Annotated in this window: 55 protein-coding genes and 2 pseudogenes (2 of these 57 cut by a window edge); 32 read left to right on the forward strand and 25 right to left on the reverse strand. The window is 71.4% G+C overall.

What is annotated here, in order from left to right; genetic code table 11:
- The 3 genes in view from zwf to tkt are tightly spaced (at most 34 nt apart) and all read right to left on the reverse strand, a layout consistent with a single transcriptional unit that may run on beyond the window.
- Positions 1–1,061 carry the 5' portion of a glucose-6-phosphate dehydrogenase gene (gene zwf / locus FCH28_RS21675; protein ID WP_136741736.1) on the reverse strand. 469 nt of this gene lie to the left of the window's left edge, so the window shows 1,061 of its 1,530 coding nt (coding positions 1–1,061); the start codon lies at positions 1,059–1,061; its stop codon lies beyond the left edge, outside the window.
- Between the two features lie 6 nt (positions 1,062–1,067).
- Complete coding sequence (gene tal, locus FCH28_RS21680) at positions 1,068–2,186, reverse strand: transaldolase (protein ID WP_136741737.1); 1,119 nt, start codon at positions 2,184–2,186, stop codon at positions 1,068–1,070.
- A 34-nt stretch (positions 2,187–2,220) separates the two neighbouring features.
- The gene (tkt, locus tag FCH28_RS21685) at positions 2,221–4,323 is read right to left on the reverse strand and encodes a transketolase (RefSeq protein ID WP_136741738.1); all 2,103 of its coding nucleotides are present in this window, start codon (positions 4,321–4,323) and stop codon (positions 2,221–2,223) included.
- Positions 4,324–4,813: 490 nt separating this feature from the next.
- On the opposite strand from tkt, the gene FCH28_RS21690 reads away from it, so the two are divergent.
- From FCH28_RS21690 to FCH28_RS21700, 3 genes are all read left to right on the forward strand, one after another.
- Complete coding sequence (locus FCH28_RS21690) at positions 4,814–5,764, forward strand: heme o synthase (protein ID WP_136741739.1); 951 nt, start codon at positions 4,814–4,816, stop codon at positions 5,762–5,764.
- 63 nt (positions 5,765–5,827) lie between these two features.
- Entirely contained in the window at positions 5,828–6,208 is a 381-nt protein-coding gene (locus FCH28_RS21695; protein WP_136741740.1) for a type 1 periplasmic-binding domain-containing protein, read from the forward strand.
- Between the two features lie 142 nt (positions 6,209–6,350).
- A complete protein-coding gene (locus FCH28_RS21700; protein ID WP_136741741.1) occupies positions 6,351–7,424 on the forward strand; it encodes an amidohydrolase in 1,074 nt (357 codons plus the stop codon).
- Here the strand turns inward: FCH28_RS21700 and FCH28_RS21705 are convergent.
- The 3 genes from FCH28_RS21705 to FCH28_RS21715 all read right to left on the reverse strand — a co-directional run bounded on the left by FCH28_RS21705 (position 7,388) and on the right by FCH28_RS21715 (position 10,430).
- Positions 7,388–8,440, reverse strand: a complete 1,053-nt coding sequence (locus tag FCH28_RS21705) for a COX15/CtaA family protein (RefSeq protein ID WP_136741742.1) — start codon at positions 8,438–8,440, stop codon at positions 7,388–7,390. The genes FCH28_RS21700 and FCH28_RS21705 overlap by 37 nt on opposite strands.
- Before the next feature lie 224 nt (positions 8,441–8,664).
- Entirely contained in the window at positions 8,665–9,471 is an 807-nt protein-coding gene (locus FCH28_RS21710) for an ABC transporter permease (RefSeq protein ID WP_136741743.1), read from the reverse strand.
- On the reverse strand, positions 9,468–10,430 hold the full coding sequence (locus tag FCH28_RS21715; RefSeq protein ID WP_136741744.1) for an ABC transporter ATP-binding protein: 963 nt from the start codon (positions 10,428–10,430) through the stop codon (positions 9,468–9,470). The genes FCH28_RS21710 and FCH28_RS21715 overlap by 4 nt, the downstream gene beginning before the upstream one ends.
- 147 nt (positions 10,431–10,577) lie before the next feature.
- On the opposite strand from FCH28_RS21715, the gene FCH28_RS21720 reads away from it, so the two are divergent.
- The 15 genes from FCH28_RS21720 (at position 10,578) to FCH28_RS21790 (ending at position 21,880) form a co-directional block, all read left to right on the forward strand.
- On the forward strand, positions 10,578–11,405 hold the full coding sequence (locus tag FCH28_RS21720; RefSeq protein ID WP_136741745.1) for a helix-turn-helix transcriptional regulator: 828 nt from the start codon (positions 10,578–10,580) through the stop codon (positions 11,403–11,405).
- Positions 11,402–12,823 carry a Fe-S cluster assembly protein SufB gene (gene sufB / locus FCH28_RS21725; protein WP_136741746.1) on the forward strand — a complete coding sequence of 474 codons (1,422 nt, stop codon included), beginning with the start codon at positions 11,402–11,404 and terminating at the stop codon, positions 12,821–12,823. Before FCH28_RS21720 ends, sufB begins: the two co-directional genes overlap by 4 nt.
- Positions 12,824–12,882: 59 nt before the next feature.
- Complete coding sequence (sufD, locus tag FCH28_RS21730; protein ID WP_136741747.1) at positions 12,883–14,067, forward strand: Fe-S cluster assembly protein SufD; 1,185 nt, start codon at positions 12,883–12,885, stop codon at positions 14,065–14,067.
- Positions 14,064–14,393: a non-heme iron oxygenase ferredoxin subunit gene (locus tag FCH28_RS21735; protein WP_136741748.1), complete on the forward strand. Its 330-nt coding sequence runs from the start codon at positions 14,064–14,066 to the stop codon at positions 14,391–14,393. The genes sufD and FCH28_RS21735 overlap by 4 nt, the downstream gene beginning before the upstream one ends.
- Positions 14,394–14,400: 7 nt before the next feature.
- A complete protein-coding gene (sufC, locus tag FCH28_RS21740; protein WP_136741749.1) occupies positions 14,401–15,165 on the forward strand; it encodes a Fe-S cluster assembly ATPase SufC in 765 nt (254 codons plus the stop codon).
- Complete coding sequence (locus FCH28_RS21745) at positions 15,162–16,418, forward strand: cysteine desulfurase (protein ID WP_136741750.1); 1,257 nt, start codon at positions 15,162–15,164, stop codon at positions 16,416–16,418. Before sufC ends, FCH28_RS21745 begins: the two co-directional genes overlap by 4 nt.
- Before the next feature lie 46 nt (positions 16,419–16,464).
- Positions 16,465–16,923: a Fe-S cluster assembly sulfur transfer protein SufU gene (sufU, locus tag FCH28_RS21750; RefSeq protein ID WP_136741751.1), complete on the forward strand. Its 459-nt coding sequence runs from the start codon at positions 16,465–16,467 to the stop codon at positions 16,921–16,923.
- Positions 16,920–17,255: a metal-sulfur cluster assembly factor gene (locus FCH28_RS21755; protein ID WP_136741752.1), complete on the forward strand. Its 336-nt coding sequence runs from the start codon at positions 16,920–16,922 to the stop codon at positions 17,253–17,255. Before sufU ends, FCH28_RS21755 begins: the two co-directional genes overlap by 4 nt.
- Before the next feature lie 83 nt (positions 17,256–17,338).
- On the forward strand, positions 17,339–17,704 hold the full coding sequence (locus tag FCH28_RS21760; protein ID WP_136741753.1) for a VOC family protein: 366 nt from the start codon (positions 17,339–17,341) through the stop codon (positions 17,702–17,704).
- A 54-nt stretch (positions 17,705–17,758) separates the two neighbouring features.
- Positions 17,759–18,079 (forward strand): DMT family transporter, encoded by a 321-nt coding sequence (locus tag FCH28_RS21765; protein ID WP_136741754.1) that lies wholly within the window; start codon positions 17,759–17,761, stop codon positions 18,077–18,079.
- Positions 18,079–18,633, forward strand: coding sequence for a TetR/AcrR family transcriptional regulator (locus FCH28_RS21770; protein ID WP_136741755.1), 555 nt, complete (start codon positions 18,079–18,081; stop codon positions 18,631–18,633). Before FCH28_RS21765 ends, FCH28_RS21770 begins: the two co-directional genes overlap by 1 nt.
- Before the next feature lie 43 nt (positions 18,634–18,676).
- On the forward strand, positions 18,677–19,681 hold the full coding sequence (gene dapD, locus FCH28_RS21775) for a 2,3,4,5-tetrahydropyridine-2,6-dicarboxylate N-succinyltransferase (RefSeq protein ID WP_136741756.1): 1,005 nt from the start codon (positions 18,677–18,679) through the stop codon (positions 19,679–19,681).
- A 252-nt stretch (positions 19,682–19,933) separates the two neighbouring features.
- On the forward strand, positions 19,934–20,146 hold the full coding sequence (locus FCH28_RS21780) for a hypothetical protein (protein WP_136741757.1): 213 nt from the start codon (positions 19,934–19,936) through the stop codon (positions 20,144–20,146).
- Positions 20,143–20,850 carry a hypothetical protein gene (locus tag FCH28_RS21785; RefSeq protein ID WP_136741758.1) on the forward strand — a complete coding sequence of 236 codons (708 nt, stop codon included), beginning with the start codon at positions 20,143–20,145 and terminating at the stop codon, positions 20,848–20,850. Before FCH28_RS21780 ends, FCH28_RS21785 begins: the two co-directional genes overlap by 4 nt.
- 49 nt (positions 20,851–20,899) lie before the next feature.
- Entirely contained in the window at positions 20,900–21,880 is a 981-nt protein-coding gene (locus tag FCH28_RS21790) for an EI24 domain-containing protein (RefSeq protein ID WP_136741759.1), read from the forward strand.
- Here FCH28_RS21790 and FCH28_RS21795 read toward each other — a convergent pair.
- The 3 genes and pseudogenes from FCH28_RS21795 to FCH28_RS21800 form a co-directional block, all read right to left on the reverse strand.
- A pseudogene (locus tag FCH28_RS21795) lies at positions 21,768–22,745 on the reverse strand (4-hydroxy-tetrahydrodipicolinate synthase family protein); the annotation flags it as partial. The gene FCH28_RS21790 and the pseudogene FCH28_RS21795 overlap by 113 nt on opposite strands.
- 66 nt (positions 22,746–22,811) lie before the next feature.
- A complete protein-coding gene (locus tag FCH28_RS38220; RefSeq protein WP_169314216.1) occupies positions 22,812–22,976 on the reverse strand; it encodes a hypothetical protein in 165 nt (54 codons plus the stop codon).
- A gap of 98 nt (positions 22,977–23,074) precedes the next feature.
- Positions 23,075–24,928 carry an endonuclease/exonuclease/phosphatase family protein gene (locus tag FCH28_RS21800; RefSeq protein WP_136741761.1) on the reverse strand — a complete coding sequence of 618 codons (1,854 nt, stop codon included), beginning with the start codon at positions 24,926–24,928 and terminating at the stop codon, positions 23,075–23,077.
- A gap of 228 nt (positions 24,929–25,156) precedes the next feature.
- Between FCH28_RS21800 and FCH28_RS21805 the strand changes: the two genes are divergently transcribed.
- Both FCH28_RS21805 and FCH28_RS21810 read left to right on the forward strand, forming a co-directional pair.
- On the forward strand, positions 25,157–26,701 hold the full coding sequence (locus tag FCH28_RS21805; RefSeq protein WP_136741762.1) for a hypothetical protein: 1,545 nt from the start codon (positions 25,157–25,159) through the stop codon (positions 26,699–26,701).
- Positions 26,702–26,989: 288 nt separating this feature from the next.
- A complete protein-coding gene (locus FCH28_RS21810; protein WP_136741763.1) occupies positions 26,990–28,423 on the forward strand; it encodes an alkaline phosphatase PhoX in 1,434 nt (477 codons plus the stop codon).
- Here FCH28_RS21810 and FCH28_RS21815 read toward each other — a convergent pair.
- A complete protein-coding gene (locus FCH28_RS21815; protein WP_136741764.1) occupies positions 28,395–29,315 on the reverse strand; it encodes a class I SAM-dependent methyltransferase in 921 nt (306 codons plus the stop codon). The genes FCH28_RS21810 and FCH28_RS21815 overlap by 29 nt on opposite strands.
- 77 nt (positions 29,316–29,392) lie before the next feature.
- Between FCH28_RS21815 and FCH28_RS21820 the strand changes: the two genes are divergently transcribed.
- Positions 29,393–30,433, forward strand: a complete 1,041-nt coding sequence (locus FCH28_RS21820; protein WP_136741765.1) for an MsnO8 family LLM class oxidoreductase — start codon at positions 29,393–29,395, stop codon at positions 30,431–30,433.
- A gap of 55 nt (positions 30,434–30,488) precedes the next feature.
- Here the strand turns inward: FCH28_RS21820 and FCH28_RS21825 are convergent, their stop codons facing one another.
- The 3 genes from FCH28_RS21825 to FCH28_RS21835 form a co-directional block, all read right to left on the reverse strand.
- Positions 30,489–31,727 carry a TerD family protein gene (locus FCH28_RS21825; protein ID WP_136741885.1) on the reverse strand — a complete coding sequence of 413 codons (1,239 nt, stop codon included), beginning with the start codon at positions 31,725–31,727 and terminating at the stop codon, positions 30,489–30,491.
- 116 nt (positions 31,728–31,843) lie between these two features.
- On the reverse strand, positions 31,844–32,116 hold the full coding sequence (locus FCH28_RS21830; RefSeq protein ID WP_136741766.1) for a GlsB/YeaQ/YmgE family stress response membrane protein: 273 nt from the start codon (positions 32,114–32,116) through the stop codon (positions 31,844–31,846).
- A gap of 90 nt (positions 32,117–32,206) precedes the next feature.
- A complete protein-coding gene (locus FCH28_RS21835) occupies positions 32,207–33,040 on the reverse strand; it encodes an NAD-dependent epimerase/dehydratase family protein (protein ID WP_136741767.1) in 834 nt (277 codons plus the stop codon).
- A 257-nt stretch (positions 33,041–33,297) separates the two neighbouring features.
- On the opposite strand from FCH28_RS21835, the gene FCH28_RS21840 reads away from it, so the two are divergent.
- Positions 33,298–34,266 carry a 5-dehydro-4-deoxyglucarate dehydratase gene (locus tag FCH28_RS21840; protein ID WP_136741768.1) on the forward strand — a complete coding sequence of 323 codons (969 nt, stop codon included), beginning with the start codon at positions 33,298–33,300 and terminating at the stop codon, positions 34,264–34,266.
- On the forward strand, positions 34,266–35,480 hold the full coding sequence (locus FCH28_RS21845) for a glycoside hydrolase family protein (RefSeq protein ID WP_136741769.1): 1,215 nt from the start codon (positions 34,266–34,268) through the stop codon (positions 35,478–35,480). The genes FCH28_RS21840 and FCH28_RS21845 overlap by 1 nt, the downstream gene beginning before the upstream one ends.
- A 77-nt stretch (positions 35,481–35,557) precedes the next feature.
- On the opposite strand, the pseudogene FCH28_RS21850 reads toward FCH28_RS21845, so the two are convergent.
- The 6 genes and pseudogenes from FCH28_RS21850 to FCH28_RS21875 form a co-directional block, all read right to left on the reverse strand.
- Positions 35,558–36,214, reverse strand: a pseudogene (locus tag FCH28_RS21850) (class F sortase); the annotation flags it as partial.
- Between the two features lie 116 nt (positions 36,215–36,330).
- Complete coding sequence (locus FCH28_RS21855) at positions 36,331–36,906, reverse strand: hypothetical protein (RefSeq protein WP_136741771.1); 576 nt, start codon at positions 36,904–36,906, stop codon at positions 36,331–36,333.
- 219 nt (positions 36,907–37,125) lie between these two features.
- A complete protein-coding gene (locus FCH28_RS21860) occupies positions 37,126–37,860 on the reverse strand; it encodes a response regulator transcription factor (RefSeq protein WP_281289744.1) in 735 nt (244 codons plus the stop codon).
- A gap of 83 nt (positions 37,861–37,943) precedes the next feature.
- Positions 37,944–39,197 (reverse strand): sensor histidine kinase, encoded by a 1,254-nt coding sequence (locus tag FCH28_RS21865; protein ID WP_136741772.1) that lies wholly within the window; start codon positions 39,195–39,197, stop codon positions 37,944–37,946.
- On the reverse strand, positions 39,194–39,925 hold the full coding sequence (locus FCH28_RS21870; RefSeq protein ID WP_136741773.1) for a hypothetical protein: 732 nt from the start codon (positions 39,923–39,925) through the stop codon (positions 39,194–39,196). Before FCH28_RS21870 ends, FCH28_RS21865 begins: the two co-directional genes overlap by 4 nt.
- A 290-nt stretch (positions 39,926–40,215) precedes the next feature.
- The gene (locus tag FCH28_RS21875; RefSeq protein WP_136741774.1) at positions 40,216–40,986 is read right to left on the reverse strand and encodes an IclR family transcriptional regulator; all 771 of its coding nucleotides are present in this window, start codon (positions 40,984–40,986) and stop codon (positions 40,216–40,218) included.
- Between the two features lie 179 nt (positions 40,987–41,165).
- Between FCH28_RS21875 and FCH28_RS21880 the strand changes: the two genes are divergently transcribed.
- Both FCH28_RS21880 and FCH28_RS21885 read left to right on the forward strand, forming a co-directional pair.
- On the forward strand, positions 41,166–42,713 hold the full coding sequence (locus tag FCH28_RS21880) for an aldehyde dehydrogenase (NADP(+)) (RefSeq protein WP_136741775.1): 1,548 nt from the start codon (positions 41,166–41,168) through the stop codon (positions 42,711–42,713).
- 7 nt (positions 42,714–42,720) lie between these two features.
- Entirely contained in the window at positions 42,721–43,266 is a 546-nt protein-coding gene (locus FCH28_RS21885) for a GNAT family N-acetyltransferase (RefSeq protein ID WP_136741776.1), read from the forward strand.
- On the opposite strand, the gene FCH28_RS21890 is transcribed toward FCH28_RS21885, so the two are convergent.
- Together FCH28_RS21890 and FCH28_RS21895 are read right to left on the reverse strand one after the other, a co-directional pair.
- Positions 43,263–43,967, reverse strand: coding sequence for a class I SAM-dependent methyltransferase (locus tag FCH28_RS21890; protein ID WP_136741777.1), 705 nt, complete (start codon positions 43,965–43,967; stop codon positions 43,263–43,265). The two genes, FCH28_RS21885 and FCH28_RS21890, sit on opposite strands and share 4 nt — an antisense overlap.
- A 10-nt stretch (positions 43,968–43,977) precedes the next feature.
- Positions 43,978–44,301, reverse strand: coding sequence for a DUF2950 domain-containing protein (locus FCH28_RS21895; protein ID WP_136741778.1), 324 nt, complete (start codon positions 44,299–44,301; stop codon positions 43,978–43,980).
- A gap of 251 nt (positions 44,302–44,552) precedes the next feature.
- Here FCH28_RS21895 and FCH28_RS21900 point away from each other — a divergent pair, with 251 nt between their 5' ends.
- From FCH28_RS21900 to FCH28_RS21920, 5 genes are all read left to right on the forward strand, one after another.
- Positions 44,553–45,257 (forward strand): DsbA family oxidoreductase, encoded by a 705-nt coding sequence (locus FCH28_RS21900; RefSeq protein ID WP_136741779.1) that lies wholly within the window; start codon positions 44,553–44,555, stop codon positions 45,255–45,257.
- Between the two features lie 113 nt (positions 45,258–45,370).
- Positions 45,371–46,471, forward strand: coding sequence for an aminotransferase class V-fold PLP-dependent enzyme (locus FCH28_RS21905; protein WP_136741780.1), 1,101 nt, complete (start codon positions 45,371–45,373; stop codon positions 46,469–46,471).
- 251 nt (positions 46,472–46,722) lie between these two features.
- The gene (locus FCH28_RS21910) at positions 46,723–47,580 is read left to right on the forward strand and encodes a DUF2182 domain-containing protein (protein WP_136741781.1); all 858 of its coding nucleotides are present in this window, start codon (positions 46,723–46,725) and stop codon (positions 47,578–47,580) included.
- Positions 47,581–47,723: 143 nt separating this feature from the next.
- A complete protein-coding gene (locus tag FCH28_RS21915; protein ID WP_136741782.1) occupies positions 47,724–48,377 on the forward strand; it encodes a DUF1326 domain-containing protein in 654 nt (217 codons plus the stop codon).
- Positions 48,378–48,544: 167 nt separating this feature from the next.
- Positions 48,545–49,612, forward strand: coding sequence for an alkene reductase (locus FCH28_RS21920; RefSeq protein ID WP_136741783.1), 1,068 nt, complete (start codon positions 48,545–48,547; stop codon positions 49,610–49,612).
- 163 nt (positions 49,613–49,775) lie between these two features.
- On the opposite strand, the gene thpD is transcribed toward FCH28_RS21920, so the two are convergent.
- The 4 genes from thpD to ectA form a co-directional block, all read right to left on the reverse strand.
- Complete coding sequence (thpD, locus tag FCH28_RS21925) at positions 49,776–50,675, reverse strand: ectoine hydroxylase (protein WP_136741784.1); 900 nt, start codon at positions 50,673–50,675, stop codon at positions 49,776–49,778.
- Between the two features lie 94 nt (positions 50,676–50,769).
- Entirely contained in the window at positions 50,770–51,174 is a 405-nt protein-coding gene (locus FCH28_RS21930) for an ectoine synthase (RefSeq protein ID WP_136741785.1), read from the reverse strand.
- A gap of 46 nt (positions 51,175–51,220) precedes the next feature.
- Positions 51,221–52,489: a diaminobutyrate--2-oxoglutarate transaminase gene (gene ectB / locus FCH28_RS21935; protein ID WP_136741786.1), complete on the reverse strand. Its 1,269-nt coding sequence runs from the start codon at positions 52,487–52,489 to the stop codon at positions 51,221–51,223.
- Between the two features lie 124 nt (positions 52,490–52,613).
- Positions 52,614–53,180, reverse strand: a complete 567-nt coding sequence (ectA, locus tag FCH28_RS21940) for a diaminobutyrate acetyltransferase (protein ID WP_187363888.1) — start codon at positions 53,178–53,180, stop codon at positions 52,614–52,616.
- 484 nt (positions 53,181–53,664) lie between these two features.
- Here ectA and FCH28_RS21945 point away from each other — a divergent pair, with 484 nt between their 5' ends.
- On the forward strand, positions 53,665–54,756 hold the full coding sequence (locus FCH28_RS21945; RefSeq protein ID WP_187363895.1) for an amidohydrolase family protein: 1,092 nt from the start codon (positions 53,665–53,667) through the stop codon (positions 54,754–54,756).
- Positions 54,757–55,077: 321 nt separating this feature from the next.
- A protein-coding gene (locus FCH28_RS21950) for an SCO1860 family LAETG-anchored protein (protein ID WP_136741889.1) crosses the window boundary here: on the forward strand, positions 55,078–55,617 show its 5' portion. The gene runs 519 nt beyond the window's last position; only the first 540 of its 1,059 coding nucleotides appear in the window; the start codon lies at positions 55,078–55,080; the stop codon falls past the right edge of the window.

Raw genomic sequence — 55,617 nt, forward strand, 5'->3', positions numbered from 1 at the left:
GGGACGCCCGCCCAGCGGCGGTTGTCCACCTCCAGCTTGATCGCGGCGTAGGTGTCGGTCTTCGACTTGGGGTCGATGCCGTCTTCCTGGAGGTAGCCGACGGCCTTCTCGCCGCCCTGCCAGCCGGCCGCGTACTGCGCGCGCACGGTCTCCTTGCCCAGGTCGGCGGGGAGCCGGACGGCGCCCAGCACCTTGGTCTTCTCCGCGACCAGCGCGTCCGCGTCGAAGGAGGCGGGCTCCTCCATCGCGGTCAGCGCGAGCAGCTGGAGCAGGTGGTTCTGGATCACGTCACGCGCGGCGCCGATGCCGTCGTAGTAGCCGGCCCGGCCGCCGATGCCGATGTCCTCGGCCATCGTGATCTGTACGTGGTCGACATAGCCGCGGTTCCAGAGCGGCTCGAACATCGTGTTGGCGAACCGCAGCGCCATGATGTTCTGGACCGTCTCCTTGCCCAGGTAGTGGTCGATCCGGAAGACCTCGTTGGGCGGGAAGACCTCGTGGACGATCCGGTTGAGCTCCTGCGCGCTCTCCAGGTTGTGCCCGAAGGGCTTCTCGATGACCGCGCGGCGCCAGGAGTCCGCCTTCTGGTCGGCCAGCCCGTGCTTCTTCAGCTGCTGGACGACCTTGGGGAAGAACTTCGGCGGCACGGACAGGTAGAAGGCGAAATTGCCGCCGGTGCCCTGCGCCTTGTCGAGCTCGTTGATGGTGTCCTTGAGCGTCTCGAAGGCGACATCGTCGTCGAAGTTGCCCTGGACGAAGCGGCAGCCCTGCACCAGCTGCTGCCAGACCTCCTCGCGGAACGGCGTCCGCGCATGCTCCTTGACCGCCTCGTAGACCTCCTGTGCGAAGTCCTCGTGCTCCCACTCGCGGCGGGCGAAGCCGATGAGTGAGAAGCCCGGCGGCAGCAGCCCCCGGTTCGCCAGGTCGTAGACGGCCGGCATCAGCTTTTTACGGGACAAATCGCCCGTGACGCCAAAGATGACCAGGCCCGACGGCCCCGCGATACGCGGGAGCCGTCGGTCTGCGGCGTCACGGAGCGGGTTAGCTCCGAAACCAGACAAGGTCGGTCAGCCCTCCGAAGGGGTGAGGCGCTTCAGCTCCGCCTCGGTGGACTTGAGCAGGTCGTTCCAGGACGCCTCGAACTTGTCGACACCCTCGTCCTCCAGGAGCTGCACGACATCGTCGTACGAGATCCCCAGCGCGGCGATGGCGTCCAGGTCGGCCTTGGCCGCCTCGTACGTGCCACGGACGGTGTCGCCTGTGATCTGGCCGTGGTCGGCGGTGGCCTCCAGGGTGGCCTCCGGCATGGTGTTGACGGTGCCCGGGGCGACCAGCTCGTCGACGTACAGCGTGTCCTTGTAGGCCGGGTCCTTGACGCCGGTCGAGGCCCACAGCGGACGCTGCTTGTTGGCGTTGGCGCGGTCCAGGGCGGCCCAGCGCTCGGAGGCGAAGACCTCCTCGTACGCCTGGAAGGCCAGCCGGGCGTTGGCCAGCGCGGCCTTGCCCTTGAGGGCCTTGGCCTCGTCCGTGCCCAGCTTCTCCAGGCGCTTGTCGATCTCGCTGTCCACACGGGACACGAAGAACGAGGCCACCGAGTGGATCTTGGACAGGTCCAGGCCCGCGGCCTTGGCCTTCTCCAGGCCCGCCAGGTAGGCGTCCATGACCTCGCGGTAGCGCTCCAGCGAGAAGATCAGCGTGACGTTGACGCTGATGCCCTTGCCGATGACCTCGGTGATCGCCGGCAGACCGGCCTTGGTCGCCGGGATCTTGATCAGGGTGTTGGGCCGGTCCACCAGCCAGGCCAGCTGCTTGGCCTCGGCGATCGTCGGCGCGGTGTGGTGCGCCAGGCGCGGGTCGACCTCGATGGACACCCGGCCGTCCTGGCCGCCGGTGGCGTCGAAGACCGGGCGCAGGATGTCGGCGGCGTCGCGGACGTCCGCCGTGGTGATCATGCGGATGGCTTCCTCGACGGTGACCTTGCGGGCGGCGAGGTCGGTGACCTGCTGGTCGTAGCCGTGGCCGTCCGAGATCGCCTTCTGGAAGATCGACGGGTTGGTCGTGACGCCGACGACGTGCTGCTGGTCGATCAGCTCGGCGAGGTTGCCGGACGTGATGCGCTGGCGCGAAAGGTCGTCCAGCCAGATCGCGACGCCTTCGTCGGAGAGGCGCTTGAGTGCGTCTGTCATGGGTTCTGCATCTCCTACTTGTCGTATACGGGCGTCAGCGCTGGGCGGCTTCGAGAGATTCCCGGGCGGCGGCCGCGACCGCGTCGGCGGTGAAGCCGAACTCGCGGAAGAGGACCTTGGCATCGGCCGAGGCACCGAAGTGCTCCAGGGACACGATGCGCCCGGCGTCACCGACGAAGCGGTGCCAGGTCAGACCGATGCCGGCTTCGACGGCGACACGGGCCTTGACGGACGGAGGGAGAACGCTGTCGCGGTACGCCTGGTCCTGCTCGTCGAACCACTCGACGGACGGCATGGACACCACGCGGGTGGGGACGCCGTCGGCCTGGAGCTGCTCGCGCGCCTCGACGGCGAGCTGCACCTCGGAGCCGGTACCGATCAGCACGACCTGCGGCGCGGCGGACTGCCCGTCGGCGCCGGTGGCCTCGAAGAGGACGTAACCACCCTTCGCGGCATCCTCGTTGGGCTCGTACGTCGGCACGCCCTGGCGGGTCAGCGCCAGGCCGTGCGGGGCGCCCACGCCGAACTTCTTCGTGTAGCGCTTGAGGATCTCGCGCCAGGCGATGGCGGTCTCGTTGGCGTCGGCCGGGCGCACGATGTTCAGGCCCGGGATGGCGCGCAGCGAGGCGAGGTGCTCGACCGGCTGGTGGGTCGGGCCGTCCTCGCCCAGACCGATGGAGTCGTGCGTCCACACGTACGTCACCGGCAGGTGCATCAGCGCGGACAGCCGGACGGCGTTGCGCATGTAGTCGGAGAACACCAGGAAGGTGCCGCCGTAGATGCGGGTGTTGCCGTGCAGCGCGATGCCGTTCATCTCCGCGGCCATGGAGTGCTCGCGGATGCCGTAGTGGATCGTGCGGCCGTACGGGTCGGCGCCCGGCAGCGGGTTGCCCTTCGGCAGGAACGACGACGTCTTGTCGATCGTGGTGTTGTTCGAGCCCGCGAGGTCAGCGGAGCCGCCCCACAGCTCGGGGATGACCGCGCCGAGCGCCTGCAGCACCTTGCCGGACGCGGCACGGGTGGCCAGCGCCTTGCCGGTCTCGAACGCCGGGAGGTGGTCCTCCCAGCCCGCCGGCAGCTCGCCCGCGGCGATCCGGTCGAAGTCGGCGGCGCGCTCCGGGTTGGCGGTCCGCCAGGCGGCGAACGACTTCTCCCACTCCTTCTTGGCGTCGCGGCCGCGGTCCAGGGCGGCACGGGTGTGCGCCAGGACCTCGTCCGAGACCTCGAAGGACTGCTCCGGATCGAAGCCCAACACCCGCTTGGTGGCGGCGACTTCCTCGTCACCCAGCGCCGAGCCGTGCGCGGCCTCGGTGTTCTGGGCGTTCGGGGCCGGCCAGGCGATGATCGAGCGGGCCGCGATGAACGACGGGCGCTCGGTCTCGGCCTTGGCGGCCTCCAGGGCCCGCGCCAGACCGGCCGGGTCCAGGTCGCCGTTGGGCAGCTGCTCGACGCGCTGGACGTGCCAGCCGTACGCCTCGTAGCGCTTGACGGTGTCCTCGGAGACCGCGGTCTCGGTGTCGCCCTCGATGGAGATGTGGTTGTCGTCCCACAGCAGAACGAGGTTGCCCAGCTTCTGGTGGCCCGCGAGCGAGGACGCCTCGGCGGCGATGCCCTCCTGGAGGCAGCCGTCACCGGCGATGACCCAGATGGTGTGGTCGAACGGCGAGGTGCCCGGCGCCGCCTCGGGGTCGAACAGACCGCGCTCGTAGCGCGCGGCCATGGCCATGCCCACGGCGTTGGCGACACCCTGGCCCAGCGGACCAGTGGTCGTCTCCACGCCGGTGGTGTGGCCGTACTCCGGGTGGCCCGGGGTCTTCGAGCCCCAGGTGCGGAAGGCCTTGAGGTCGTCCAGCTCCAGGCCGTAACCGGCCAGGAAGAGCTGGATGTAGAGGGTCAGGCTGGAGTGGCCGGCGGAGAGCACGAACCGGTCGCGGCCGGTCCAGTCCGCGTCGGCGGGGTCGTGCCGCATCAGCTTCTGGAAGAGAAGGTAGGCGGCCGGCGCCAGGCTCATGGCCGTACCGGGATGGCCGTTACCGACCTTCTGCACGGAATCCATGGCCAGGACGCGGGCGGTATCAACGGCCCGTCGGTCCAGTTCGGTCCAGTCGAAATCTGTGGTGGTCGGCTTGGTGCTCACCCTGAGTCAGGGCTCCTCTCCACATGTCGAATGCCGGGGACGGTATGCCGCCAGGCGGTGTCGAGCCTACCCCCGCAAGTGCGTCCGCCTTTTCGACGCTCAGTCGATGTTTGCCATGCTCAGTCGCTGCTCAGTCGATCTCTCCGATGCTCAGTCGACGCCTCCCGAATCTCTCACTTTGAGTAACACCGTCGCTACGCAAAGCGTTGCAGGCTCGGACGCGTCGCCCATACGACCAGACTGCCGGGCGGGGTTCGCGTCCGCCTCCCGAGCCACGGGCGAACGACCGGGGGAACGGCGCCGCCCGGCCGCACTCCGCGGGTGGCGCCCGTACGCCCAACACGAGCCGACCCCCGCGAAGATCGCTCTCTGGCCAACGTCTAAAGTGGCGTGGTACGCGCAAGCCTTAACCGGGTCTTCATGGACCGCGGGAAGCTTGCTGGCCTTATCTCTGCGGCAGAAGTCGCTGAAGTTACTTCCAGGGGTGTGCGTGACGGCCGTCGAATCCCGTCCTGCGGGGGCGCTCTCTCAGGTCCCCGGGAGTCCCGGTAAACGGCCGTTCGGGGCCCGCGTCAAGGCGTTCGTGGCACTGACCAAGCCGCGTGTCATCGAATTGCTGCTGATGACCACAGTGCCGGTCATGTTCCTGGCGGCCAAGGGCGTGCCCGATCTCTGGCTGGTGCTCGCGACCTGCATCGGCGGATATCTCTCCGCCGGCGGCGCCGGGGCCTTCAACATGTACATCGACCGCGACATCGACGCCCTGATGGCCCGTACCGCACAGCGTCCGCTGGTCACCGGCATGGTCTCGCCGCGCGAATGCCTGGTCTTCGCGACCACGCTCGCGGTCGGCTCCACCGCCTGGTTCTGGTTCCTCGTCAACCCGCTGTCCGCGATGCTGTCGCTCGGGGCGCTCCTTTTCTATGTCGTCGTTTACACGATGATTCTCAAGCGGCGTACCGCGCAGAACATTGTCTGGGGCGGAATCGCGGGCTGTATGCCGGTCTTCATCGGCTGGTCCTCGGTGACGAATTCCGTGTCCTGGGCCGCGCTGATCCTCTTCCTCGTCATCTTCTTCTGGACGCCGCCGCATTACTGGCCGCTGTCGATGAAGGTGAAGGACGACTACGAGCGCGTCGGCGTGCCGATGCTTCCGGTCATCGCGGGCAACAAGGCCGTGGCGCGCCAGATCGTCGCCTACAGCTGGGTGATGGTCGCCGTCTCGCTGCTGCTGCAGCCCCTGGGCTACACCGGCTGGTTCTACACCGTGGTCGCCGTTGCCTGCGGCGCCTTCTGGCTCAAGGAGGCGCACGGCCTGCAGGCCCGCGCCAAGGCCGGGATCACGGGCGCCAAGCTCAAGGAGATGCGGCTGTTCCACTGGTCGATCACCTATGTGTCGCTGCTGTTCGTGGCCGTCGCCGTGGACCCGTTCCTCCGCTGACATCGCCCCGCCGGGTCCGTCTGCCGAGACGGCCTCTTCCTCCCTTGATTACCGGCGGGTAGCATGCTGTCCATGGCAGACACCCAGCAGGCGGACGAGCAGGTGGAAACGGCGGCGGACGTGAAGCCCCGCGGTAAGGCCGACAGGCGTACGGCCAGCCTCGCCAAGCAGATCCGCGCCTTCGCCGCGTCGCACGGCGGCAGCGCCGAGGGCCAGCTCGCGCACATCGGCCGCGGCCGCACCCGTATCGCCCTCGTCGGCGCCAACGGGGAGTGGGGCAACCTCGTCGCGGACAGCATCGAATCCGCCAAGGACGCCGCCGCACAGGCCGGCATCACGATCCAGGACGACTTCGACGGCGACCTCGCCGCCAAGGTCCGCACCGGCCCGTACGAGTGGTCCCGGATGGCGGGCATACAGGTGGGCGGCCCGGCCAACCCCTGACGGGCACCGGGGGCGCAACCGGCGCACGGCTCCGGCTCGCGCGCCACGTCCGCACCCGATACCTGACCACCTCCTCGTCCGTTAAGCCCACCAGGGGCGGCGTTTCTGCTGCGCCCCGTGGGCTTTCGGCGAGGAGGAGCGGATGGACGGCCTTCCCTTCGCGGTAGATCAGCCACGGCTCGTCGACCAGTACAGTCATGGCGCGGTGCACGGCGAACTCGGCCTCGGATCGTTCGAGACCCACCTCGCCGCCGCGACCGGCGCACACGGTCCGGCCCCCGCCGGCACCAGCTACTTCGACAGCTGGACCGGCCTCGCGATACGCCGCTGGTGCCCCCCGCTGCTCGGCCTGGAGCCGCACTGCCCGCCCGCCCGCTATCTGGCCCGCAGGCGCGAGGTCGGCGCCTACCAGGCCGGCCGGCTGCTCCTCCGTGGCGCCGGCATCGGCACCTTCCTGCTGGAGGCCGGCACCCCCAGCGATCTCACCTCTGCCGCCGAGCTGGCCACCGCAGCCGAGGCCCGCACCCACGAGGTCGTACGGCTCGAACCGCTCGCCGAGCAGGTCGCCGACACCTCCGGCAGCGTCGACTCCTTCATCGGCTACACCGCCGAGGCCCTGTACGCCGCGGCACAGAACGCCACCGCCTTCGCCTCCGGCGCCACCTACTGCGACGGACACGCCCCCGAAGCCGGCGAGGTACGGCGTGCCGCGGACCGCTGGCTGCGCCACCGCCGCCCGGGGGAGCGGCTCGGGGAGCCCGCTCTGGTACGGCACCTGCTGTGGAGCGCGGTGGCCACCGGGCTGCCGGTGCAGCTGCACAGCCCCGATCCGCAGCCGCTGGCGGGCTTCCTGCGGGCCACCACCGGCCTCGGGTCGGATCTGGTGCTGCTGCCCGGGGTGCCGCACCACCGGCGGGCCGCCCAACTCGCCGCCGCCCACGCCCACGTCTACACGGACGCCGGACCGTGCCCCGAGGAGACGCTCAGCCAGGCGCCGTTCGGCAAGCTGCTGTTCTCCTCGGGCGCGCGCGGGCTGCCGGAGCTGTATGTGACCGGCGCACGCTTCTTCCTGCGCGCCATGCGGCGGGTCCTGCGGGAGTGGACCGACGAAGGTCTGTGCGCCGCCGTGGACGGGCGGCGCATCACCGAGATGATCGGGTCGGGGACGGCGCGCCGGGTCTACCGGCTGGAGGCGGAGGTACCGGCCGTCGGCTGAGCCGGGACCGTCCCCTGCTCCGAGGGCTCCCGCGTGGCCTGCTGCGCGGTCTCCTCCGAGGGCTCCGCGAGGGCGGCGTCCCCGTCGTCGAGCAGCGGCCCGCGGTCGCGCAGCGACAGGAAGACCCGCAGCACGGCGACCCACAGCAGGGCCGAGCCCGTCATGTGCAGCTCGATCACGAACTCCGGCAGGCCGTTGAAGTACTGGACGTAGCCGACGACGCCCTGGAAGGCGATGCAGCCGAACAGCTCCAGCAGGTGGCGGCGCGCGGCGGCCGGCGCCTTGACGGCGCGCAGCGTGAACCACAGCGCGACGGCCAGGCCGACCACGATGTACGCGAAGTCGACATGGAGCTGGGTGATCTCCCGCCAGTCCAGCGGGATGCGGTGGTCCAGCTTGGTGGCGTCGCCCGCGTGCGGTCCGGTGCCGGTGACGATGGTGCCGATGACGGTCAGCGCACCGGCCGCCAGCACCAGCAGCCAGGCGAGCTGCCGGACCGGCCGGGCGACCAGGTCGCGCGGCTCCTCGTCGCCCTCGCCCGCCCGCTTCCAGCTCAGCACCGCGACGGTGAGCAGCGCCGTGGACGCCAGGAAGTGCGAGCTGACGATGTAGGGGTTCAGGCCGGTCAGCACCGTGATGCCGCCGACCACGGCGTTGAGCATGACGATCCAGAACTGCGCCCAGCCGAGGCGGGTGAGCGAGCGGCGCCTGGGGTGCCGGGCGCGGGCCGCGATGATGAACGCCCCGACGACCACGCACAGCACGCCGGTCAGGGCCCGGTTGCCGAACTCGACGAGGCCGTTGATGCCCATCGCGGACGTCGGCGTCAGGCTGTCCGGCGTGCACTTGGGCCAGGTCGAGCAGCCCAGCCCCGACTGGGTCAGCCGCACCGCGCCGCCGGTGATGACGATGATCACCGCCATGACGACGGTGGCGAGCGCGGCCTGTCGCACCAGGCGCGCGGACGGCTGCCAGCGGCGGGCGATCAGCTCAAGGGGATTCAGCGTGTTCGGCACGGGTGCCATCGTATGCGGCGGCTTGTGCGCGTTTTCACGAGGGGGGCCGGGGGAGTCGTCTCCCCGGGGAGGATGCGGCACGAGGGGGGCCGGGGGAGTCGTCTCCCCGGGGAGGATGCGGTACGAGGGGGGCCGGGGGAGTTGTCTCCCCGGGGAGGATGCGGCACGAGGGGGTCACGAGGGGGCGTATCGCTACGGAACAGTCCGTACGGTTCCGCCCGGCCCTACTCCCAGCGGAACCACTTCGCCGCCGCGCCCAGCCCGAGTACCGCCCAGACGGCGAGGATGCCGAGGTCGGCCCAGGGCACTCCGGCGCCGTGCTGGAGCACGTCCCGCAGGCCGTCCGACAGGGCGGAGACCGGCAGGAGTTGGAGAACGGACTGGACCGCGTCGGGGAACTTGGCGAGCGGGACGATCACCCCGCCGCCGACCAGGAGCAGCAGGAAGACCAGGTTGGCGGCCGCGAGAGTGGCCTCCGCCTTGAGCGTCCCCGCCATCAGCAGTCCGAGGCCGGAGAACGCGGCCGTACCGAGCAGGAGCAGCAGCACGACGGAGACGGGGTTGCCGCCCGGCGACCAGCCCAGCGCGAAGGCGATGGCCGTCAGCAGCACGATCTGCAGGATCTCGGTGACCAGTACCGCGCAGGTCTTGGCGGTCATCAGCGCCCAGCGGGGGAGCGGTGAGGCACCGAGCCGCTTGAGGACCCCGTAGCGCCGCTCGAAGCCGGTCGCGATGGCCTGGCCTGTGAAGGCAGTGGACATGACGGCGAGGGCGAGGACGCCCGGCGTCAGGAAGTCCACCGGCTTCCCCGTCCCCCCTGCTGTGTCAGTGGGCACAGCGACGATGTCGACGGTGGAGAACAGCACCAGCAGCAGCGCCGGAATCACCACGGTCAGCAGCAGCTGCTCGCCGTTGCGCAGCAGCATCCTGGTCTCCAGGGCCGCCTGCGCGCGGATCATCCGGGGCAGCGGGGCCGCACCGGGCCGCGGGGTGAACGTGCCGGTGGTCCGGCCCGTGTCGGTCGCCGTCATGCCCGCAGCTCCTTACCGGTCAGCTCCAGAAAAACGTCCTCCAGCGTGTGCCGCTCCACGGCTATCGCGTTCGGCAGTACGCCGTTCTGCGCGCACCAGGAGGCGACGGTGGCGAGGAGTTGCGGGTCGACCTTGCCCTGGACGCGGTACGTGCCGGGGGCGAGCTCGGCGGCGACGCTGTCCGCGGGCAGGGCCTTCAGGAGCGAGGCGACGTCCAGGCCCGGCCGCCCGGTGAAGCGCAGGGTGTTCTCCGCGCCGCCCCGGCACAGCTCCTCGGGGCTGCCCTGGGCGATCACCCGGCCGCCCTCGATGATCGCGACATCGTCGGCGAGCTGCTCGGCCTCGTCCATGAAGTGGGTGGTCAGCACGATGCTCACGCCGTCCCGGCGCAGTTCGCGGACGAGGTCCCAGGTCGCGTGCCGGGCCTGCGGGTCGAGACCGGCCGTCGGCTCGTCGAGGAAGACCAGCTCGGGGCGGCCGACGACGGCCATCGCCAGCGCGAGCCGCTGCTGCTGGCCGCCGGAGAGCCGCCGGTAGGGCGTACGGCCGCAGCTGCCCAGTCCCAGCCGCTCGATGAGGGCGTCCACGTCCACCGGATGCGCGTGCAGGGTGGCGGTGTGCCGCAGCATCTCCTCGGCCCTGGCGCCCGCGTAGACGCCGCCGGACTGGAGCATCACACCGATCCTCGGCCGCAGCGCCGCGGCGTCGGCGATCGGGTCCAGGCCCAGGACGCGGACCGTGCCGTCATCCGGGCGGCGGTATCCCTCGCAGATTTCCACGGTGGTGGTCTTGCCGGCTCCGTTGGGGCCCAGGACGGCGGTCACGGCGCCGCGCGCGACGGTGAGGTCGAGCCCGTTGACCGCGGTCTTTGCCCCGTATCGCTTGACCAGGCCGACGGCTTCGACGGCGGGCTCTCTGCCGGGGGTCCGGGGGTCGCCCACCGGGGAGGTACTGCGCATGGCGGGCAGTCTACGGAGAGCGGCCGCGGGCCCGTCCCGGGGCCCCGGAGACGGCCCGGAATTAGGTGACCCTAAGTGATCGAGGCCACCAGTCCGTGATGCGGACGAGGGTTGTATCGCTCTGACGAATTACGCAACAATGACGTTGTGAAAAACGTGAGCGAGGACCGGGAGGCGCCCGCGGTCGAGCCGACCGCCGGGCCCGGTGCCGCACGCTCCACCGGCGCTCCGTCTGCGCACGACGAGCACCAGGGCACCCGCAACCGGGTCGCCCGCTCCATCCTCGACCACGGTCCGTCCACCGCGGCCGAGCTCGCCCTCCGCCTGGAGCTCACCCAGGCGGCCGTCCGCCGTCACCTCGACGCGCTGGCCGCGGAGGGCGTCGTGGAGCCCCGCGAGAAGCGCGTCTACGGAGCCCGTGGCCGCGGCCGCCCCGCCAAGGCCTTCGCCCTCACCGACTGCGGTCGGGACGCCTTCGACCAGGCCTACGACCAGCTGGCCACCGACGCGCTGCGCTGGATCGCGCAGACCGCGGGCGGCGGCGAGATGGGCGAGGCCGCGGTCGCCGCGTTCGCCCGCGCGCGGCTCGCCACGCAGGCCGAGAGCTACCGCGAGGCCGTCGACGCGGCCGAGCCGGAGGCCCGCACCCAGGCCCTTGCGGAGGCGTTGACCGCGGACGGGTACGCTGCTACGGCGCGCAGCGCGCCCAATTCCCAGCTCGGTGAACAGCTCTGCCAGCACCACTGCCCGGTCGCCCATGTCGCCGAGCAGTACCCGCAGCTGTGCGAGGCGGAGACCGAGGTCTTCTCCCGTCTGCTGGGGACCCATGTACAGCGTCTCGCCACCATCGCCCATGGGGACGGGGTGTGCACGACCTTCATCCCGAAGGCCGGCAAATCCGCTCACAGCACCACTGGGCGGATGACGAAGACCACCACAGAATCTGCAAGCACGGCCGGGAGGAACCCCGCATGACGCTCCCCACGGAGACTGCTCACCCCGAGCTCGAGGGCCTGGGCAACTACGAATACGGCTGGGCCGACTCCGACGTGGCCGGCGCCTCGGCCAAGCGCGGTCTGTCCGAGGACGTCGTCCGCGACATCTCGGCGAAGAAGAACGAGCCGGAGTGGATGCTCAAGCTGCGCCTCAAGGGCCTGCGGCTGTTCGACAAGAAGCCCATGCCGAACTGGGGCTCCGACCTGTCGGGCATCGACTTCGACAACATCAAGTACTTCGTCCGCTCCACCGAGCAGCAGGCCGCCAGCTGGGAGGACCTGCCCGAGGACATCAAGAACACCTACGACAAGCTCGGCATCCCCGAGGCGGAGAAGCAGCGCCTGGTCGCCGGTGTCGCCGCGCAGTACGAGTCCGAGGTCGTCTACCACCAGATCCGTGAGGACCTGGAGGAGCAGGGCGTCATCTTCCTGGACACCGACACCGCGCTGAAGGAGCACCCGGAGATCTTCCAGGAGTACTTCGGCACGGTCATCCCGGTCGGCGACAACAAGTTCGCGTCGCTGAACACCGCCGTGTGGTCCGGTGGCTCGTTCATCTACGTCCCCAAGGGTGTCCACGTGGACATCCCGCTCCAGGCCTACTTCCGGATCAACACCGAGAACATGGGCCAGTTCGAGCGGACGCTGATCATCGTCGACGAGGACGCCTACGTCCACTACGTCGAGGGCTGCACCGCGCCGATCTACAAGTCGGACTCGCTGCACTCCGCGGTCGTCGAGATCATCGTGAAGAAGGGCGGCCGCTGCCGCTACACGACCATCCAGAACTGGTCGAACAACGTCTACAACCTGGTCACCAAGCGCGCCGTCGCCTACGAGGGCGCGACCATGGAGTGGGTCGACGGCAACCTCGGCTCCAAGGTGACCATGAAGTACCCGGCGGTCTACCTGATGGGCGAGCACGCCAAGGGCGAGACCCTGTCCATCGCCTTCGCCGGCGAGGGCCAGCACCAGGACGCCGGCTCCAAGATGGTCCACATGGCGCCGAACACCTCCTCCAACATCGTCTCCAAGTCGGTGGCGCGAGGCGGCGGCCGTACCTCCTACCGCGGTCTGGTCGAGATCGGCGAGGGCGCCGCGGGCTCCAAGTCCAACGTGCTGTGCGACGCGCTGCTGGTGGACACCATCTCCCGGTCGGACACCTACCCGTATGTCGACGTCCGCGAGGACGACGTCTCCATGGGCCACGAGGCCACCGTCTCCAAGGTCTCCGAGGACCAGCTCTTCTACCTGATGGCCCGCGGCCTGACGGAGTTCGAGGCCATGGCGATGATCGTGCGCGGCTTCGTCGAGCCGATCGCCCGTGAGCTGCCGATGGAGTACGCGCTGGAGCTGAACCGGCTGATCGAGCTGCAGATGGAAGGCGCGGTCGGCTGACGCCCGGCCCCACGCAGCGACCGACTCCCTGATTGCAGAAAGCGAGCACGACGACAGCCATGGCTGAGGCTCAGAACATCCCGGCGGGTTCCACGACCACCGGCTCCATCGCGGTGGCCGCGGAGTCCACCGTCGCCACCCGGATGAGCGCCCCGCCGTCCTACGACGTGGCGGACTTCCCGGTGCCGCACGGCCGTGAGGAGGAGTGGCGCTTCACTCCCCTCGCGCGGCTGCGCGGCCTGCACGACGGCAGCGCCGTCGCGGGCGGTGCCGACCTGAAGATCGACATCACCGCACCCGAGGGCGTCACCCACGAACTCGTGGACCGCGAGGACCCGCGCGTCGGCAAGGCCGGCAAGCCCGTGGACCGCGTCGCCGCGCAGGCGTACAGCAACTTCGAGAAGGCGTCGGTCGTCACGGTCCCCAAGGAGACCGTGCTCACCGAGCCGATCCGGATCACCGTGCACGGTGCGGGCGGCACCGCCTTCGGCCACCAGGTCGTCGAGCTCGGCGCGTTCGCCGAGGCGGTCGTCGTCATCGACCACACCGGTGACGCGCTGCTCGCCGCCAACGTCGACTACCTGCTGGGCGACGGCGCCAAGCTGACCGTCGTCTCCGTCCAGGACTGGGACGACAACGCCGTCCACGTCGGCCAGCACAACGCCCTCGTCGGCCGGGACGCCACGTTCAAGTCCGTGGTCGTCACCTTCGGCGGCGACCTGGTCCGGCTCCACCCGCGGGTCACCTACGCGGGCCCCGGCGGCGAGGCCGAGCTCTACGGCCTGTACTTCACCGAGCAGGGCCAGCACCAGGAGCACCGCCTGTTCGTCGACCACGAGGCGACCAACTGCCGCTCCAACGTCGTCTACAAGGGCGCGCTCCAGGGCCAGGACGCCCACGCGGTCTGGATCGGCGACGTCCTGATCCAGGCGTCCGCCACCGGCACCGACACCTACGAGCTCAACCGCAACCTCGTCCTCACCGACGGCGCGCGGGTCGATTCCGTTCCGAACCTCGAGATCGAAACCGGCGAGATCGTCGGCGCCGGGCACGCCTCGGCGACCGGCCGGTTCGACGACGAGCAGCTGTTCTACCTGATGGCCCGCGGCATCCCGGCCGATGAGGCCCGCCGTCTGGTCGTCCGCGGCTTCTTCGCCGAGCTGGTCCAGCAGATCGGTCTCCCGGACGTCGAAGAGCGTCTGATGAGCAAGATCGAGGCCGAGCTGGAAGCGTCCGCGGCATGACGTACGTACGCGTAGCGGCGCTCGGCGAGCTGGCGGAGGACACCCCCAAGAGGGTGGAAATCGACGGCACGCCGGTCTCCCTCGTCCGCACCGAGGGAGAGGTGTTCGCGATCAACGACATCTGCTCGCATGCGAATGTCTCCCTCTCTGAGGGCGAGGTCGAGGACTGCTCGATCGAGTGCTGGCTGCACGGCTCGAGTTTCGACCTGCGTACCGGTAAGCCGTCCGGTCTTCCCGCGACGCGCCCCGTCCCCGTATACCCCGTCAAGATCGAAGGAGAGGGCCCAGACGCATCTGTGCTCGTCTCCGTCACCCAGGAGTCCTGAGTTCCCCATGGCAACGCTTGAGATCCACGACCTGCACGTCTCCGTCGACGCCGAGAACGGCCCGCGGGAGATCCTGAAGGGCGTCGACCTGACCGTGAAGCAGGGCGAGACGCACGCCATCATGGGCCCCAACGGCTCCGGCAAGTCGACCCTCGCCTACTCCCTGGCCGGTCACCCCAAGTACACCGTCACCGGCGGCACCGTCACCCTCGACGGCGAGGACGTCCTGGAGATGTCCGTCGACGAGCGCGCGCGGGCCGGCGTCTTCCTCGCCATGCAGTACCCGGTCGAGGTGCCCGGTGTCTCCGTCTCCAACTTCCTGCGCACCTCCGCCACCGCGATCCGCGGCGAGGCCCCCAAGCTGCGGCTGTGGGTCAAGGAGGTCAAGGAGGCCATGGAGCGCCTTCACATGGACCCCGAGTTCGCCGAGCGCAACGTCAACGAGGGCTTCTCCGGCGGTGAGAAGAAGCGCCACGAGATCCTCCAGCTGGAGCTGCTCAAGCCGGCCATCGCGATCCTCGACGAGACCGACTCCGGCCTCGACGTCGACGCGCTGCGCACCGTCTCCGAGGGCGTCAACCGCGTCCGCGAGACCGGCCAGGTCGGCACCCTGCTGATCACCCACTACACGCGCATCCTGCGCTACATCAAGCCCGACCACGTCCACGTGTTCGCGAACGGCCGGATCGCCGAGTCCGGTGGCGCCGAGCTCGCCGACAAGCTGGAGGCCGAGGGCTACGAGGCTTACACGAAGGGTGGCGCAACCGCGTGACACAGCTGCCGGGCCTTCTTGACACAGAGGCGATCCGCAAGGACTTCCCCCTTCTGGATCGTGTGGTCCACGACGGGAAGAAGATCGTGTATCTGGACAACGCGGCGACTTCGCAGAAGCCGCGCCAGGTCCTCGATGCGCTGAACGCCTACTACGAGCGCTACAACGCCAACGTCCACCGCGGCGTGCATGTGCTCGCCGAGGAGGCCACGGCGCTGTACGAAGGTGCCCGCGACAAGGTCGCCGCCTTCATCAACGCGCCGAGCCGCGACGAGGTGATCTTCACCAAGAACGCCTCCGAGTCGCTCAACCTCGTGGCCAACATGCTGGGCTGGGCCGATGAGCCCTACCGGGTGGACCGCGAGACCGAGATCGTCATCTCGGAGATGGAGCACCACTCCAACATCGTTCCGTGGCAGCTGCTGTCGCAGCGCACCGGCGCGAAGCTGAAGTGGTTCGGGCTGACCGACGACGGTCGGCTCGACCTCTCCAACATCGACGAGATCATCACCGAGAAGACCAAGATCGTCTCGTTCACGCTGGTCTCCAACCTGCTGGGCACCGTCAACCCGGTCGAGACGATCATCCGGCGCGCGCAGGAAGTCGGCGCGCTGGTCTGCATCGACGCCTCGCAGGCCGCCCCGCACATGGTGCTCGACGTGCAGGCGCTGCAGGCCGACTTCGTGGCCTTCACCGGCCACAAGATGTGCGGCCCGACCGGTATCGGTGTGCTGTGGGGCCGTCAGGAGCTGCTGGAGGACCTGCCTCCGTTCCTCGGCGGCGGCGAAATGATCGAGACGGTGTCCATGCACTCCTCGACCTACGCGCCCGCGCCGCACAAGTTCGAGGCCGGTACGCCCCCGATCGCCCAGGCCGTCGGCCTCGGCGCGGCCGTGGACTACCTCTCCTCGATCGGCATGGAGAACATCGCCGCGCATGAGCACGCGATCACCGAGTACGCCGTGCAGCGGCTGCTGGAGGTCCCTGACCTGCGCATCATCGGGCCGAGCACGGCCGAGGACCGCGGCGCGACGATCTCCTTCACACTCGGGGACATCCACCCGCACGACGTCGGCCAGGTGCTGGACGAGCAGGGCATCGCGGTCCGGGTGGGTCACCACTGCGCGCGGCCGGTCTGCCTGCGCTACGGAATTCCTGCGACCACGCGGGCGTCGTTCTATCTGTACTCCACGCCCGGCGAGGTCGACGCCCTGGTCGAGGGCCTGGAGCACGTCCGCAACTTTTTCGGTTAAGCAAGCACAGCGGATGAGCCTGCGACGGATAGGGACTGACTGAGCCGTGAAGCTGGATTCCATGTACCAGGAAGTCATCCTGGACCACTACAAGCACCCCCATGGGCGCGGTCTTCGGGACGGCGACGCCGAAGTGCACCATGTCAACCCCACCTGCGGCGACGAGATCACGCTGCGCGTGCGGCTCGACGGCGCGACGATTGAGGATGTGTCCTACGAGGGCCAGGGCTGCTCCATCAGCCAGGCCAGCGCGTCGGTGCTCAACGACCTCCTGGTCGGCAAGCAGCTCGGCGAGGCGCAGAAGATCCAGGAGACGTTTCTGGAACTGATGCAGTCGAAGGGCAAGGTGGAGCCCGACGACGCGATGGAGGAGGTGCTGGAGGACGCGGTCGCGTTCGCCGGTGTCTCGAAGTACCCGGCGCGTGTGAAGTGCGCCCTGCTCAGCTGGATGGCCTGGAAGGACGCCACGGCCAAGGCCCTCTCCGAGGAGGCGAAGACCGCATGACCGACAGCCCGACCACCACCAAGCCGGCCACCGAGGAAGAGGTCCGCGAGGCGCTGTACGACGTCGTCGACCCCGAGCTGGGCATCGACGTCGTCAATCTGGGCCTGATCTACGGCATCCACATCGATGACGCCAACATCGCGACCATCGACATGACGCTGACCTCCGCGGCCTGTCCGCTGACCGACGTCATCGAGGACCAGGCCAAGTCCGCCACGGACGGCATCGTCAGCGAGCTGAAGATCAACTGGGTCTGGATGCCGCCGTGGGGCCCGGACAAGATCACCGACGACGGCCGCGAGCAGCTGCGGGCGCTGGGCTTCAACGTCTGATCCCCGCCTCCGGGCACACGCGACACGCGTGAGCCGTTCCGACTTACCCCGATACGGCCATGCTTGCCAGCACACTGGCGGGCATGGCCGTATCGCTGTATCAGATCGCCGTCGACGCCCACGACCTCAAGGGCCAGGCCGCCTTCTGGGCCCGCGTGCTGGGCTGGCGCGTCCTGTACGAGGCCCTCGACGAGGTCGTCATCGGCGCCGACGAGCAGGCCCTCCCGGGCATCGTCTTCCTCCCCGTGCCCGAGGTGAAGTCCCGCAAGAACCGCCTGCACCTGGACCTGACCCCGGACGACCAGGCCGCGGAGGTCGAACGGCTCCTGGCGCTGGGCGCCCGCCGGGTGGATGTCGGACAGGGCGACGACGTGTCGTGGGTGGTCCTCGCCGACCCGGAGGGGAACGAATTCTGTGTGCTGACGCCCAAGCGGTCGCTGGTGGACTAGCGGTACGAGGCAGGTTGTGTACGCCCGTACACAACACTATGTACACTCGTACGCATGGCCTATGTGACGCTGGCAGCCGCGATACTCTCCGAGATCCTCGCGACCACCTCGATGAAGTACAGCGACGGCTTCAGCAGACTGTGGCCTTCGCTGGCCACCGCGGCCGGGTACCTGATCGCCTTTGTGCTGCTCGCGCAGACGCTCAAGTCGATGAGTGTGGGGACCGCGTACGCGATCTGGTCCGGGGCCGGGACCGCGGTGATCGCGGCGATCGGGATGGTGTTCCTGGGGGAGAGCGCGAGCCTGGCGAAGATCCTCGGGGTGCTGCTCGTCATCGCCGGGGTCGTGGTGCTGAATCTGGACGGGGCGCACTGATGGCGCGGCGCCATGACCCCGAGCGGCGGCAGCGGATCATCGACGCGGCGATCGCGGTGGTCGGTGAGCGGGGGATCGCCGGGCTCAGTCACCGTTCGGTCGCCGCGGCGGCGGATGTGCCGCTGGGGTCGACGACCTACCACTTCGCGACCCTCGACGAGCTGCTGGTCGCCGCGTTGCGGCAGACCAACGGAGCCTTTCTGGACGATTTCGCACGGTGGGTGGACGCCATCGACCCGGCCGTACCGCTCGCCGACGAGGTGATCCGGCTCGTCGAGGAGACCCTGGCCGGCGACCGGGAGCGGGTGCGGCTGGAGTACGAGTTGTATCTGGCGGCGCTGCGGCGGGAAGCGGTGCGGCCGATCGCGGCGGAGTGCCTGGACGAGATGGTGCGGCTGCTGGGACGGAAGATCGGGGATCCGACGACCGCGCGGGCCGTGGTGGCGTTCGTCGACGGGCTCATGCTTCAGCTTTTGCTGACCGGGCAGGCCTTCGCACCCGAGGCGGTACGGGCGGCGGGGGCCGGCTGGCCGGTGGCCGAGACCGGTCGTTGAGACCGGTTCGCATCGGCGGGCACCCTCCGGTTAGGTTTCCAGCATGACCGATGCTGCTTCTTCCACCCGTACTACCGGCGCCGTCGCCGCCGGGCTCGCCACCGTCACCCCGGACGGCACCGTTCTTGACACCTGGTACCCCAAGCCCGAGCTGGTCACCGCGACCGACGAAGGCACCGGCCCGGCCGGCACCGAGCGCCTCGACGACGAGCGCGCCACCGAACTGCTCGGCGCCGCCGCGATCAAGGCGATCGGTCTCGACCCGGTCCGTGACGTCGAGGTCGTGGCCGTCCGTACGGTCATCGCCTCGCTGGACGACAAGCCGCTGGACGCGCACGACGCCTATCTGCGTCTGCACCTGCTCAGCCACCGGCTGGTCAAGCCGCACGGGCAGAACCTGGAAGGCGTCTTCGGGCTGCTGTCGAACGTCGCCTGGACCTCGCTCGGCCCGGTGGCCGTCGACCAGTTGGAGAAGGTGCGGCTGAACGCCCGCGCCGACGGCCAGCACCTCCAGGTCACCAGCGTCGACAAGTTCCCGCGGATGACCGACTATGTCGCGCCCAGCGGCGTGCGGATCGCGGACGCCGACCGGGTGCGGCTGGGCGCTCACCTCGCCGCCGGCACCACCGTCATGCACGAGGGCTTCGTCAACTTCAACGCCGGCACGCTGGGCACCTCCATGATCGAGGGCCGGATCAGCGCGGGCGTCGTCATCGGCAACGGCAGCGACATCGGCGGCGGCGCCTCCACCATGGGCACCCTGTCGGGCGGCGGCAAGCAGATCATCTCCATCGGCGAGCGCTGCCTGGTCGGCGCCGAGGCGGGCGTCGGCATCGCCCTCGGCGACGAGTGCGTGGTGGAAGCCGGTCTGTACGTGACCGCGGGTACCCGGGTCACCATGCCCGACGGCCAGATCGTCAAGGCCCTGGAGCTCTCCGGCGGCGACAACATCCTCTTCCGCCGCAACTCGACCACCGGCGTCGTCGAGGCCCGGCCGAACAAGGCGGTCTGGGGCGGTCTCAACGAGATTCTGCACAGCCACAACTGAGTGGTCGTGGCTGAACAGCCAGCACGGTGAGCGCCCTTTTCGGTCCGGTGGCGGGCCGGGGAGGGCGCTCTGCCGTTGTTCCGGAAGCTCGCGGGCGGCTCAGGGTTTCATGCCTTCCCCCTTCCTGTGCGCGGGCGTGGGACGGGGTGTGCACCGGGCGTGGCAGCGCTGGCCTGGATGCGCTGGTGTCAAGCGGTCGCGGCTGGGCCACCATGGCGAGGTCGAAGTCCAACGGCCGTACCGGGAGGCGTCATGAAGCTGGGCAAACCGCTCGCCGTCGGCATCGCGGAGGAGCGGGGACCTGGGGAGCGGGCAGACGGGGCACGGTCGGACGGGGCGCGGGATGCGGAGCGGGCGGGCGGCCGATCCCAGGGCGGCGGGCCGGAGGCGGTCGGGGCGTCGGCCGGCGCCGGGGGCCGGGCCGCCGGTGAGCGGTTCGTCGCAGTGGCCTCGGCCGGCCGATGAGGCTGCGGCTGCCGCAGGAGCGTCCCGCCGAGCCGCCGCGCGGGTACAAGATCGCCCACCCGGTGCGCTCCCACGACGGGCGGCGGATCGGGTTCGCCGGGGTGTCGATCGGCGGCGCCGCCCCGTACGGCGTGGTGGACGAGGCGCGGTGCGTCTACGGGCGAAGGCATCGCAGCCCCGCGCTGCGCTGCGACTGCGGTTTCCACTGTTTGCACACGCTCACCGACGCCCTGGCCCTGACCTGCGCCGACGCCTACCGGCGGGCGGCGCTCCTGGAAGTCACGGTGCTCGGCGTGTACATCCGCTTCGAGCGCGGGATGCGCTATGCGCGGCAGCGGGTGCGGGTGGTGCGCGTCGGGCCGTGCTGCTGCGGGCTGCCGCCGGAGGTCTTCGTGGACGCGGGCTGGGGCCGGACCGGGTGGCGGGTGCTGACCGGGGCGTGTGCGGGCTGTGCGGCAGGGCGCGACATGGTGGGTTTCGCGGAGTTCGCCAGGCTCAGCGGCGGGCGGCTGCGGGTGCTCCCCGGCTACCTCCACACCGAAGGCGAAGGCGAAGGCGGGGCAGAGGTGGCGGGCCGGGCCGCCGGTCCGGCCGTACGCACGGTGGCCGAGATGGCCGCCGAGGCGTCCCTCATGCAGGCGCGGGTCGACTGGCTGCAGGGGCGATTGGCGCGGCTGACCGGAGACGTAACGGATCCGCTGTAGCTGGCATGCCCGTGTCACCAGGGCGCCGGTACGCCATTAGGCTTGGCCCATGCGTGATCTTGTAGCGGGGATGAAGTATCTGGGCAAGGGGCAGCGGTGGGTCGCCGGGCACGGCCGGTGGTGGGGCTTCGGCCTGATCCCCGCGCTGATCACCCTGGTGCTGTACGCGGCGGTGCTCACCGTGCTGGCCCTCTGGTCCTGGGACATCGCCGCCTGGGCGACGCCGTTCGCCGACGACTGGGGCTCGCCCTGGCAGGGGCTGCTGCGCGGACTGTTCGTGGCGCTGCTGTTCGCCGGCGGGCTGATGCTGTCCGTCCTGACCTTCACCGCCGTCACGCTGCTGATCGGCGACCCCTTCTACGAGTCGCTGTCGGAGAAGGTGGAGGAGAGCGAAGGGCACTGCCCGGAGGGTCCTGACCGGCCGCTGTGGCAGGAGATCTGGATCGCGCTGCGGGACAGCGTCCATGTGCTGCTGCGGGCCGCCGGATTCGGCATCGTGCTGTTCGCCCTCGGATTCATCCCGGTCATCGGGCAGACCGTGATCCCGGCCATCGGCTTCTGTGTCTCCGGCTTCTTCCTCGCCGTCGAGCTGACGTCGGTGGCGATGCAGCGCCGGGACATCCCGGTCCGCGAGCGGCTGCGGCTGATGCGTGGCCGCAAGGCGCTCGCCATCGGCTTCGGCACCCCGGTCGTGCTGCTGTTCCTCATCCCCTTCGTCGCGGTGATCCTGATGCCGGGCGCGGTGGCCGGCGCGACGCTGCTGGTACGGGACCTGGTGCCCGGGGAGGAGCAGCCGCCGGGCGACGGGCAGACCGGGCAGCCGCAGGCCGGTGCGCCGTACGGGCAGCCGCAGGGCGCGGCGCCGCAGGGTCAGGCCGCCCCGGGCGGTTTCGGGCCCGCGCCCACGCCCTACCCGCCTAACCAGGGACAGTCTCAGCAGTCAGCGCAGTATCCGCAGCAGCCTCACCCGTACCCTCAGCCGCCGGCCGGCCCAGGGCCGTCCGGAGCGCGTCCGCCGGCCGGCTGGTGAGCTCGGGACCGGCGTCCAGCAGCGGCCCGCGGACCACTCCCACCGGCCGTCCCAGGTGGCGGAGCAGCGCCTTCGCGGCGACCGCGCCGGGCGTCCCGCCGCCGGTCATCGCCTCGATCAGGGGCACCAGAGCGAGCTGACGGCGGGCGGCCTCCGCCGTGTCCCCCGCGTCGTAGGCGTCCAGTACGGCGCGCACCGCGCGCGGCGCGAGGTTGGCGGCGGTGCTGATGCACCCCGTGGCGCCGATGGCCCGTAGCGGCAGGATCTGTTCGTCGCAGCCCGCGTAGTAGGCGAGCTCGGTGGTGGCCAGCACCTTCGCCGACTTCAGCAGGTCGTGGCCGCAGTCCTTGACGGCCGCGATCCGCGGATGGCCGGCCAGCCGCCGCAGGGTCCCGGCGCTCAGCGCGGTACCGGTGCGGCGCGGGATGTCGTACAGCATCACCGGCAGCCCGGTGGCGTCCGCGGCCGTCCGCAGATGGTGCGCAACGGCGTACTGGGTGGGCCGGGAACAGTGCGGCGTGACCACCAACAGGCCGTGTGCGCCCGCCCGTTCGGCGGCGCGGGCCAGCGCGACGGTGTGCCGGGTGTCGCTGGTGCCGACCCCCGCGACGATCCGCGCCCGGTCGCCGACGGCCTCGACGACGGCCCGCAGCAGCGTTTCCTTCTCGGCGTCCGAGGTGGTGGGGGACTCGCCGGTGGTCCCCCCGGTGCAAGCACCGGCTCCACTGGAGCTTCGCGCCCCCTGCCGGCGCCCGTCACAGCCACCCTCATCGACGAGCTGGGTGGCGAGCCGCTGTGCGCCGTCCGGGTCCAGCTCCCCGTCGGCGGTGAACGGGGTGACCATGGCGACCGTCGTACGGCCGAAGTGCGGGGCGGCCGCCGCACACCGGAAAGTGCGGCGGCCGCCCCGGGCCGCTCGGGCCCTTGTGCGTCAGTCGGGCATGGGATGCGACCCGGGCTTCAGGTCCTGGGTCCGCTCCGCAGAGGACTCCTCCGGCATGTCGGGCATATCCGGCATCCCTGGCTTCCGCTCGCGGTCGGCGCGCTGCTTGGCGGCGCGCTCCTTGCCTGACTTACGGTTCTGCGATTTCGGCATGATGGCTTCCTTGTCCGGCCGATGGTGCTTACCTGCTCAGTAGCGCACTCCCAGCGGGAGTTGGCGATCTGAACGTGGCCGGAGGGTGACGGAGGCCGTCACGGCCGGATGCGCAGCACCTGCGGGTCGTGGTCGCTCGCCTGGTCGGCGTACTCGGCGTTGATATGGACGATGTCGTAGTCGGTACGGGCCAGATGGCGGCTGGTGAGCATGTGGTCCAGCACCTGGGAGTTGCCGCTGTAGACGTAGCCGTAGCGCTCGGCGCGCGGCAGGCCGGTGACGAGGTCGGTGAGCGCACCGCCGCCGGTCAGGGCCTTCAGGGCGGGCGAGAACTGGTAGTCGTTCAGGTCGCCGGCCACCACCACATCGGCCTTGGGGTCCTTGGCGAGCAGGTCCTTGACGAAGGCGTTGACCAGCCGGGCCTGCGCGGTGCGCTGGGTCTCCGACGTCCTGGCCGGCGGCTGGAACCGGCTGTCCAGGCCCTGGTCGCCGCCCTTGGAGTTGAAGTGGTTGGCGATCACGAACACCCGGCTGCCGGGACGATTCTTCAGCGAGAACTGCCCGACCAGCGGCTTGCGGCTGGCCTTCCACGCCTCGTCGGCGGGTGCGATCCGGCCCGGGGAGACGGAGAGCCCGGCCTTGCCGTGGTCGGCGACCACCTTCACCGGCGTGGTGGCGTCGCCGCCCTTGACGTCCGTGAACGACACCCGCTCGGGGTTGAAGAGGAACGCGACACGGATGTTGCCGCCGGGCTGCCCGCCGTCCTGGTCGTCCGCCGGGTCGATCTGCCGCCACTCGTACGCCGGGCCGCCGGCCGCCTTGATGGCGTCGGTGAGCTTCTTCAGCGTCTCACCGGCCGAGACCACCCCGTCGTTCTTCGGGCCGTTGTCGTCCTGCACCTCCTCCAGGGCGACGACATCGGGCGCGGACAGGTTGTGCACCAGCGCCTTCGCCAGCCGGTCGAACTTGGCCTGCGGGGTGGCGGGGGAGAGGTTCTCGACGTTGTACGTGGCCACGGCCAGCTCGTCGGGCTTCTGCTTGCGGGTGGTCTCCGGGGCCGGGCCGTGGTCGGTGACCTTGCCCAGTTCGGTGGCCTGGAGGGTGTAGCCGCCGTAGTTGTCGTAGTCCAGCGGGCCGGCGGTGGAGCCGGTCAGCTCGTCGCCGACATCGGCCACCGGGAACGGCTGCTGCGCGAAGGGGATCAGCGAAGCGACCTTCACCCGACCGGAGTTGGGGTCCGCGTACGAGCCGTAGAGGGTGCCGCCGCGGGGCGTGCGGTTGTGGCGCGGTTCGGCGGTGACCCACAGCTCGTGGTGACTGCTGGTCGGGCCGACGACCGGGGCGTCCCCGACCGAGACCCGCATGCCCTCCAGGGACTCGTAGCGGTCCAGCGCGTACGAGCGGGGGCGCAGCGGCAGCGACTCGATGTTCCCGCCCGCCGCGTTCTCGGCGTCCGCCGTGGGCGCGTAACGGTCCGGCACCGAGGCCGGGTTGAGCTTGAAGGCGGCCGGCAGCGAGGCGCCCGAGGAGGTCACCTTCCAGGTGGCGTCGGTGATTTCGGTGACGGACTGGAGACCGGCGTCCTTGCCGCCGGGGTAGTACTCGCTCACCGTGCCGTCGACGGTGACCGCGTCACCGACGTCGACCTTCGGCGTCTCCTTGCCGGTGAAGACGAACACCGCCTCGCTGGTCGCCGCGTTCTTGTCCGGGTGCGGGTCCTGCACCCAGAAGCCGCGGGCCGAGCCGAACGCCCGGACCCCGGTGACGACGCCGGGCACGCCGCTGACCTGCTTGCCGGCCAGCGGGGATATTCGGGTGCTGCCCTGGATGTCGTGGATCCGGGAGCCCGCGGCGGACGCCGACTGCGGGACGACGAGCAGTCCGGTGGCGAGGGCGGCGCAGGCCACCGCGCCTACGGCGACGGGCCTGCGGAGCGGACGACGGGACGGCATGAAGTGCCTCCGAGAAAGAGAGGAAGTGGGGGGTGGCCGTAAGAGGAGCGTCAAGGAGTGCACCAGCGCCCTCTACGCGCGTCAATCTCTTTTGCGGACAGGGGAGTTGTCAAGGTTCGCCGGGTGACGGGATGCGGGCGGGTGGGTGAACCGCCCGAGATACCCGGAATTCCGTCTACGCTGGGACGTCGCAACGAGCCGTAGTCCGTTCGAGGAGCTGAGCCCGAGATGTCCGCAGACCGCCCTACCCTGCCGCCGGTCCGGCTGCACTCCGAAGCGGAGCTGGCCCGGGACGCGCTGAGCGCTCCGCTGATGGCGAGGGCCGCGAAGCTCGCCCGCTGGGCCGAGAGGGGCGTTCCCGTCGGCGTCGGCGGCGAGATCCTCGAAGAGTCACTGGCCGCCGCCACCGAGCTCCTGGGCCTGGCGGGCGACGAGGACGGCCCCGCGTACACCGCCGAGGCATGGCAGCTGGCGGTGGACACCGGCCTGGTGGAGATCGACGAGCCCGATGACGGTGCCGGCGAGGCCGACGGCGAGGAGGACGGCGAACTCGCGGAAGGTGTCGCGGTCGGCACCGCCACCCCCGGCGAGGAACTGGGCCTGCTCACCTCCGGCAGCCCGCAGGACATCCTCGACATCTGGCTCAGCGGCATGGAGACGGTGCTCGCCGACGCGGCCGCCCCCGACCTCTCCGACATTGCCGAGCAGCTCGCCGACGGCGGCGAACTCGACCTGGACGCGATCGACTGGAACCCGGAGGAGGAAGCCGAGCTGCTGGACGGCATCCTCGGCAACCTCTATCTGCTCACCGCCCTGAGCGAGGGCCCCGACCGGGACGTTCCGCTGCCGGCACTGGCCGCGTCCATGATCGTCCCGGACGACATGGACGAGCCGACCGACGACATCCTGGAAGAGGTCTCCGAGGCGATGATGCGCCTGGACGACCAGTTCCGGGTGCTGGAGCCGATCGGGCTGGTGGCGTACCGGCCGGTCGACGAGGCGCTGATCGAGGAACTCGACGAGGACGGCCAGGCGGTACGCCCCCAGGGACCTGCCGCCGCCGGCCCGGGGGAGGCTCCGGCCGACCCCCTCGCGGACGAGGACGTCTCCCGCTACGGCCTGGTGCGCCTCACCCCGCTGGGCGTCTACGCCGTACGTGCCCGCATGCTGGACGCGGGTGTCCACGCACCGGCCGTCGGCGACCTCACCGACAAGGGTGCCGACGTCCTGCTCGACGCGCTGCCCGACTATCCCGAGGCGCTCGCCCAGGCCGAGTCGGAGCAGTGGCTCGCGGCCCGTACGTCGGTGGACGCGGCCCGTGACCTGCTGGCGGCCGCCCGCGGCGACGACGAGCGCGCCCCGCTGCGCCGGCTCGCCGCGCAGCAGACCCTGTCCCTGGTCGCGCCGGACGCCGAGGCCGCGCTGCGCGAGGTCCTCGACGACCGGCAGCTGGGCGGTCTGGCCCGGGTCTGGCTCGCCGAGCGGGCCGCGCCCGGCATCCCCGAGCCTTCCCAGGACATGATCTTCTGGCTGACCGTGGACACCATCGCCGCCCAGCTGGACAGCGCGGACGACGAGGCGGCGGGCGAACTGCGCGATCTCGTCCGCGGGCTGACCGAGCAGCACAGCGGGTTCTTCGACGCGGCCTGGCGGGTGGACCACCCGGCGACCGCCGACGTCCTGGAGGCCATGGGCCGCCTCCACCCGGACAAGAAGGCCGCCAAGGAGGCCCGCAAGGCCGCCTTCAAGGCCCGCTCGCGGCGGGATGGCTGATCCCTTCGGGGGCGGCTTCACTCTTCGGGACGGCTGATCCCTTCGGGGACGGCTGAACGCTTCGGGGCGGTGGTCCCCCGGGAATACCGCCCCGCCCTCCCGCGTTGTGGGCCCGCAGGGGGCCCTCGCGACCCTTAGGGGATCTGTTCGAACATCCCCTAAGGGATCCCGCCATGGCCGAGAGGTAACCGCTTCCTGGATGTCGGCCCGCGTTCAACTGGAGTTCGGGGACGCACGGGAACGTGTGCGCGCAGGCACAGGGGACCTCAGGCCATCCAGGAGATGACAATGCCGCTCACCCGCAGAGACTTCGCAAAGCGTTCCGCATTCGCCGGTGCCGGCGTGGCCCTGGCCGGCAGCGTCGGCGTGCTGGCCACCGCGCCCGGAGCCATCGGCAGCGAAGCCCCCGGCGGTGACACGGCGGACGGCGGCGCGCTCGGCTACGGTCCGCTGATCCCGGACCCGGACGGCATCCTCGCGCTGCCCGCCGGCTTCTCGTACAAGATCATCACTCGGACCGGGGTCACCAAGCTCGACAGTGGCGAGACCACGCCCTCCAACCACGACGGCACCGGCACCTTCGAGGGCACCCGCGGCAGCACCCTGCTCGTCAACAACCACGAGCTGAAGGGCCCGCGCGCCGACTGGCCGCACCCAGTGCCGCTCGCCGAGGGGCTCGTCTACGACCCGGCGGCGTCCGGCGGCTGCACCGTCGTCGAGGTCGCCAAGGACGGTACGCCGGTCGGCGAGTGGGTCGGCATCGCCGGCACCTCCACCAACTGCGCGGGCGGCACCACTCCTTGGGGCACCTGGCTGACCTGCGAGGAGAACGAGGACAAGGCCGGCGAGCACGGCATGACCAAGGACCACGGCTATGTCTTCGAGGTCGACCCGCACGACGTCAAGGCCGGCCGCGACCCCAAGCCCATCAAGGCGCTGGGGCGTTACGCCCACGAAGCGGTGGTCGTCGACCCCAGGCGCGGCCACCTCTATCTGACCGAGGACGCCTCCGGCCCCAACGGCCTGTTCTACCGCTGGACCCCGCCGAAGGGCTTCGAGCACGGCCGCGGCAAGCTGCGGACGCTGGCCGACGACGCAGGTGTGCTGAAAGCCCCCAAGTGCTTCGACTCCGGCGGCCGATTCGTCGACGACCTGTCGCGTGCCACGAAGACCGGCACCGTCTACGGCGTCGACTGGATCGAGGTCCCCGACCGCGACGCCCGTACGACGTCGGTCCGCAAGCAGTTCGCCGAGGGTGAGATCACCCGCGCCCGCAAGCTGGAGGGCATGTGGTGGGCGGACGGCGGCGCGTACATCGTGGCCTCCTTCGCCCGCGAGGAGAGCCCGGTCCAGCACGACGGCCAGGTCTGGTTCTACGACCCGCGGCGGCGGACGCTGACCCTGAAGGTGCTGCTCGGCGTCAACCCGGACCCGTCGAAGGACGGCGCGCTGGACGGCCCCGACAACATCACCGTCTCGCCCTACGGCGGGCTGATCATCGCCGAGGACGGCGAGGGCGTCCAGCACCTGTTCGGCGCCACCGAGGACGGCCGGACCTACCCGATCGCGCGCAACGACCTCAACATCGGCACCGACCAGGAGCCGGAGTTCAGCGAGTTCACCGGGCCGGTGTTCGCCCCGGACGGACAGACCCTGTTCGCGAACATCCAGGACCCCGGGATCATGCTGGCGATCACCGGGCCCTGGCAGCGCCAGCGGTAGCGGTACCGGCGGGGACGTCGGCGGCGGCCCCCGGCGCCGTCGCCGTGATGACGTAGTAGTCCAGCAGACCGGTCTCGTACGCGGTGAGATAGCGGCGCGGCCACTCGTCGCGGAGCTCGGGACGCTGGGCCATATAGAGGTCGTAGCCCTCCCAGACGGCGTCCCCGATCGACTGCACCCGGACGTCCCGCAGGCCCGCCGCGGCCAGCGCCGCGGCGGCGTCGTCGATCACATGGGGGACGTCCAGGCCGTCCGCGTACGCCGGCAGCAGCTCCGGCAGTGCGCGGGCGGCGTCCTGGTTGCGGGCGAAGAACGTGGTGAGCGCCAGCCGGCCGCCGGGGCGCAGCACCCGTGCCGCCTCGCGGGCGAAGGCGGGCAGATCGCGGAAGTGCTGGGCGGCCTCGACGGAGTAGAGGCAGTCGACGGCGGCGTCGGGGAGCGGGATGCGCTGGGCGGCGCCGAGGAGGAAGTCCAGCCGGCCGCGGTACTTGGCCGCCGCGGACCCGGGCTCGGGGCCGGTGAGCAGCGCCTCGTGGAGGGTGCGGGCGCGGGCGATCTGGTCCGGGTGGGCGTCCAGCCCGATGACCATCCCCAGGCCGAACTCCTCCAGGGCCAGTACGCAGCCCAGCCCCCGCCCGCAGCCGACCTCCAGGGCGGTGCTGCCCCGCGGCCGGTCGAAGGTGCCCAGCACCCGGCGGTAGAGGTCCTGCTCGCTGCGGATGCGGTCGGCCTCGGACAGCGGGCGGCCGGCGATATCGGGCAGCCGCGCCCAGTAGCCGAAGTTGATGAAGCCGCCGGCGAAGGCGGGCACGGTGCTGAGATCGTCCTCGCCGTAGATCGTCGCCACCCGTTCGGGGAGGTCCGGGTCGCCGGGCGGTGGCTGCTGCGTCATCGAGCGCTCCTGGTGCGTGCCGTGGGGGTGTCGTGCGGAGTGCGGAATCTTGCGCGGGTGCGGACGTTGTAAGGGAGGTGACCTCGAAGACCTCTGCGACCTCGACGCTACGGACAACTCGATTCTCGATCCTGGACCGCTCGCGCACCATCGAGGGCGGTCCGGAGGCGGCGGCGCTGCGGGACACGGTGGCGCTCGCCCGGCGCGCCGAGGAGCTCGGCTACCACCGCTTCTGGGTCTCCGAGCACCACAGCGTGCCGGGCGTGGCGGGCTCCGCGCCCACGGTGCTGGCGGCGGCGGTGGCGTCGGCGACATCGGCCATCCGGGTCGGTACGGGCGGGGTGATGCTGCCCAACCACCGGCCGCTGGTCGTGGCGGAGCAGTTCGGTGTCCTGGAGTCGCTCTTCCCCGGCCGGATCGATATGGGGCTCGGCCGGTCGGTGGGCTTCACCGGCGGGATCCGGCGGGCGCTGGGCACGGAGAAGGACGCGACCGAGGACTTCGGTGCCCGGCTCGCCGAGCTGCTGGGCTACTTCACGGGTGCCCAGACGGTCCATCCGCAGGTGCACGCCCGGCCGGCCGAGGGGCTGAGGGTGCCCGCGTTCGTGCTGGCCACGGGCGCGGGGGCGCAGATCGCGGCGGCGGCCGGGCTGGCGCTGGTGATCGGTGACTTCCGGGCGCCGAAGAAGATGCTGGACGCCATCGACAGCTACCGTGCCGGGTTCCGGCCCTCGGCGTTTTGGGACCGCCCGTATGTGGTGATCTCCGGGACGGTGGCGGTGGCGGGCACGCGGGAGGCTGCGCGCCGGCTGCTGGTGCCGGAGGCCCGGTCGCTGGCGTATTCGCGGGTCCACGGGGTGTTTCCGCCGTTGCTGCCCGTCGCGGAGGCGCTGTCCGGTGGGGAGGGGATGTCCGCGCGGGAGCGGGGGTTCTACGAGGACGCGCTGCGCGGCCATGTGCATGGCACCGAGGACGAGGTCGCCGAGGCTCTCGGTGCCCTGATCGACCGCAGTGGCGCGGACGAGGCGCTGGTGACCACCAGTACCTCCGACCGTGCGGCGCTGCTGGAGTCGTACGAGCGGCTGGCGAGGGTGGCGGGGCTGGTGGGACGAGGCTGACGGGGGCCGCGGCGCGGCGCCGTCGGTGGGACGGCGCCGCTCGCGTGCCACCCGGTCAGAGCGCCGCGGCCGCGGGCTTCTGCATACCACGGACGGTGCGCGCGTCGACGAATTCGCCCATGGCCGTCATCTCCCACTCGCCGGAGAACTGGCGGATGAATTTCGCCATCATCACGCCGGTGCGCGGCTCCGAGCCGGTGAGGTCGAAGCGGACGAGTTCCTCGCCGGTCTGGGCGTCGGTCAGCCGGCAGTACGCCTTGGCGACGTCGGAGAACTTCTGCCCGGAGAAGGAGTTCACGGTGAAGACCAGGCCGGTGACCTGCGGGGGCAGCCCGCCGAGGTGGACGGTGATGACCTCGTCGTCGCCGGAGCCGTCGCCGGTGAGGTTGTCGCCGGAGTGCTGGATCGCGCCGTTGAGGATCGACAGCTTGCCGAAGAAGCAGTTGTCGACCTTCTTGCGGTCCGGACCGTAGGCGATCACGGAGGCGTCCAGGTCGATGTTCTTGCCGCGGAAGGCGGGCTCCCAGCCGAGGCCCATCTTGACCGAGGTGAGGAGCGGCTGGCCGCCCTTGACCAGCGAGACCGTCTGGTTCTTCTGGAGGTTTACGCGGCCCTTGTCGAGGTTGACCTTGCCGAGGGACGGGAACCCGGGGGCGGGCTCGGTGGGAGTGGCGGGCTGGGCGGCGGGGGCGGGAGGTGCCGCTGCCTGCGGCGGGGCGGCCGGCGCGGGGGCCGGCGCGGCCGGGGGAGCGGCGGGTGCCTGCGGTGTCGGAGGCGCCTGCGGGGCGGCGGCGGCCGGTTCCTCGTCCACGGAGACGCCGAAGTCGGTGGCGATCCCGGCCAGGCCGTTGGCGTAGCCCTGGCCGACGGCGCGGACCTTCCAGGCGCCGTTGCGGCGGTAGATCTCCATGACGACCAGCGCGGTTTCCGTGCCGAGGCGCGGCGGGGTGAAGGAGGCGATGACGCTGCCGTTGTCGGCGTCGCGGACGGTGCCGGTCGGCTCGGTGCCGGCGAAGGTCGCGCCGGGGGCGTCGAGGCTGGCGGTGACCACGACCTTCTGGATGTCGTCGGGCACCGCCGCGGTGTCCACGGTGATGGTGTCGCCGGTGCCGCCGGCCGCGGCGGTGTGCGCCACGCCGGGGCCGCTGGGCTGGTTGTAGAACACGAAGTCGTCGTCGGAGCGCACCTTGCCGTCAGCGGTGAGCAGCAGGCCCGACACGTCCAGCCGCACGGGGGCGGTGACGTCCACCGCCACCCGCGCGGCGGTGAGCGGGAGGTTCGAGCCAGGAGTCATAGCGGTCATGCCAGCAGTAACGAACGGCCGGCTTTTGCGGTTCCATTACCCGCACGCGGATGGCCGCCCGGTTCCGAGGGCGGTCCGGGGGCGGAAACAGCCCCGGACCGGCTCGTTCAGCGGCGTTCGCGCGAGTTGCCGAAGAGCAGTCGGTAGACGATCAGCAGGACCAGGGCGCCGGCGATGGCGGCCACCCACATGGACGGGTCGTAGAAGTTCTTCGGGATGGGGCGGTCCAGGAACTTGGTGGACAGCCAGCCGCCGATGAAGGACCCGGCGATGCCGATCAGTGTGGTGCCGACGAGCCCGCCCGGGTCCCGTCCCGGCAGCAGGACCTTGGCGATGACGCCCGCGATCAGCCCCAGTACGAGCCAGCTGACGATGCCCATGATGCGTTCCTCGTTCCTGCGCGGGATTGGTACTACAGACGAGGACGCGGACCGGACGGTACGGGTTCCGCGAGGTGGCATGGCCCACGTTCAGTGGGGCCACTGGGGCGGGTCGGTGCAGAAGGCGCCGCCGAGGTGGGCGTGTTCGGGGTCGTCCGGGTCCAGTTCGCCGTGCGCGGCGACGAGTTCGGCGGCGTACGGCTCGGAGTCGTCCTGCGGTTCGTACCCCAGGGCGCGGGCGGTCGACAGGTCCCACCACAGGCGGGTGTTGGCCGAGGAGCCGTGGACGACGGTGTGGCCGACGTCCGGCGCGGTGAGCGCGGCGTGCAGCAGCCGCGCGCAGTCGGCCGGGCTCAGCCAGATCGACAGCATCCGCACCGATGTCGGCCGGGGGAAGCAGGAGCCGATACGGATCGAGACGGTCTCGATGCCGTGCAGGTCCCAGTAGAGCGAGGCGAGGTCCTCGCCGAACCCTTTGGAGAGGCCGTAGTAGGTGTCCGGGCGGTGGGGTGTGTCGACGGGGATCGCGGCGGAGCCGTCCGCTGGGCGGGGCGTGAAGCCGACGGCGTGGTTGGAGGAGGCGAAGACGACCCTGCGTACGCCTTCTTCGCGGGCGGCTTCGTAGAGGTGGTAGGTGCCCTCGATGTTGGCCCGGAGGATTTTCTCGAAGGGTGCCTCCAGGGAGATTCCGGCCAGATGGATGATCGCGTCGACGTCGCGTACCGCCTCGCGCAGCGCCTTGCGGTCGGCCAGATCGGCGGTGATGACGTCCGGTTCGCCGGCTGCGTTCTCGCTGGTTCGGCGGTCGACGGGCCGCCGGTCGAAGAGCCGGAGCCGGTATCCGTAGGGCGGCAGCAGCTCGCGCATCAGGGTGCCCATGCCTCCGGCGGCGCCGGTGAGCAGGACGGTGCGGGGTGCGGTCATGGGGACTCCTCCGGCCGAACGGCAAGGCTGTATCCACAAACAGTATTCAGATGGATGTACGGACGGACGACGCTAGGAAGTCGGATCGCCGCGGTCAAGACGGTTGAACGACCGGGTAAATCCCCTTGTCGCACGGCAGTTGTGCGTCCTTGACCGGTGCGGGACGGCTGCCCTAGCGTGGTCATGTTCAGGAACATGGACTCTGATCAGAAATATGCACGGTTCAAGCATGCGCGGCATGTCATCAGGGAGAGCCCGTGACCGCACCCCCTTCCCCGGCCACCGCCGGGCGGCACCCCCAGCTCGCCGAACGCCTCGACGGACTGCTGTTCTTCCCCGTGACCGCGTACGCGCCGGACGGTGCCCCGGACCTGGCGGCCTTCCGCGCCCATGTGCGGGCCGGGATCGACGCGGGCGCGGCCGCCGTCTTCGCCTGCTGCGGCACCGGTGAGTTCCACGCGCTCACCCCCGAGGAGTTCGCCGACTGCGTGGCCGCCGCGGTGGAAGAGGCCGCCGGCCGCGTCCCGGTGGTCGCCGGTACGGGCTACGGCACCGCGCTCGCCGTCCGGTTCGCCGGGCTCGCCCAGGAGGCGGGCGCCGACGGGCTGCTCGCCATGCCGCCCTACCTGGTCGTCGCCGGACAGGACGGACTGCTGCGGCACTACGCCGAACTCGCCGCCGCCACCCCGCTTCCCGTCATCGTCTACCAGCGCGACAACGCCGTCTTCGAACCGGCCACCGTCGTCGCGCTCGCCAGGACCCCGGGCATCATCGGCCTCAAGGACGGCCTGGGGGACCTGGATCTGCTCCAGCGCATCATCAGCGCGGTGCGCAGCGAGGCCGCGGACGAGAAGTTCCTGTACTTCAACGGCCTGCCCACGGCGGAACTCACCGGCCCCGCCTACCTGGGCCTGGGCGTCCGCCGCTACTCCTCCGCCGTCTTCGCCTTCGCCCCCGAGATCGCCCTCGCCTTCCACCGGGCGCTGAACACCGGCGACCAGGCCACCGTCGGCCGGCTCCTGGACGGCTTCTACCGGCCGCTGGTCGAGCTGCGCAAGCGGGGTCACGGCTATGCCGTTTCGCTGGTCAAGGCCGGTGTGCGGCTGCGCGGTCTGGACGTCGGCGGGGTGCGGCCGCCGCTCGGCGAACCGGCCCCGGCGCATGTCCAGGAGCTCGCCGCACTGATCGAGCGCGGCCTGGCCCTCGTGCGAGGCGGCGGCGACTGATGCGTACCGCCGCGTTCCTCTACCCGTGGGACGTCGTCGGTGATCCGGACGCCGCGGGCCGCGTCGCCGACCTGGGCGTCCACCAGGTCACCCTGGCCTCCGCCTACCACTCCACCCGCGCCCTCACCCCGCGCCACCCCCGCCACCGCATCGTCACCGCCCGGCACTCCGCCGTGCTGTACCCGCCGGACGCCGCCCGCTGGGCGGGCCGGGCGCTGCGGCCGTACGCCCAGGACTGGGTCGAGGGCGAGGACCCCTTCGGGGCGGCCGCGCGGGCGCTGGCCGACGGCGGTCTGGAGGTGCATACATGGGTCGTGCTGGCGCACAACTCCCGGCTCGGCGCCGAGCATCCGTCCGCCGTCGTCCGCAACGCGTACGGCGATCCGTACCCGTGGGCGCCGTGCATCGCCCGCCCCGAGGTGCGCGACTACCTCGTCCGGCTCGCCGCGGAGGCCGCCGTGCGGCCCGGGGCGCGCGGTACCGAGCTGGAGTCCTGCGGCTGGTACGGGCTGGCCCATCCGCACGGCCACGACAAGATCGGCGGCGTGCCGCTCTCCGGCGCCGCGCAGTATCTGATGTCCCTGTGCTTCTGCTCGGTGTGCGCCGAGGGGTATGCCCAACTCGGCCTGCCCGGTGGTGAGTTGAGGCATCGTGTGGTGCGGGCTCTGGAACCGTTGTGGGGGGCCGCGGCGGACCGGCCGAAGGACCGGGCGGTGGAGTGGGGCGCGGCCTCGGAGCTGCTCGGCGCGGACATCGCGGAGGTGGTGCGCGGCTGGCGGGACCGGGCCGCGCGGACTCTCCAGCGCGCGGCCGTGCGCGCCGTGCGCGACGCGGCGGGCGGGGAGTTCCGGGTGCTGCTGCACGCCGATCCGGCCGCGCACCGCTGTGGCGCCAACGCCGGGGTGGACCCGGCGGACGTCCTGTCGCACGCCGACGGCGTCGTCGTCCCGTGCACCGGTGACGACGCGGCGCGTGCCGACGCCCTCGGACCGTTCGCGGACCGCGGGCGCGACCACGGCGCGACCGTCGCCGCCAATCTCACCGTCGTCTCCGGCCTGGGCGGCAGCCCCGGCACCCTCGCCGCCGACGCCGCGCACGCCGCGTCGCTGGGTGCGAACGCACTGCGGCTCTACCACGCGGGCCTGGCGAGCGACCGCGACCTGACCGCCGTACGGGCCGCGCTCCGCGACACCGGGGGCAGCACCGCGCGCTGAAACAGCCCGGCCTGCCGCGTCGGCCCGGCCGGTGCGGTGGGTGTGGCCGGTGTGGCGGGCTTCGCCGCGGCCGCGCCCCTGGTGCCGGTGAGATGCGCGAAGACCACGACATTGCCGAGGTATTCCTGCTTGTCCGTGTCGTAGCCGCCGCCGCAGGTGATCAGGCGGAGTTCGGGCCGGTCGGCCTGCCCGTAGACCTTGTCGTCCGGGAAGTTGTCGCCCTCGTAGACCTCGACCGCGTCGACGGTGAAGACCGCCGTACGGCCGTCCTTGCGGAGGATCTCGACGGGGACGTTCTTCCGCAGGGAGCCGAGGTTGTAGAAGACGGCGGGCCCGGCGTGGCTGTCGACGTGCCCGGCCACCAGAGCGGTGCCGCGGGCCCCGGGGGCCGTGCCGTCCTTGTACCAGCCGGCCAGGTTCCTGGTCGCGTCCGGCGGTACGTCGAGGCTGCCGTCCGCGGCCAGGCCCAGCCCCATCAGGGGTGCGTCGATCTCCGCTGACGGCACGGTGACACGTACCGGATCCGAGGCGGGCAGCGGCGGGATGGCCGGCACCTGGGGCACCGCCGGCCGGGCGACCGCCGGGCCCGCACCGAACCCCTGGGCGGCGGACGGCTGCGGCGGAGTGCGGGTCTCGGTCCCGTGGACGATCAGCCAGAGCCCGGTGACCAGCGCGAGCGCCGTGACGCCGGCTATGACACTGCTCTCCCCGCGGTCGCGGCTGCGGTTTCCCATCGTGCGCACTCCTCCCGGGAAGCGGGGATCGGTCCGCGGCCCGGCCTCCCGGGTGCGGCATGGCCGGGAGACCGGGCCCGTGGACGCTCACGGCGGACCGGACGTGGCCGGTCTCCTCAGGGGCGGCCCCCCTCGCGACGGTGGCGCATCACCCAGATGCCACCGGCCACCGCCGCCATCAGCATGGCCGCGCCCGCGGCGAGCTCGGTGCCGCTGGAGCTCTCGGTGCCCACACCGGTCTTCGCCTTGCCCTTGGGAGCCGGTGTGGCGCTGCTGCTCGCCGTGGCCGCCGGGCCGCCGCCGCCCATGGCCGCGCCTCTGGCGCCGCCGTGGATGCCGGCCTTGACGACGCCGATGGTGCCGGTGATGTCCTTGCCGTGGGAACACGCGCCGCCGATGCCGTAGTTACCGGGCCGGGTGCCGTACGGAATCCGCAGCGAGCCCTGTACGTTCCCGGAGTGTGCCCGGCCCTTGGCGGCGAGCCGGACGGTGCCGGCCCCCAGCGAGCTGGCGTCGACCCTGGCCGTGCCGTGTCGGCAGGCGCTGCTGGTCAGACTGACCGTGCTGCCCGCCCTGGCCGTGCCGGGGGAGACCTCGATGGTGCCGAAGTCGCCGGCGAACGCCGCGGTGGTGGACAGCCCGAGCGCGGCGACGGACAGCGCGGCACCGGTGAGAACTCGACTGGAACGCATGGCGACGACCTCCACGAAGCGCGGACCGGACACACCGCTGTGCCCCGAGAAGTCGACGGAGTTCCACGCTTCCTGATTCCGAGGTAAGCGGCCCGGCGCCCACCGAGCCTGCTGACGCGATGTCAGAACTCGCCCTGACGGACCGTGCGCCGCCCGAGATCGTCAAGAAAAGCGCAGGTCGGGTGGGGATTTCCCGGCTCCTTCGGCGTACCGCGCCGCCTAGCCCGGTCGGACGAATCCGCACTCGTACGCGGCGATCACCGCCTGGGTCCGGTCTCGTACCCCCAGCTTGGCCAGCACCCCCGCGACATGGGTCTTCACCGTGGCGGGGCCGACCCCCAGCCGGCCCGCGATCTCGGCGTTGGTCAGCCCCGCCGTCATCAGCCGCAGCACGGCCCGCTCCCGCTCCGACAGCCGGGCCCGCAGCGCCCGCGCCGCGTCGTCCGCCGCCCGCTCCCCGGCATGCCGGGCGGCCAGCGCGCGGACCGCCGCCGGGAACAGCAGCGACTCGCAGCGCGCCACCAGCCGCACCGCCTGGACCAGCTCCTCCGCGCCGGACCGCTTGAGCAGAAACCCGCTGGCCCCGGCCCGCAGCGCGTCATAGACATAGGCGTCGTTCTCGAACGTCGTCACCACGATGATGCGGGGCGGCTCGGACATCCCGGCGAGCACCTGCTCGGTCGCGCGGATACCGTCGATCTCCGGCATCCGGACGTCCATCAGCACGATGTCCGGGCGCAGTTCACGGATCAGCGGCACCGCCTCAGCGCCGGACGCGGCCTCGCCGACCACCTCCATGTCGGCCTCGGCGCCGAGGATCGCGCGCAGCGCCGTACGCACCATCCGCTCGTCGTCGGCCAGGACGATACGCAGCGGGCGGTCGGCGCCGGCCTCGGGAGGCGCCGGTGCGCCCGTCGCGTCCGTGCTGTCGCCGTCGCCGTGCCTCGTGCTCATGCCCTGCTCGCCCACCCTGTCACCCTGTCGTCCGTTCGCTCTCTCGTCGTGTGCCGCTGTCCGCCCGGTCGGCGGATCCCCGCTCACCGCGTCGCCCCCAGCGGCAGCCGGGCGGTCAGCCGCCAGACGCCGTCCTGCGCCACGGCCGTCGCATCGCCGCCCAGCAGCCGGGCGCGCTCGCCGATGCCGCGCAGCCCGCGGCCGCCGCCGGTACGGGCCGCCGGGGCGGCGGCGTCCGCGGTGTCGGCCACGGTCTGCCCCGCCGTCAACGGGTTCTCCATCTCCAGCGTCAACTCCCGCTCCACTATGTGAAGTTGCAGCTTCACCCGCACCGTCGTCCCGGCATGCCGCAGCGCATTGCTGAGCCCCTCCTGCACGATCCGGTACGCCTCCCGCGAGACGACCGGCGGCAGCCCGGCGGAGCTCCCCTCGATCGTCGCCTCGATGCGCAGACCCGCCGCGCGGGTACGGTCCAGCAGGGCGTCCAGGCCGTCCAGCGTGCGCGCCGGCGCGGTCGGATTGGCGCCGTCCTCCTCGCGCAACAGCCCCAGCACGGTGTCCAGTTCCGCGACCGCCTCGCGGGTGGTCTCCTCGATGGCGGCCAGCGCCTGGCGGGCGAACTCCGGGTCCGCGTCCAGGACCCGGCGGGCCGCGCTCGCCTGCAGGGTGACGGCGCTGAGCGCGTGCCCCACGGAGTCGTGCAGCTCCCGGGCGAGCCGGTTGCGGGAGGCCAGATCGGCGGCCCGGCGCTCGGCCGCGGCCAGCCGGTCGGCGGGCGTCGGGCCCAGCAGCACCGGCGCCAGACGGGCCAGCAGTTTCCCTGCCCCCCAGGCCGTGCCGACCACCAGAGCCATGAGCGCCAGCCCGGCGATCGGGCCGAGTGCGCCGGGAGCGGCCCGCTGCCACGCCGGCCAGCCGCGCTGCAGCGCCCCCGAGAACGGCAGTGCCATCAGCGCTATCGCGGCCGGCGGCGCGGCCAGCGACATCCCGCTCACGATCGCGCCGGCCGCGCTGTGCGCCATGAACCACAAACCGGTGCGCCACCGGGCCGCCCACGCATACCCCGGCTCGTCGGCCAGCAGCTCTCCCGGTACACCGCACAACGACCGGACGGCGCCCGCCCCCATCGACCGCGCGGGCGGGAAGAGCAGCGCGGCCAGTCCGGAGGGCGGCAGGGCGGCACCGAACGCGATGAACTGGGTCGCGGGGTCGCGATACGGGTCGGCGCCGTCCATGACCAAGGACACGACGACCGCCGCCGCCAGGAAGTACGGCATCAACAGCGCGCCGCCCATGACGAGATGGGCCCAGCGCCGGCCGAAGAGGCCCGCCCTCATCCGCACCGTGCGGCCTCGCGCTCGGCGAAGAAGTGCGCCCCGGCGACGGCCACGAGCATCCCCACGATCATCTGCACAGCGTAAGTCACGCTCAACAGGGGGGAGGGCGGCATCGGACCGCCCGCGTCAGCCGTGATGCCGGTCAGCATCATCCAGCCGCCCCAGCAGGCCAGCGCGGCCGAGCCGGTCCAGGCGGCGGCCAGCGGCAGCAGCAGCGGGACCCGGCGGCCGCGTCCGTAGCCGAGCATCAGGGCACCGGCCGCCGCGAGCGCCGCGAACAGGACGTAACCGGTGTCGTTCAGACGGGAGTTCAGGTCCTGCGTCGCGGACCGCGCGGGGTTCGGGCCGGCCGTGCCGCCGGCCGCCCACAGCAGATGCGTCACGGCGGGCAGCACCGCCAGTACGACCACCGCGGCCGCGGACTGCCGGCGCGCGGCCCCGGTGGGGCTGTCCGGCAGCGTGCCGACGCGGCCCCGCCGAAGATGGCCCCGGCGCTCCCTCGCGTACCGCACGAACAACGCGCCCAGGGCCAGCGCCTGCACGATGAAGCCGGTGTACACGACGCCCCACACCCACGGGTCGAGCAGCTCGTCCGGGCTGCCGCCGAACCCTCCGTCGCCGCCGGTGACGGCCCCACCCCCGTGGGAGCCGCCGCCCGGCAGCGAAGCCGGCGTCTGGACGGGGAAGACCGCGACGACGGGCGCGAGCAGACCGCTCGCGAACCACATGGCAGCACCAGCACCCAGGCCGGCACCCGCCGCCCCCAGGGCCGGGTCAGCAGGAACGCCAGCACCACGACCGCCGCGTCCATCAGCAGGGTCAGCCCGTTCAGCGCCCGCAGCGAGTCGCCGTAGGAGCGGGTGCGCCGGGCGGATCGGGTGCGCTGGGTCATGCCACCAGACTTCCGCGGTCATGACCCGGCCGCCTCACCCCCGATGACGATCCGCCTCCCCCGCGCGGGGGAGGCGCAGGGCGGAATGGGCCCCGACAGCCGGGGTGTCGCCGTGCCGGAGAGTGCTCAGAGCCGCCGGGTGGCCAGCGTCAGCCGGTCCCGCGCGTCGAACAGCGCGTCCTTGATCATCTGCTCATGGGCAGGGGTCAGCCGGGCCACCGGCACCGAGCAGCTGATCGCGTCCCGCGCCGGGGTCCGGTACGGGATCGCCACGCCGAAGCAGCGCAGACCCAGCGTGTTCTCCTCGCGGTCCACCGCGAAGCCCTGCTCGCGCACCGTGTGCAGCTCCTCGATCAGCCGCTCCCGGTCGGTGATGGTGTGCTCGGTCAGCGCCGAGAGGGTCGGCGGCAGCATCGCGCGGACCTGGTCGTCGGTGTAGGTGGCGAGCAGCGCCTTGCCCAGCGACGTGGAGTGCGCGGGCAGCCGGCGGCCGACGCGGGTGAAGGGCCGCAGATAGTGCTGCGACTGGCGGGTGGCGAGATAGACCACGTTGACGCCGTCCAGCCGGGCGAGGTGGATGGTCTCGGTGGTGTCGTCCGAGAGCCGGTCCAGCGTCGGCCGGGCGGCGGCCACCACCTCGTCGCCGTCGATGTACGACGTGCCGACCAGCAGCGCGCGGACGCCGATGCCGTAGCGGGTGCCGGTGGCGTCCGTCTCGACCCAGCCCAGGTCGACGAGGGTGCGCAGCAGCATGTAGAGGCTGGACTTGGGGTATCCGACGGCCTCCTGGACGGAGGCGAGGCTGTGCATGCCGGGGCGGCCCGCGAAGTACTCCAGCAACTCCACCGTCCGCACCGCGGATTTGACCTGCGATCCACCGGTATCGGCAGCTGACATCGCCCTTGACCCCTCTGTTCGGACACCCATAGAGTCCCAGTTGTTCATGATCTGGGACATCGTTCAGCATATCGAACGGGGTCCGGTGGGCGGCAAGACCCGCATGGTTTCCGATCGTCCCGCGACGACCCGGATCGTGAGGGAACGACTCGGCAGGTATCGCCCGGGAGGAATGCACGGTGGCAACAGCGGCAGCACCAGTCTGGAGTGTCGACCCCCGAACCGGGAAGCCACGGGAACAGGTTGCGGTGGAGGCCACAGCCGCCGAGGTGGACACGGCCGTCCGCGCGGCGCACGCCGCCCGTGCCCCGCTCGCCGACCGCGCCGTCCGCACCGCCTTCCTGCGCCGCGCCGCCGACCTGCTCGACGAGGCGGGCGAGGCGGTCATCGAGGCCGCCGACGCCGAGACCGCGCTCGGCCCCGGCCGGCTCACCGGCGAACTGGCCCGGACCACCTACCAGTTGCGTGCCTTCGCGGACCTCGCGGCCGACGGCGCCTTCCTCGACGTACGCATCGACCACGCCGACCCCGGCCTCGCCCCGCCCCGCCCCGACCTGCGCCGCTACAAGATCCCGCTCGGCCCGGTGGCCGTGTACGCCGCCAGCAACTTCCCGCTCGCCTTCTCCGTGCCCGGCGGCGACACCGCCAGCGCCCTCGCGGCCGGCTGCCCGGTCGTCGTCAAGGCGCATCCCGACCACCCCGCCACCTCCGAACTCTGCGCCGCGCTGCTGCGCCGCGCCGCCACCGACACCGGTCTGCCCGAGGGCGTACTGGGCCTGGTGCACGGACTCCAGGCCGGCGTCGACCTGGTGCGCCACCCGCTGATCACCGCCGCCGGCTTCACCGGCTCGGTGCGCGGCGGCCGCGCCCTGTACGACGCGGCCGCGGCCCGCCCGCACCCCATTCCCTTCCACGGCGAACTGGGCAGCCTCAACCCCGTCGTGGTGACCGAGGCCGCGGCCGGCGAACGCGCCGAGCAGCTCGGCGCCGGCCTCGCCGCCTCGATGACGCTCGGCGTCGGCCAGTTCTGCGTCAAGCCGGGACTCGTCCTGGCCCCGGAGGGCGCGGCCGGCGACCGGCTGCTGACCGCCCTCACCGCCGCCGTCAGCAACACCGAGCCGGGCGTCCTGCTCGACCACCGGATGCGGGACGCGTTCGTCGACGGCGTCCGGACCCGCGCCGAACTCCCCGACGTCCAGGCGCCGGTGACCCCCGGCGCCGGCGGCGAACACACCGTCAGCGCGGGCTTCCTCACCGTCCCCGCCGCCCGCCTCACCACCGAAGGGCCGCACGACCTCCTCCTGGAGGAGTGCTTCGGCCCGGTCACCGTCCTCGCCCGCTACACCGACGACGCCGAGATCGCCGCCGTACTCGCCCGGCTCCCCGGCAACCTCACCGCCACCCTCCAGCTCGGCGAGGCGGAGGGCGCGGGCAGCGACGGCACGGGACGCGGCGCGGCGCTGCTCGCCGGCCTCACCCCGCTCGCCGGACGCGTCGTCGTCAACGGCTGGCCGACCGGCGTCGCGGTCGCCCCCGCCCAGCACCACGGCGGCCCCTACCCGGCCACCACCTCCACGTCCACCTCCGTCGGTGGCACCGCCGTCGAACGCTGGCTGCGCCCGGTCGCCTACCAGGACACCCCGCCCGCGCTGCTCCCGCCCGAGCTCCGCGAGGACAACCCGCTCGGCCTGCCCCGCCGCGTCGACGGCCGCGCCGAGGGCGCATAGCGGCACCGTGCGCACCGACACCCGCCCCGGCCTCCAGGTCCGCGCTGCCACCCCGGCCGACCTGGAGGCGATCGCCGCCCTGCACACCCGTGCCCGCGCCGCCTACGCCCGGGCCCGGGTCCCGGACGCCCCCTTCGACGCCCCGGCGGAACATGCCCGCCGACGCGCGGCCTGGGAACGCACCCTGGCCGGGGAGGACACCCGCAGCCTCTGCGCCGAACGCGACGGCACGGTGGTCGGCGCGGCGTCCTATCGTCCTCACCGCCGCCACCGCGCCCGACCGGCCGGCGCCCCGCCCGCCGCCCCGGGCCCCGTCACACTCCACCAACTCCAGGTGGACCCCGGCCACTGGGGCACCGGCGTCGGCCGCGCCCTGCACACCGTCTGCCTGCACGCCTGGCGCGCCGCCGGTCACTCCCGGGCCGTCCTCGAAGTGCTCTGGCACAACCACCGCGCCCGCGCCTTCTACACCTGCCTCGGCTGGCGGCCCGACCCCGACCGCGGGCCCGCCCCCGACGCCAGCCACCTCACCCTGGTGCTGCCCCTGGGCTAGGGCCTGTCCGAGGGGCCTGTCCGAGTAGGCCCGTCGTCCGCCGGGTCCGACCCCTCCCGCCGGGCGATGATCTGCAGCCGCTCGGCGGTCCGCCCGTCCGGCGTCGTGACCGAGCCCGTCCGCTCCCGCACCACCGAGAACCCCGCCGTGCGCACCAGCCCGCGCAGCCGCTCCGGCGCGTGATGCCGGAACACCCCGCCGTCGGCCGTCTCGAAGACCCCGTACGTGCCGTGCCGTGCCACGAACCGCCCGTACAGCTCCCGGTGGTACGTGTCGTCCTGCAACGGCACATCGCTCAGATACAGCACCCCGCCCGGCCGCACCAGCCGTCCCAGCTCCGCGACGATCGCCGACTGCGCCGCGTCCTCGGGAACGCAGGTCAGCACCACGAACAGCAGCGCCGCATCGAACGCCGCGTCCTCGAAAGGCAACGGAAACTCCGCGCAGCGCATCAGATCCAGCCCGGGGTGCTCCCGCCGCCCCCGATCGATCAGCGCCGCCGAGACATCCACCCCGCGCACCGCGCCATACCCGAGTTCCACCAGCTCGGCCGTCAACCGCCCGTACCCGCACCCGTAGTCCAGCACCCGGGCGCCACGCGGCACATAGGCATCCAGCAATTCCGGGTCGAGCGGATGGGTAAAGGTCTTGGCGGACCCGGTCGTCTCCCAGAACCGGAGAAAATCCCGTGACGATCTCATGCCCGCTTCGTCATGCCTGGCCCGTATCGAAGCGGAGCACCTTGCCTTCCTGGACGGTGAATTGCCAGCGGGTGCGCATTTCTCCCCAGGTCTCATTGTGGAAGGTGGCCACCAGCGAAAGCCCGTCGGCCGACTCCGACTGCACATCCATATGGCCGTGCGCGGAGAAGACCTCCTTCTCGGTCCACTGGCCGATATCACGGTCGCTGCCGTCATCCGACATCGCCGCCGAGGGGCCCAACGCCTCCCGGAAAGCGGCGCGGTCATTGGCATTGAGAGCGGTGACGAAGGCGCGTACGGCGGGATGGCTCAGACTCTCGGCGGGAATGCTCACGGCACTCTCCTTATAATGTCGCGGCCCTTTGATGTGGGGGATTCGGCAGCATATTTTCCCGGCGGGCCGGGGCCACGGAACAGCGGCGTGTCGAGCGCGCCGCGACGGCCGCTGCCGGACCCCCGTACCCTCCCGCCCGTGCCTGGCCACGGCGCTGGCGGAACGCTCTCCGGCGGCCGGGGAATAGCGCGCGGTCCCCGGAGGTTGCCCAGGGGTAATTCGCTCCGAGGTCCCGAGAAGGTCGGTCATCCATGCGCGTCGAAATCTGGTCCGACATCGCCTGCCCCTGGTGCTACATCGGCAAGGCCCGCTTCGAAGCCGGGCTTGCCGGGTTCGCCCACCGGGACGAGGTCGAGGTGGTGCATCGGTCCTTCGAGCTTGATCCGAAGGCGCCGGCGGCCACGGACGTGCCGGTGATCGACATGCTGGCGCGCAAATACGGTGTGAGCCGTGCGCAGGCCGAGCAGATGGAGGCCCGAGTTGCCGAGGCGGCGGCCGGGGAAGGGCTGGCGTACCGCTCCGACCGGGTTCACGGGAATACCTTTGACCTGCATCGGCTGCTGCATCTCGCAAAGGAGCACGGGGTCCAGGACGCGCTCCTCGACGCCTTTTACCGCGCCAATTTCGCCGAGGCGAGGAATCTCGGGGATCCGGAAATGCTGCGCGAAACAGCCATAGGCGCCGGGGTGCCGGCCGATGAGGTCGGGCGGGTGCTGGCCGATCCCGGCGCGTACGCGGCGGAGGTGCGCGCCGACGAGCGCGAGGCGGCGGAACTGGGTGCCACCGGAGTCCCGTTCTTCGTTGTCGACCGGCGGTACGGCATCTCCGGCGGCCAGCCGGCGGACGTATTCCGGCAGGCGCTGGAGCGGGCCCACGCGGACGACGCCGTTCGGGTATTGCCGGCCGAAGACGCCGGGGTGTGCACGGACGACGGCTGCGCCGTGCCGGGGAATTGAACCGGCGCCGGACCGTCCATACCCCCTCCGACCAGCGCGGATAAGGACCTCTTGCGGGCCGGCGAAGGAAAATGCCAATAGACGGGGCGCAGTTCGCCGAGCACAGTGGGGGCATGCAGCGACGTGACCTACGCAAACCACTCGGTGGGGCTGAATTCGCGCCCGAGACGACGTATCTGAACTCCGCCGCCAGCGGGCTTCTCCCCGTACGCACCGCCGCCGCCCTGCGCGCGGCCCTCGACGAATCCGCCTCCTACGGCACCATGGGCCGCGACTACTTCGGCCCCGCCGCGGCCTCCCGGGCCTCCTTCGCACGGCTGTTGGGCCTGTCCGAGGACCGGGTGGCGATCGGCAGCTCGGTCGCGGTGCACTCCGCGTTCGTCGCCGGCACGCTCCCGCAGGGCGCCGAAGTCCTGGTCCCCGAGGGCGACTTCAGCTCCCTGGTCAATCCGTTCGCCAACCGCCCCGGCATCAAGCTGCGCACCGCGCCCCTGGAACACCTCGCCGAGGCGGTGCGCCCCGGCACGGCCCTGGTCGCGTTCAGCGCCGTGCAGTCGAGGGACGGCCGGATCGCCGACCTGGCGGCGGTACGCGAGGCGGCGCGGACTCATGGGGCGCGCACCTTCCTGGACGCCACCCAGGCGGCCGGCTGGCTGCCGCTGAACGGCGCCGACTTCGACTACGTCACCTGCGGGGCCTACAAGTGGCTGGTGTCCCCGCGCGGCGTCAACTTCCTCGCGTTCGGCGGCACGGAAGGGGCCGGCGCGGAACGGACCGACGGGGGAGCCGGGGCCTGGCCGGCGCCGCTGCACGCGGGCTGGGTGGCCGGCGAGGACCGCTACGAGTCCTGCTACGGCCCGATCCAGCAGCACGCGGCCACCGCCCGGCGCTTCGACGAACCGCACGCCCACTACTCCTACGTCGGCGCCCAGCACTCCCTCGCGCTCATCGAGGAGATCGGCGTCGACACCATCCACGCCCACAACACCGCGCTCGCCGACCACTACCGCGCCGGTCTGGCCGAGCTGGGCCACACCCCCGTCGCGTCGCCCGGCTCGGCGATCGTCTCCACCCCCGGACTCGCCGACGCGGAGAGCCGGCTGGCCGAGGCGGGCGTACGCGTCTCGGTGCGGGACGGGCAGCTGCGGGTGGCCTTCCACCTCTACAACTCCACGGACGACGTGGACCGGCTGCTGGGGCTGCTCCGGACGTAGGGCCTGTCCGACGGGCAGGGCCGGACCCGCCTTTCCGGCCCTGCCCCGGGACCCGCCCCGGGACCGGCCCCGGGACCCCTCCCGGTGGCCCTGACGGCGGACCGGCGGATGTGCCAGGTGTCGTGGCGCTGTTTTCCATGCTCTGCTGGAAGAGCCCTTGCGGGGTTTCCGTGAGCCCTCAAGGGCTCGTCGCAGGGCCCGCGCCCTCCCGACGAGACCTCGCCTTCTGTGCGGACCGGCAGGAGGACCGCATGCTGCACGTCCGCCTCGCCGCGCCGGTACCCACCCGGCCGCCGAACCTGCTGCCGAGGCGTGAGCTGGCGGCGGCGTGGACCGTGATGCTGCTGCTCGCGGTGCTGGCATGGGTGCTCACCGCCGGCCAGGCCGACGCCATGGGCATGGAACCGGGGACCATGGGGCTGGCGATGCCGCTGTTCCTGGTGCTGTGGCTGGTCATGATGGTGGCGATGATGTTCCCGTCGGTGGCGCCCGTGGCCATCACCTGGGCGCGCGCGATCGGCCGCCGGTCCGGGGGGATCGCCAGGGCGGCCCGGATCGCCGAGTTCATCGGGGGCTATCTGCTGGTCTGGACCTCCTTCGGGGCCCTGGTGTACGGGGTGCTGTCGGCGACCGGCCCGCTGGTCGCCGATCACCCGGAAGCGGGGCGCTGGATCGGGGCCGCGGGCTTCCTGCTCGCGGGAGTGCAGCAGCTCAGCCCGCTGAAACGGGTCTGTCTGCGGCACTGCCGCGACCCCCTGTCGCAGCTGTTCCGGTACGCGCGATTCCGGCCATGGGCCCGTGACCTGCGGGTGGGCGCGCACCACGGGCTCTACTGCCTGGGCTGCTGCTGGGGCCTGATGATCGTCCTCGTTCCGCTCGGCGTGATGAACGTGGCGGCGATGGCCGGGCTGGCCGCGGTGATCTTTCTGGAGAAGCTGTGGCGGCAGGGGCCGTGGCTCTCCTGGGCGGTCGGCCTGGCCTTTCTCGTCCTGGCCGGCCTCGCACCGTTCCAGGACTGGCTGCTGCCCGGCCTCCATCCGGACATGGGCCAGATGGAGCCGGACCACATGGAGATGGGCCGGGTGGGGAGGGGCGGGCCGCCGATGTAGCCGATGTAGCCGGTGTCCGGGCGCTCGGCGTGCCGGACCGCGGGTGCATGATGGAAGAGGACCCCTGGCACCGCCGCCGCCCCCTCACCGCCGTGCCACCGCCACCGGACCCGCCGGGCGCGCGGGCGTGAGGAGGCGCAGTGATGACCGAAGCAGCGACCACCGTCCCGGCATGGCACGTCGCCGGCGACTGGTTCGACACCTGCAAGTGCGACATTCCCTGCCCGTGTTCGTTCGCCCAGCCACCCACCTACGGCGACTGCGAAGGCGTACTCGTCTGGCACATCCGTGAGGGCAACTACGGCGAGGTGCGGCTGGACGGCCTCAATGTGCTGATGCTGGCGTCGTTCGTCGGCAATGTGTGGGGCGAGCACTCCGACGCCTATGCGGCGGTCTTCCTCGACGAGCGCGCGGACGAGGCGCAGCGCGAGGCCATGCAGATGATCTTCGGAGGACAGGTCGGCAGCTGGCCCGCCGAGCTGGTCGGCATGTTCGCCCCCGAGATGCGGGGGATGGAAATCGCCCCCATCGAGGTGGAGATCGACGGCGATCTGGGGTCCTGGCGGGCCGGGATCCCCGGCAAGGTCGAGGCGCGCGCGGAGGCGCTCACCGGGCCGACGACACCCGAGGGCGCGCGCGTCCAGTCGATCAACCTGCCGGGCGCGGAGATGGGGCCCGGTCAGATCGCGACGTGGGGCCGGTCGACGGCCGACCGGGCGGACGCGTTCGGGTTCCACTGGAGCCGGGAGGGCCGGTCCAGCAAACACTTCCCCTTCGACTGGACCGGACCGACATAGCGTCCACGCTCTCCCGATCCCGGGCCCCGAGCCCTTCGCGATCCCGGACTTTCCGCATTCCGGTCGTCCGGCGGGAATTCCGGGGCCGTGCCGGTCGTTGATCGAATGGCCAACCTGTCAGCTCGGCACATGAGTTGACGCCCCGTTGCCATCCGAGAGGCCCGTCAGTGACCACCGCTTTCGACCCCGTAGATCTCGCCGGCACCCCGCTCGCCAACCGCATCGTCATGGCACCCATGACCCGGAACCGCGCCACCCCCGAGGGCGTCCCGACCCCGTCCATGGTCCGCTACTACACCCAGCGGGCCTCGGCCGGGCTCATCATCACCGAGGCCACCCAGACCTCCGTCGTCGGGCGCGGCTACCCCCTCACCCCCGGGCTGCACACCCCCGAGCAGACCGCCGGCTGGCGCGAGGTCACCGACTCCGTGCACGCCGCGGGCGGCAGGATCTTCGCCCAGCTGTGGCACGGCGGCCGGATAGGCCACCCGGTGCTGCTGCCCGACGGGCTGGTGCCGGTCGCGCCCTCCGCGGTCGCCGCGGCCGGTCAGGGCTTCACCCACGAGGGCCTGAAGGACTTCGTCACGCCGCGCGAGCTGACCGGTGAGGAGATAGCCGAGACCATCGCCGGGTTCGCGGCCGCGGCCCGCAACGCCGTCGAGGCGGGTTTCGACGGCGTGGAGATCCACGGCGCCAACGGCTATCTGGTCCATCAGTTCCTGGCACCCAACGCCAATCTGCGCACCGACGAGTGGGGCGGCTCCGACGAGGCCCGCGCCCGCTTCGCCGTAGAGGTCGTCAGGGCCGTCGCCGCCGAGATCGGCGCGCACCGCACCGGCCTGCGCATATCGCCCGGCAACACCTTCAACGACATCGCCGAACCGGCTCCCGAGGCGACCTACACCGCACTGGTCGAGGCCATCGCCCCGCTGGGCCTGGCCTATCTGCACACCTGCGATGTGCGTGACCCGGATCTGCCGGCCCGGCTGCGCAAGCGGTTCGGCGGCACCTTCCTGCTCAACCCGGTCACCGACGGCCGGCCCACCGGCGTGGCCGAGCTCGCGCTGGTCGAGGAGGGCGCCGCCGATCTGCTGGCGTACGGCGCGCTGTTCCTCGCCAACCCCGATCTGCCCGCGCGGCTGGCGGCCGGCGGCCCGTTCAACACACCCGACCCCGCCACCTACTACGGGGGCACCGACGCCGGGTACATCGACTATCCGGCGCTGGACGCCTGAGCGGGAGAAGAGGCCGTGCCTCCCGGCGCCCAGGGGCCACGCCCAGGGACCCGCGCCCAGGGCCCCGAACACAGCGCGGCCGCCGCACAGACCATGCTGTGCGGCGGCCGCGCCGCCCGGCTGTGACCCCGGCCCGGGGTCATCACACCTTGGGCCCCGTGCGCTACCTCACCGGAGTGAACTCCCGCGCACCGATGTACTCCGGCCGCCGGACCGGCGCCGCGAACGGCTCCACCGCCGCGTTCTCCACACTGTTGAACACGATGAAGACATTGCTGCGCGGGTACGGCGTGATGTTGTCGCCGGAGCCGTGCATCGCGTTGCAGTCGAACCAGGTCGCCGAGCCGGCGTTGCCGGTGAACAGCCGGATGCCGTGGTCGTCGGCCATCTTCGTCAGGACCTTGTCCGACGGGATGCCCGCGTCCTGCATCTGCAGCGACCGCTTGTAGTTGTCCTTCGGCGTCTCGCCCGCGCAGCCCACGAAGTGCCGGTGCGAGCCGGGCATGATCATCAGCCCGCCGTTGGTGTCGTAGTTCTCCGTGAGCGCGATCGAGACCGACACGGTGCGCATGTTCGGCAGTCCGTCCTCGGCGTGCCAGGTCTCGAAGTCGGAGTGCCAGTAGAAGCCCGAGGCACCGAAGCCGGGCTTCACATTGATCCGCGACTGGTGGACGTAGACGTCCGAGCCCAGGATCTGCCGGGCGCGGCCGACCACCCGCGGATCGGCGACCAGCTTGGCGAACACCTCGCTGATCTTGTGCACCTCGAAGACGGACCGAACGCTCTGCGACTTCGACTCGACGATGGAGCGCGGGTCGGCGCGCATCGCCGGGTCGAGAACGAGTCGGTCCAGTTCGGCGCGGTACACCGCGACTTCTTCCGCCGTCAGCAGTTCCCCGATGGCGAAAAAGCCGTCGCGTTCGAAGTCGCTCAGCTCGGACGGCTGGAACGGTCCAGCCGCGCCGGGCCGCGACCACACCACCGGGTCCTTCCGCGGAGTGATCACCTCAGCGGTCCCACGGGTCGGGTACAGGTCGGCGGTGCGCTCGGGTGCGGTGGTCATGGTGTTGCCTTCCTCTCCTCTCGTACGTGCTCTGCTACGTGCGCGTGGTGCGTGCCTTCCTCAACTGCCGGACGGGGCAGACGGATGCGGCGGTTCAGCCCAGCTCGGGCTCGGTGAGCAACGGGTAGACCCCGTTCTCGTCGTGGTCCTCACGGCCGGTGACCGGCGGGTTGAAGACACACACGCAGCGGAAGTCCTGCTTGATCCGCATGGTGTGCTTCTCGTGCCCGTCGAGCAGGTACATCGTGCCCGGCGTGATGACGTGCTTCTCGCCGGTCTCGTCGTTGGTCAGCTCGGCCTCGCCCTCGACGCACAGGACAGCCTCGTAGTGGTTGGCGTACCACATCGACGTCTCGGTCCCCGCGTACAGGACGGTCTCGTGCAGCGAGAAGCCGACGCCCTCCTTGGCGAGGACGATGCGCTTGCTCTCCCACGTACCGGATTTGGACTTGACGTGGCGGTCGGTGCCTTCGATGTCCTGGAACGATCGGACGATCACGGTGAGTCGGTGCCTTTCTGTGGAACGGTCGGGAACTCGGCGCCGCTCAGGCGCAGTCGCGGACGGCGCGGGCGAGGGTGCGAAGGCCCTCGTCCAGTTCCTCGGGGGTGGTCGTCAGTGCCGGCAGCAGCTTGACGACCTCGCTCTCCGGGCCGGAGGTCTCGATCAGCAGACCCAGCTCGAAGGCGCGCTTGGCGATCTTGTTGGCGAGGCTCTTGTCGGTGCACTCGATGCCCCACACCAGACCGCGGCCGCGGTACTCGGCGAAGACGCCCGGGTGCTCCTCGACGATGGCCTTGAGGTGCTCCTCGACGATCTCACCCCGGGCCAGGGTCTGCTTCTCCATCTGGCCGTCGGCCCAGTACGTGTCCAGCGCGGCGGCGGCCGTCACGAAGGCCGGGTTGTTGCCGCGGAAGGTGCCGTTGTGCTCGCCCGGCTCCCACACGTCCAGCTCAGGCTTGAAGAGGGTGAGCGCGAGCGGCAGGCCGTAGCCGCTGATGGACTTCGAGACGGTGACGATGTCCGGCACGATGCCCGCCTCCTCGAAGGAGAAGAAGGCACCCGTTCGGCCGCAGCCCATCTGGATGTCGTCGACGATCAGCAGCATGTCCCAGCGCTTGCACACGTCGGCGAGCTGGCGGAGCCACTCGGCGCGGGCGACGTTGATGCCGCCTTCGCCCTGCACCGTCTCGACGATCACGGCAGCGGGCTGGTTCAGGCCGGACCCGGAGTCCTCCAGGAGCCGCTCGAACCAGATGAAGTCCGGGGTCTGGCCGTCGAGGTAGTTGTCGAACGGCATCGGGGTGCCGTGCACCAGCGGGATGCCGGCGCCGGCCCGCTTGAAGGCGTTGCCGGTGACGGCGAGCGAACCGAGCGACATGCCGTGGAAGGCGTTGGTGAAGGACACGATCGACTCGCGGCCCTTGACCTTACGGGCCAGCTTCAGCGCGGCCTCGACGGCGTTGGTGCCCGTCGGGCCCGGGAACATGACCTTGTAGGGCAGGTCGCGCGGCCGCAGGATGATGTTCTGGAACGACTCCAGGAACGCCCGCTTGGCCGTGGTGGACATGTCCAGGCCGTGGGTGACGCCGTCCCGCTCGATGTAGTCGATCAGGGCGCGTTTGAGGACCGGGTTGTTGTGGCCGTAGTTGAGCGAACCGGCACCGGCGAAGAAGTCGAGGTACGTGTGACCGTCCTCGTCGGTCATACGGCTGCCCTGCGCGCGGTCGAAGATGGTGGGCCAGCCACGGCAGTAGCTGCGCACCTCCGACTCCAGGGTCTCGAAGACGCTCAGGTCGGGCTGGGTGATGGTCACAGCATGCTCCAGGGAGATGAGTGCGAAAGAGGGGGGAAGTCTGAGGGGGCGGGTTTCCGGGCGCGCAGGGGCGTCGGTCCCGCACGGCACACGCGGCCTGGGTGGCCGCGCGGCGCTGAGGACATCAGCGACAGGTGCCAGGTGGAGCGCCGAACGGGCCGATGAGGTGCAGGACCTCCGGCTCGTGGCCCTGCTCCGGGAAGAGGCCCGCGTCGAAGAGCACCTCGCGCTTGAGCTGCGCTCTGTGGCGTTCGGCGAACGAGGCGAACAGCCGGTTCGAGGCCGCGTTGTCGGGCGTGATGGTCGTCTCGACGAATCGGATGCCCAGCTCATGCATGGCACGGGTGGTCAGCCCGTCCAGGAGTGCGGCCGCCAGCCCCTGCCCGCGGTGTGCGTCGTCGACGGCGACCTGCCAGACGACGAGGGTCTCCGGGCTCTCGGGGCGGAGGTAACCGGTGACGAAGGCGGCCGGCTCGCCCTCCGCGTCACGAGCGACGACGGAGGTGGCGGCGAAGTCGCGACACCACAGGAGGTAGCTGTAGGAGGAGTTGAGGTCCAGTGCCTTGGAGTCGCGGGCGATACGCCAGATCGCGGCTCCGTCCTCCACGCGTGGGGTGTCGAGCTTGAAGCCCTCCGGCAATTCTCTGATATCGCTGCGGGCACGTGCATGGTCTGCTTGTGCGGCGGTCATGGGAATTAAATTTACCCAGGGAAAAAGGAAATTGCATCGCGGGCAGGGGTTACGTGAGCAGATTCTTTGTGTTATCGCGCGGGGGCGCCCGAGCGCGCGTGCTGATCGCGGGATGTGCCGATTTGACCAGGAGATTCGGGGTGAAACGGACACGTTGTGTAGTCGGTCACAGCTCCGTAACGTCGATGAGACGCGTCCGAATTACGGTACTTGACGCTAGCGAAATCTTGGCGTTTGAGGTGCGGAAAACCGGGCAGAAGAATACGGGAAGCTACGCTTCTGAAGAATTGGGAATTCGCAAGCGGAAGATCTCCCGGAAGGCGTCCGGGAAGGAAAGCGCAGCGGTCCCGGGGGTTTCCGGGAAACGGCCCCGGGAAAGCGGCCGCAGAGCCGCGAGGACGGCCCTGAGCCGGGCGCGGGGCGGCCGGCACGGGCCAGGCCCCACCGGCCGCGGCGCCCCGCATACAGTGCCTGTATGACGTCCATGAGTGACGGTGCGGTGCTGCACCTCAAGGGGAGGGTCCTGGTCGGGCCTGACGACGTGCGCGACGAGCTGTGGGTCGTCGGCGGTCGGGTGACGTTCGAGCGACCGGCCGGGGCGCGCGAGATCACGACCGTCCGGGGCTGGACGCTGCCGGGCCTGGTCGACGCCCACTGCCATGTGGGCCTGGACGCCCATGGCCCGGTGGACGCCGCCACCAGCGAGAAACAGGCGCTCACCGACCGTGACGCGGGCACCCTGCTGATCCGGGACGCCGGATCGCCCTCGGACACCCGCTGGATCGACGACCGCGAGGATCTGCCCCGGATCATCCGCGCCGGCCGCCACATCGCCCGTACCAAGCGCTACATCCGCAACTACGCGCACGAGATCGAGCCCGAGGACCTGGTCGCCTATGTCGCCCAGGAGGCCCGGCGCGGCGACGGCTGGGTCAAGCTCGTCGGCGACTGGCTCGACCGCTCCACCGGCGACCTGGGCTTCTGCTGGCCGCGCGGCGCGGTCGAGGAGGCCATCGCCGAGGCGCACCGGCTGGGCGCCCGGGTGACCGCCCACTGCTTCGCGGAGGAATCCCTCGCACCGCTCGTCGAAGCCGGCATCGACTGCATCGAGCACGCCACCGGACTCACCGAGGACACCATCCCGCTGTTCGCCGAGCGCGGTGTCGCCATCGTCCCCACGCTGATCAACATCGCCACGTTCCCGCAGCTCGCGGCCGGCGGCGAGACGAAGTTCCCGAAGTGGGCGGACCATATGCGGCGGCTGCACGCCCGCCGCTACGACACCGTACGGGCGGCCTACGACGCCGGGGTGCCCATCTACGCCGGCACCGACGCCGGCGGCTCGCTCGCGCACGGCCTGGTGGCCCAGGAGGTCGCCGAGCTGCGGAAGGCCGGCCTGCCCGTCGAGGCAGCGCTCTCCGCGACGACCTGGGGCGCCAGGGACTGGCTCGGCCGCCCCGGGCTCACCGAGGGCGCCCCCGCCGACCTGGTGGTCTACGAGTCCGATCCGCGCGCCGACATCCGGGTCCTGGCCGCGCCGCGCCGCGTCGTGCTGCGCGGCCGGGTCATCGGCTGAGCGACACCGGGCCGGCGCACCGGTCGAACGGGCGGGGCCGGCGGGAGCGGCACAGGCCACACCGTCACGCGGCGTCCCCCGAGCGGTGGGACGTCTGGGGCGTGGGGCGATTTTTGTGCCACGGGAATCGAATCAAGACACGGAAACCACCCATTGGGGTGAATTGACCCTCCGGGGCTACAGGTTCACCCTCCGTGCCGACACGATGTGCTCGTCGAGGTCGTCGGCCCGCGTGATGTCCCCCATTGGCGCGGCCGACGGCTCCATTTCTCTTGTGGGGGTTCCACACACGTGTCCACCAGTCCCGCCCGTTCCTTCGGCATGCCCTTGAGCCGTCCCGCCCGCCGGCTTGCCGCCACCTTCGCCGCCACCGCGCTCGCCGCCGGCCCCGCCGTCCTGCTCGGCGCCGCGCCGGCGCACGCCACCGGCGACCACGGCACCTCCGGCGCGACCGTCCTGCGCACCGGGCTGAACGTCGGGCTGCTCAACAAGACCGCCGAGGTCCCGCTGAACCTCGCGCTGAACGAGGTGCACGCACCCGAGTCCGCCGAGAAGACCACGCTCACCGCCAAGCTCGACGGCATCAACCAGGGCAAGCCGTTCAACGTGCTGCGCGCGGACGTCGCCACCGCGCGCGCCACCGCCGACGGGCACAAGACCGAGGGCTACGCCAACCTGGTGCGCGCGAAGGTGCACCTCCCGGGCCTTCCGCTGCTGTCCCTCGTCGAGGTCGAGCAGGTCACCGCCAAGGCGGTGTGCCAAGCGGGACAGCGGCCGCGGGCCGAGTCCAATGTGCTGGGCACCGTCCTCGTCCTGGGCAAGAAGGTCACGCTCCACCCCGGCGGCACGACCGAGGTCAAG

The sequence above is a fragment of the Streptomyces piniterrae genome (assembly GCF_005048155.1).
GTDB classification, from domain to species: Bacteria; Actinomycetota; Actinomycetes; order Streptomycetales; family Streptomycetaceae; genus Streptomyces; species Streptomyces piniterrae.

Coding starts and splice junctions, on each gene's coding strand:
- FCH28_RS21860 (WP_281289744.1), bottom strand. CDS start 37,860: ATGAGCACGAGGCACGGCGACGGCGACAGCACGGACGCGACGGGCGCA.
- FCH28_RS21900 (WP_136741779.1), top strand. CDS start 44,553: ATGCGCGTCGAAATCTGGTCCGACATCGCCTGCCCCTGGTGCTACATC.
- FCH28_RS21845 (WP_136741769.1), top strand. CDS start 34,266: ATGCGTACCGCCGCGTTCCTCTACCCGTGGGACGTCGTCGGTGATCCG.
- thpD (WP_136741784.1), bottom strand. CDS start 50,675: ATGACCACCGCACCCGAGCGCACCGCCGACCTGTACCCGACCCGTGGG.
- dapD (WP_136741756.1), top strand. CDS start 18,677: ATGACCGATGCTGCTTCTTCCACCCGTACTACCGGCGCCGTCGCCGCC.
- FCH28_RS21870 (WP_136741773.1), bottom strand. CDS start 39,925: ATGTGGTTCGCGAGCGGTCTGCTCGCGCCCGTCGTCGCGGTCTTCCCC.
- FCH28_RS21710 (WP_136741743.1), bottom strand. CDS start 9,471: ATGACGGCGACCGACACGGGCCGGACCACCGGCACGTTCACCCCGCGG.
- FCH28_RS21805 (WP_136741762.1), top strand. CDS start 25,157: ATGTCCGCAGACCGCCCTACCCTGCCGCCGGTCCGGCTGCACTCCGAA.
- FCH28_RS21700 (WP_136741741.1), top strand. CDS start 6,351: ATGGACGGCCTTCCCTTCGCGGTAGATCAGCCACGGCTCGTCGACCAG.
- FCH28_RS21825 (WP_136741885.1), bottom strand. CDS start 31,727: ATGACTCCTGGCTCGAACCTCCCGCTCACCGCCGCGCGGGTGGCGGTG.
- FCH28_RS21715 (WP_136741744.1), bottom strand. CDS start 10,430: ATGCGCAGTACCTCCCCGGTGGGCGACCCCCGGACCCCCGGCAGAGAG.
- FCH28_RS21735 (WP_136741748.1), top strand. CDS start 14,064: ATGACGTACGTACGCGTAGCGGCGCTCGGCGAGCTGGCGGAGGACACC.
- FCH28_RS21760 (WP_136741753.1), top strand. CDS start 17,339: ATGGCCGTATCGCTGTATCAGATCGCCGTCGACGCCCACGACCTCAAG.
- sufC (WP_136741749.1), top strand. CDS start 14,401: ATGGCAACGCTTGAGATCCACGACCTGCACGTCTCCGTCGACGCCGAG.
- FCH28_RS21835 (WP_136741767.1), bottom strand. CDS start 33,040: ATGACCGCACCCCGCACCGTCCTGCTCACCGGCGCCGCCGGAGGCATG.
- FCH28_RS21770 (WP_136741755.1), top strand. CDS start 18,079: ATGGCGCGGCGCCATGACCCCGAGCGGCGGCAGCGGATCATCGACGCG.
- sufB (WP_136741746.1), top strand. CDS start 11,402: ATGACGCTCCCCACGGAGACTGCTCACCCCGAGCTCGAGGGCCTGGGC.
- FCH28_RS21815 (WP_136741764.1), bottom strand. CDS start 29,315: ATGACGCAGCAGCCACCGCCCGGCGACCCGGACCTCCCCGAACGGGTG.
- FCH28_RS21905 (WP_136741780.1), top strand. CDS start 45,371: ATGCAGCGACGTGACCTACGCAAACCACTCGGTGGGGCTGAATTCGCG.
- FCH28_RS21800 (WP_136741761.1), bottom strand. CDS start 24,928: ATGCCGTCCCGTCGTCCGCTCCGCAGGCCCGTCGCCGTAGGCGCGGTG.
- tal (WP_136741737.1), bottom strand. CDS start 2,186: ATGACAGACGCACTCAAGCGCCTCTCCGACGAAGGCGTCGCGATCTGG.
- FCH28_RS21785 (WP_136741758.1), top strand. CDS start 20,143: ATGAGGCTGCGGCTGCCGCAGGAGCGTCCCGCCGAGCCGCCGCGCGGG.
- FCH28_RS38220 (WP_169314216.1), bottom strand. CDS start 22,976: ATGCCGAAATCGCAGAACCGTAAGTCAGGCAAGGAGCGCGCCGCCAAG.
- ectA (WP_187363888.1), bottom strand. CDS start 53,180: ATGACCGCCGCACAAGCAGACCATGCACGTGCCCGCAGCGATATCAGA.
- FCH28_RS21855 (WP_136741771.1), bottom strand. CDS start 36,906: ATGCGTTCCAGTCGAGTTCTCACCGGTGCCGCGCTGTCCGTCGCCGCG.
- FCH28_RS21915 (WP_136741782.1), top strand. CDS start 47,724: ATGACCGAAGCAGCGACCACCGTCCCGGCATGGCACGTCGCCGGCGAC.
- sufD (WP_136741747.1), top strand. CDS start 12,883: ATGGCTGAGGCTCAGAACATCCCGGCGGGTTCCACGACCACCGGCTCC.
- FCH28_RS21695 (WP_136741740.1), top strand. CDS start 5,828: ATGCTGTCCATGGCAGACACCCAGCAGGCGGACGAGCAGGTGGAAACG.
- FCH28_RS21890 (WP_136741777.1), bottom strand. CDS start 43,967: ATGAGATCGTCACGGGATTTTCTCCGGTTCTGGGAGACGACCGGGTCC.
- FCH28_RS21780 (WP_136741757.1), top strand. CDS start 19,934: ATGAAGCTGGGCAAACCGCTCGCCGTCGGCATCGCGGAGGAGCGGGGA.
- FCH28_RS21830 (WP_136741766.1), bottom strand. CDS start 32,116: ATGGGCATCGTCAGCTGGCTCGTACTGGGGCTGATCGCGGGCGTCATC.
- FCH28_RS21765 (WP_136741754.1), top strand. CDS start 17,759: ATGGCCTATGTGACGCTGGCAGCCGCGATACTCTCCGAGATCCTCGCG.
- FCH28_RS21945 (WP_187363895.1), top strand. CDS start 53,665: ATGAGTGACGGTGCGGTGCTGCACCTCAAGGGGAGGGTCCTGGTCGGG.
- FCH28_RS21755 (WP_136741752.1), top strand. CDS start 16,920: ATGACCGACAGCCCGACCACCACCAAGCCGGCCACCGAGGAAGAGGTC.
- FCH28_RS21810 (WP_136741763.1), top strand. CDS start 26,990: ATGCCGCTCACCCGCAGAGACTTCGCAAAGCGTTCCGCATTCGCCGGT.
- FCH28_RS21865 (WP_136741772.1), bottom strand. CDS start 39,197: ATGAGGGCGGGCCTCTTCGGCCGGCGCTGGGCCCATCTCGTCATGGGC.
- FCH28_RS21790 (WP_136741759.1), top strand. CDS start 20,900: ATGCGTGATCTTGTAGCGGGGATGAAGTATCTGGGCAAGGGGCAGCGG.
- FCH28_RS21875 (WP_136741774.1), bottom strand. CDS start 40,986: ATGTCAGCTGCCGATACCGGTGGATCGCAGGTCAAATCCGCGGTGCGG.
- FCH28_RS21910 (WP_136741781.1), top strand. CDS start 46,723: ATGCTGCACGTCCGCCTCGCCGCGCCGGTACCCACCCGGCCGCCGAAC.